Origin of the sequence: Pseudomonas orientalis (genome assembly GCF_022807995.1) — a bacterium.
GTDB classification, from domain to species: Bacteria; Pseudomonadota; Gammaproteobacteria; order Pseudomonadales; family Pseudomonadaceae; genus Aquipseudomonas; species Aquipseudomonas orientalis_B.
The window spans coordinates 3,865,105-3,922,775 of sequence record NZ_CP094351.1 but is presented as its reverse complement, the minus strand read 5'-3'; the positions used below and the strand labels follow the sequence as shown (position 1 = coordinate 3,922,775).

At 60.7% G+C, this 57,671-nt stretch carries 40 protein-coding genes and 1 tRNA gene (1 of these 41 running past the window's edge); 26 read left to right on the top strand and 15 right to left on the bottom strand.

All coding sequences use genetic code 11. The annotated features are described in order from the left end of the window. Nucleotides 1-1,662 carry the 3' portion of an LTA synthase family protein gene (locus MRY17_RS17380; protein ID WP_191952088.1) on the top strand. Its footprint begins 426 nt before the window's first position, so the window shows 1,662 of its 2,088 coding nt (coding positions 427-2,088); the start codon falls outside the window, past its left edge; the stop codon is at nt 1,660-1,662. 64 nt (nt 1,663-1,726) lie between these two features. On the opposite strand, the gene MRY17_RS17375 is transcribed toward MRY17_RS17380, so the two are convergent. Beyond that, nucleotides 1,727-1,879 (bottom strand): DUF3309 family protein, encoded by a 153-nt coding sequence (locus tag MRY17_RS17375; RefSeq protein ID WP_003192767.1) that lies wholly within the window; start codon nt 1,877-1,879, stop codon nt 1,727-1,729. Between the two features lie 329 nt (nt 1,880-2,208). On the opposite strand from MRY17_RS17375, the gene MRY17_RS17370 reads away from it, so the two are divergent. Then, nucleotides 2,209-3,024 (top strand): SDR family oxidoreductase, encoded by an 816-nt coding sequence (locus MRY17_RS17370; protein WP_181285069.1) that lies wholly within the window; start codon nt 2,209-2,211, stop codon nt 3,022-3,024. Between the two features lie 126 nt (nt 3,025-3,150). Next, the gene (csrA, locus tag MRY17_RS17365) at nt 3,151-3,348 is read left to right on the top strand and encodes a carbon storage regulator CsrA (RefSeq protein WP_243352579.1); all 198 of its coding nucleotides are present in this window, start codon (nt 3,151-3,153) and stop codon (nt 3,346-3,348) included. Nucleotides 3,349-3,356: 8 nt separating this feature from the next. Here the strand turns inward: csrA and MRY17_RS17360 are convergent, their stop codons facing one another. The 5 genes from MRY17_RS17360 to mnmC all read right to left on the bottom strand — a co-directional run bounded on the left by MRY17_RS17360 (nt 3,357) and on the right by mnmC (nt 10,688). Next, a complete protein-coding gene (locus MRY17_RS17360; RefSeq protein WP_003192759.1) occupies nt 3,357-3,584 on the bottom strand; it encodes a YheU family protein in 228 nt (75 codons plus the stop codon). 75 nt (nt 3,585-3,659) lie between these two features. Continuing rightward, a complete protein-coding gene (locus tag MRY17_RS17355; RefSeq protein ID WP_243352578.1) occupies nt 3,660-4,859 on the bottom strand; it encodes an osmoprotectant NAGGN system M42 family peptidase in 1,200 nt (399 codons plus the stop codon). Nucleotides 4,860-5,030: 171 nt separating this feature from the next. Beyond that, nucleotides 5,031-6,776 carry an N-acetylglutaminylglutamine synthetase gene (gene ngg, locus MRY17_RS17350; RefSeq protein WP_191955715.1) on the bottom strand — a complete coding sequence of 582 codons (1,746 nt, stop codon included), beginning with the start codon at nt 6,774-6,776 and terminating at the stop codon, nt 5,031-5,033. A gap of 3 nt (nt 6,777-6,779) precedes the next feature. Beyond that, entirely contained in the window at nt 6,780-8,552 is a 1,773-nt protein-coding gene (locus MRY17_RS17345) for an N-acetylglutaminylglutamine amidotransferase (RefSeq protein ID WP_181285071.1), read from the bottom strand. A 135-nt stretch (nt 8,553-8,687) separates the two neighbouring features. Next, the gene (gene mnmC / locus MRY17_RS17340) at nt 8,688-10,688 is read right to left on the bottom strand and encodes a bifunctional tRNA (5-methylaminomethyl-2-thiouridine)(34)-methyltransferase MnmD/FAD-dependent 5-carboxymethylaminomethyl-2-thiouridine(34) oxidoreductase MnmC (RefSeq protein ID WP_243352577.1); all 2,001 of its coding nucleotides are present in this window, start codon (nt 10,686-10,688) and stop codon (nt 8,688-8,690) included. A 156-nt stretch (nt 10,689-10,844) separates the two neighbouring features. On the opposite strand from mnmC, the gene pap reads away from it, so the two are divergent. From pap to MRY17_RS17280, 12 genes are all read left to right on the top strand, one after another. Then, nucleotides 10,845-12,359 (top strand): polyphosphate:AMP phosphotransferase, encoded by a 1,515-nt coding sequence (gene pap / locus MRY17_RS17335; protein ID WP_243352576.1) that lies wholly within the window; start codon nt 10,845-10,847, stop codon nt 12,357-12,359. Nucleotides 12,360-13,171: 812 nt separating this feature from the next. Then, a complete protein-coding gene (locus MRY17_RS17330) occupies nt 13,172-14,356 on the top strand; it encodes a thiolase family protein (protein ID WP_243352575.1) in 1,185 nt (394 codons plus the stop codon). 497 nt (nt 14,357-14,853) lie between these two features. Continuing rightward, on the top strand, nt 14,854-15,363 hold the full coding sequence (locus tag MRY17_RS17325; protein ID WP_425540421.1) for a fimbrial protein: 510 nt from the start codon (nt 14,854-14,856) through the stop codon (nt 15,361-15,363). 50 nt (nt 15,364-15,413) lie between these two features. Continuing rightward, nucleotides 15,414-15,974, top strand: coding sequence for a fimbrial protein (locus tag MRY17_RS17320; RefSeq protein ID WP_243352574.1), 561 nt, complete (start codon nt 15,414-15,416; stop codon nt 15,972-15,974). A 20-nt stretch (nt 15,975-15,994) separates the two neighbouring features. Further along, nucleotides 15,995-18,598, top strand: a complete 2,604-nt coding sequence (locus MRY17_RS17315) for an outer membrane usher protein (RefSeq protein ID WP_181285077.1) — start codon at nt 15,995-15,997, stop codon at nt 18,596-18,598. After that, nucleotides 18,595-19,356, top strand: coding sequence for a fimbria/pilus periplasmic chaperone (locus MRY17_RS17310; protein WP_243352573.1), 762 nt, complete (start codon nt 18,595-18,597; stop codon nt 19,354-19,356). The genes MRY17_RS17315 and MRY17_RS17310 overlap by 4 nt, the downstream gene beginning before the upstream one ends. A gap of 17 nt (nt 19,357-19,373) precedes the next feature. Further along, entirely contained in the window at nt 19,374-19,955 is a 582-nt protein-coding gene (locus MRY17_RS17305; RefSeq protein ID WP_243352572.1) for a fimbrial protein, read from the top strand. A gap of 10 nt (nt 19,956-19,965) precedes the next feature. Then, entirely contained in the window at nt 19,966-20,448 is a 483-nt protein-coding gene (locus MRY17_RS17300; protein ID WP_181285080.1) for a fimbrial protein, read from the top strand. A gap of 28 nt (nt 20,449-20,476) precedes the next feature. Further along, nucleotides 20,477-20,956 (top strand): fimbrial protein, encoded by a 480-nt coding sequence (locus MRY17_RS17295; RefSeq protein WP_181285081.1) that lies wholly within the window; start codon nt 20,477-20,479, stop codon nt 20,954-20,956. Nucleotides 20,957-20,968: 12 nt separating this feature from the next. Next, nucleotides 20,969-21,493: a fimbrial protein gene (locus tag MRY17_RS17290; protein ID WP_243352571.1), complete on the top strand. Its 525-nt coding sequence runs from the start codon at nt 20,969-20,971 to the stop codon at nt 21,491-21,493. A 98-nt stretch (nt 21,494-21,591) separates the two neighbouring features. Then, nucleotides 21,592-22,560, top strand: coding sequence for a fimbrial protein (locus MRY17_RS17285; RefSeq protein WP_181285083.1), 969 nt, complete (start codon nt 21,592-21,594; stop codon nt 22,558-22,560). Between the two features lie 75 nt (nt 22,561-22,635). Then, nucleotides 22,636-23,589 carry a DMT family transporter gene (locus tag MRY17_RS17280; protein ID WP_181285084.1) on the top strand — a complete coding sequence of 318 codons (954 nt, stop codon included), beginning with the start codon at nt 22,636-22,638 and terminating at the stop codon, nt 23,587-23,589. A 536-nt stretch (nt 23,590-24,125) separates the two neighbouring features. On the opposite strand, the gene MRY17_RS17275 is transcribed toward MRY17_RS17280, so the two are convergent. Further along, entirely contained in the window at nt 24,126-25,514 is a 1,389-nt protein-coding gene (locus tag MRY17_RS17275; protein WP_243352570.1) for a class II fumarate hydratase, read from the bottom strand. 181 nt (nt 25,515-25,695) lie between these two features. Here MRY17_RS17275 and MRY17_RS17270 point away from each other — a divergent pair, with 181 nt between their 5' ends. The 3 genes from MRY17_RS17270 to MRY17_RS17260 all read left to right on the top strand — a co-directional run bounded on the left by MRY17_RS17270 (nt 25,696) and on the right by MRY17_RS17260 (nt 29,640). Continuing rightward, a complete protein-coding gene (locus MRY17_RS17270) occupies nt 25,696-26,214 on the top strand; it encodes a DUF2059 domain-containing protein (RefSeq protein ID WP_003175221.1) in 519 nt (172 codons plus the stop codon). A 6-nt stretch (nt 26,215-26,220) separates the two neighbouring features. Further along, the gene (locus MRY17_RS17265; RefSeq protein WP_191952070.1) at nt 26,221-26,514 is read left to right on the top strand and encodes a BolA family protein; all 294 of its coding nucleotides are present in this window, start codon (nt 26,221-26,223) and stop codon (nt 26,512-26,514) included. Between the two features lie 138 nt (nt 26,515-26,652). Continuing rightward, complete coding sequence (locus MRY17_RS17260; RefSeq protein WP_243352569.1) at nt 26,653-29,640, top strand: RHS repeat-associated core domain-containing protein; 2,988 nt, start codon at nt 26,653-26,655, stop codon at nt 29,638-29,640. A gap of 42 nt (nt 29,641-29,682) precedes the next feature. Here MRY17_RS17260 and MRY17_RS17255 read toward each other — a convergent pair whose 3' ends face one another. Genes MRY17_RS17255 through MRY17_RS17245 form a run of 3 tightly spaced genes read right to left on the bottom strand, consistent with a single transcriptional unit; the run spans nt 29,683 to nt 41,902 of the window. After that, nucleotides 29,683-34,254 (bottom strand): SpvB/TcaC N-terminal domain-containing protein, encoded by a 4,572-nt coding sequence (locus MRY17_RS17255; protein ID WP_243352568.1) that lies wholly within the window; start codon nt 34,252-34,254, stop codon nt 29,683-29,685. After that, nucleotides 34,251-39,023, bottom strand: a complete 4,773-nt coding sequence (locus tag MRY17_RS17250; RefSeq protein ID WP_243353952.1) for a neuraminidase-like domain-containing protein — start codon at nt 39,021-39,023, stop codon at nt 34,251-34,253. The genes MRY17_RS17255 and MRY17_RS17250 overlap by 4 nt, the downstream gene beginning before the upstream one ends. Before the next feature lie 50 nt (nt 39,024-39,073). Continuing rightward, complete coding sequence (locus tag MRY17_RS17245) at nt 39,074-41,902, bottom strand: Tc toxin subunit A (protein ID WP_243352567.1); 2,829 nt, start codon at nt 41,900-41,902, stop codon at nt 39,074-39,076. A gap of 178 nt (nt 41,903-42,080) precedes the next feature. Here MRY17_RS17245 and MRY17_RS17240 point away from each other — a divergent pair, with 178 nt between their 5' ends. From MRY17_RS17240 to MRY17_RS17215, 6 genes are all read left to right on the top strand, one after another. Beyond that, nucleotides 42,081-44,987 (top strand): RHS repeat-associated core domain-containing protein, encoded by a 2,907-nt coding sequence (locus MRY17_RS17240; protein WP_243352566.1) that lies wholly within the window; start codon nt 42,081-42,083, stop codon nt 44,985-44,987. 131 nt (nt 44,988-45,118) lie between these two features. Continuing rightward, nucleotides 45,119-46,060, top strand: coding sequence for a rhodanese-related sulfurtransferase (locus MRY17_RS17235; RefSeq protein ID WP_181284543.1), 942 nt, complete (start codon nt 45,119-45,121; stop codon nt 46,058-46,060). A gap of 3 nt (nt 46,061-46,063) precedes the next feature. Next, on the top strand, nt 46,064-46,702 hold the full coding sequence (locus MRY17_RS17230) for a DsbA family protein (protein ID WP_181284542.1): 639 nt from the start codon (nt 46,064-46,066) through the stop codon (nt 46,700-46,702). After that, the gene (locus MRY17_RS17225) at nt 46,692-48,494 is read left to right on the top strand and encodes an ABC transporter ATP-binding protein (protein ID WP_181284541.1); all 1,803 of its coding nucleotides are present in this window, start codon (nt 46,692-46,694) and stop codon (nt 48,492-48,494) included. Before MRY17_RS17230 ends, MRY17_RS17225 begins: the two co-directional genes overlap by 11 nt. A gap of 71 nt (nt 48,495-48,565) precedes the next feature. After that, nucleotides 48,566-51,028, top strand: coding sequence for an EAL domain-containing protein (locus tag MRY17_RS17220; protein WP_181284539.1), 2,463 nt, complete (start codon nt 48,566-48,568; stop codon nt 51,026-51,028). A 75-nt stretch (nt 51,029-51,103) separates the two neighbouring features. After that, nucleotides 51,104-51,877, top strand: a complete 774-nt coding sequence (locus MRY17_RS17215; protein ID WP_431768392.1) for a TenA family transcriptional regulator — start codon at nt 51,104-51,106, stop codon at nt 51,875-51,877. Between the two features lie 20 nt (nt 51,878-51,897). Here MRY17_RS17215 and MRY17_RS17210 read toward each other — a convergent pair whose 3' ends face one another. Next, the gene (locus MRY17_RS17210; protein WP_243352564.1) at nt 51,898-52,824 is read right to left on the bottom strand and encodes a GGDEF domain-containing protein; all 927 of its coding nucleotides are present in this window, start codon (nt 52,822-52,824) and stop codon (nt 51,898-51,900) included. Between the two features lie 304 nt (nt 52,825-53,128). Continuing rightward, a complete protein-coding gene (gene lldD / locus MRY17_RS17205) occupies nt 53,129-54,265 on the bottom strand; it encodes an FMN-dependent L-lactate dehydrogenase LldD (protein WP_243352563.1) in 1,137 nt (378 codons plus the stop codon). Between the two features lie 101 nt (nt 54,266-54,366). On the opposite strand from lldD, the gene MRY17_RS17200 reads away from it, so the two are divergent. Both MRY17_RS17200 and MRY17_RS17195 read left to right on the top strand, forming a co-directional pair. Then, nucleotides 54,367-55,269: a LysR family transcriptional regulator gene (locus MRY17_RS17200; RefSeq protein WP_181284535.1), complete on the top strand. Its 903-nt coding sequence runs from the start codon at nt 54,367-54,369 to the stop codon at nt 55,267-55,269. 54 nt (nt 55,270-55,323) lie between these two features. Beyond that, nucleotides 55,324-55,399: transfer RNA gene (locus tag MRY17_RS17195), tRNA-Asn, on the top strand. Nucleotides 55,400-55,483: 84 nt separating this feature from the next. Here MRY17_RS17195 and MRY17_RS17190 read toward each other — a convergent pair. The 3 genes from MRY17_RS17190 to MRY17_RS17180 all read right to left on the bottom strand — a co-directional run bounded on the left by MRY17_RS17190 (nt 55,484) and on the right by MRY17_RS17180 (nt 57,334). Then, on the bottom strand, nt 55,484-55,852 hold the full coding sequence (locus tag MRY17_RS17190) for a BrnA antitoxin family protein (protein WP_181284534.1): 369 nt from the start codon (nt 55,850-55,852) through the stop codon (nt 55,484-55,486). Nucleotides 55,853-55,855: 3 nt separating this feature from the next. Continuing rightward, nucleotides 55,856-56,137 carry a BrnT family toxin gene (locus MRY17_RS17185; RefSeq protein WP_181284533.1) on the bottom strand — a complete coding sequence of 94 codons (282 nt, stop codon included), beginning with the start codon at nt 56,135-56,137 and terminating at the stop codon, nt 55,856-55,858. Nucleotides 56,138-56,563: 426 nt separating this feature from the next. Then, on the bottom strand, nt 56,564-57,334 hold the full coding sequence (locus tag MRY17_RS17180) for a class I SAM-dependent methyltransferase (protein ID WP_181284532.1): 771 nt from the start codon (nt 57,332-57,334) through the stop codon (nt 56,564-56,566). Between the last annotated feature and the right edge of the window lie 337 nt (nt 57,335-57,671).

Below are 57,671 nucleotides of genomic sequence, written 5' to 3'. Positions count from 1 at the left end.
ACCGTGGTGAGCATGCTCTGGTATGGCTTCCCGGTAGTGCGCTACCTGCTCGCCTGGGCGGTGGGCACGCTGATCCTGAGCATGGCCTTCAAGGGCGCCGACCGCGCAACGCGCCCACGCGGCCCGTTCAGCGGCGGCAGCATCGGCACGCGCCAGGTGGCGCCGTGGTACAGCCGCATTGCGGTGTTTGTGGTGTGCCTGCTGGTTGCCGTGGTCGCCATCCGTGGCACCCTGCGCCAGGGCCCGCCGTTGCGTTGGGGTGATGTGTACACCACCGACTCGAACTTCGCCAACCAGCTGGGCCTGAACGGTACGCTGTCGTTGATCGGCGCGGCCAAGGCGCGTTTCTCCGCGCATCGCGATAACGTCTGGAAAGCGACCCTGGAACAACCGTTGGCCACCCAGACCGTGCGTGACATGCTGCTGCTGCCGAGCGAGAAGCTGGTGGATACCGACACCGCCGCGGTGCGCCGTGATTTCACGCCGCCGGCCGAGAAGACGCTGCCGATCAAGAACGTGGTCGTGATCCTGATGGAAAGCTTCGCCGGTCACTCGGTGGGCGCCCTGGGCCGTCCAGGCAATATCACGCCGTACTTCGACAAACTGTCCAAGGAAGGCCTGTTGTTTGATCGCTTCTTCTCCAACGGCACCCACACCCATCAGGGCATGTTCGCCACCATGGCGTGCTTTCCGAACCTGCCCGGCTTCGAATACCTGATGCAGACCCCCGAAGGCAGCCACAAGCTGTCGGGCCTGCCGCAGTTGCTGAGCGCGCGTGATTTCGACGACGTGTATGTCTACAACGGCGACTTCGCCTGGGACAACCAGTCGGGTTTCTTCAGCAACCAGGGCATGACCAACTTCATCGGCCGCAATGACTTCGTCGATCCGGTGTTTTCCGACCCGACCTGGGGTGTGTCCGACCAGGACATGTTCAACCGTGGCCTGGAAGAACTGAAGGCCCGCGAAGGCGGCAAGCCGTTCTACGCGCTGCTGCAGACCCTGTCCAACCACACACCGTACGCGTTGCCGACGCCATTGCCGGTTGAGAAAGTCACCGACCGTGGCAGCCTCAACGAGCATTTGACGGCCATGCGTTACTCCGACTGGGCGTTGGGCCAGTTCTTCGAGAAGGCCCGCAAGGAGCCGTACTTCAAGGAAACCCTGTTCGTGGTGGTGGGCGACCACGGCTTCGGCAACGAGCAGCAGATCACCGAGATGGACCTGGGCCGTTTCAACGTGCCGATGCTGATGATCGCACCGGGCATGCAGGAAAAGTTCGGCGAGCGTGACCACACCGTGGGCACCCAGATCGATATCGTGCCGACCATCATGGGCCGCCTCGGCGGTGACACCCTGCACCAGTGCTGGGGCCGTGACCTGCTGAACCTGCCGGAAGGCGACAAGGGCTTCGGCGTGATCAAGCCATCAGGCAGCGACCAGACCGTCGCCCTGCTGACGGCGGACCGCGTACTGGTACTGCCCAAGGAAATGCCACCGAAGTTGTGGCAATACGAACTGGGCGCCAACCCGACCGGCAAGGTCATTGCCGAATCGCCGGACGAAGCGGCACTCAAGCAGAAGCTTGAGTCGTTCCTGCAAACCGCTACCAAGAGCCTGTTGGATAACACCGCAGGTGTGGTGGATGGCAAGCCGGACTAACTAACAAAACTGCAATAAAAAAGAGGCCTCATTGAGGCCTCTTTTTTTTACCCATGGAAGGGGCTTATATCTTGCCGAGCAACAACAGCACCAGCAGAACCACCAGCACCACACCCAGGATACCCGACGGGCCATAGCCCCAGTTGCGCGAGTGCGGGAACACTGGCAGGCCACCGACCAACAGGAGAATCAGGATAATGATCAGAATCAGGCTCATGGTTTTATTCCTTATAGGCCTTCTGTAAAGACCGGTTATTCAGCGGGAGTCTCGTCCATCTGATAATGGACGGCTTACCAACTCCGACTCTGCCACTTGATAAAAAATTCCTTAATTTTTTAAAGCATTTCGCTTGCTCGCTTATTTCTTTTAACACCTGCGCAAACGCACAAACTTAGTTGAAAAATATTGAACTTAGGCTATGCGCAAGTATCCGACCGAGCCCGCGGTTTGCCTGGGGCATTCATCACTCTGATGGTGCGTGGGCGCGGCAGGAACCTTCGCTACACTGCCGGCCACTTCTATCGTGAACCACAAGGCTACTACCTATGCAAAACCGCATGATGATCACGGGCGCCGGGTCCGGTCTGGGTCGTGAAATCGCACTGCGCTGGGCCCGTGAGGGGTGGCAGCTGGCCTTGTCGGATGTCAGCGAGCCCGGCTTGCAGGAAACCCTGAGGTTAGTGCGCGACGCCGGTGGCGACGGGTTCACCCAGCGCTGCGATGTGCGTGACTACAGCCAGCTCACCGCGTTGGCGCAGGCGTGCGAAGTAAAGCTTGGCGGCATCGATGTGATCGTCAATAACGCCGGCGTGGCCTCCGGTGGGTTCTTTGCCGAACTGTCGCTCGAGGATTGGGACTGGCAGATCGCAATCAACCTGATGGGCGTGGTCAAGGGCTGCAAGGCGTTTCTGCCGCTGCTGGAAAAGAGCAAGGGTCGCATCATCAACATCGCCTCGATGGCCGCGTTGATGCAGGGTCCGGCCATGAGTAACTACAACGTGGCCAAGGCCGGCGTGGTGGCGCTGTCGGAAAGCCTGCTGGTGGAACTCAAGCAGCAGGAAATCGGCGTGCATGTGGTCTGCCCGTCGTTTTTCCAGACCAATCTGCTTGATTCATTTCGCGGGCCGACCCCGGCGATGAAGGCGCAGGTAGGCAAGTTACTCGAGAGCTCGCCGATCACGGCGACGGATATCGCCGACTACATTTATCAGCGCGTCAGCGAAGGCGAGTTCATGATTCTGCCCCATGAGCAGGGGCGGATGGCGTGGACGCTCAAACAGAAAAACCCGCAGTTGCTGTATGACGAGATGACGCTGATGGCCGACAAGATGCGCGCCAAGGCGCAGGCCATAAAGGGTTAAACCAGGCACGGTCTGTCAGGGAAATTACCAGTCTGCGTAGGTAATGCCTGATTTAGGCGCGAGCCATTGCTGCTGTTCCAGCATTCGCGCATGGTCATGGCTCTGTTACCCAAAAGGACAACCGCCATGCTGGTCTTAAGCCGCCTCGTCGGCCAAACCATGTCGATCGGCGATGGCATCGCCGTGCATATTCTTGAAATCAAGGGTTCTCACGTGAAATTTGGCATTGACGCGCCAGCCGAGGTCAAGGTGCACCGCGCCGAGGTCTACCGGAAAATACAGCAGCGCCAACAGGCACTGGCCCAACCGGAGCCCACGTCTTAATACACGCGTCAATCAAACAGATGCTTGGGCACATCGTGCTTGAGCATCAACTGGCATTGCTCGCTCTCGGGGTCGAACACAATCAGCGCCTGGCCTTTGGTCAGTGCCTGGCGGACGCGCAGTACGCGGGTTTCCAGCGGCGTGTCGTCGCCATTGTCGGTGCCGTCGCGGGTGACGAAATCTTCGATGAGGCGGGTCAGGGTGTCGACTTCAAGCGCGTCGTAGGGAATCAGCATATAAGCCTCAAGGGTCAGGTCCCGGCGATGCTACTGCGCCGGGACCTTTGTTGCCAGTATCGGGTGTTTCCAGGATCAGCTGTTGCCGTCATCGGACTTGTGCCCGACCAGGCTGTCCACCGACGGCACCCGGGTATCGCTCTCCATTTGCGTCTCATGTTCGATCTGATGACTGAAGCGATCCAGGGAGCCCTGTGCCGGTTGCGCGTCGCTGGCAAATACCGGGGGGCTGAGGATATAGGCGCCAAGCAGTCGACTCAACGCCGCGAGGCTGTCGATATGGGTGCGCTCGTAACCGTGGGTGGCATCGCAACCGAACGCCAGCAGGGCGGTGCGAATGTCATGCCCGGCGGTGACCGCCGAATGCGCGTCGCTGAAGTAGTAGCGGAACAGATCGCGGCGCACCGGCAGGTCGTTGTCCGCCGCCAGGCGCAGCAAGTGGCGCGACAGGTGATAGTCATACGGCCCACCGGAATCCTGCATGGCCACGCTCACCGCGTGTTCGCTGGAATGCTGGCCCGGCGCGACCGGGGCGATGTCGATGCCGACGAACTCACTCACGTCCCAGGGCAGGGCGGCGGCGGCACCGCTGCCGGTTTCCTCGGTGATGGTGAACAGCGGGTGGCAGTCGATGAGCAGCGGTTCGCCGCTGTCGATAATGGCCTTGAGCGCAGCGAGCAGGGCGGCGACGCCGGCCTTGTCGTCCAGGTGACGCGCGCTGATGTGGCCGCTTTCGGTGAACTCCGGCAGCGGGTCGAACGCCACGTAGTCACCGACGCTGATCCCCAGCGAATCGCAATCGGCGCGGGTCGCGCAGTAGGCGTCCAGGCGCAGTTCCACATGGTCCCAGCTCACCGGCATTTCATCCACGGCGGTATTGAACGCGTGCCCGGAGGCCATCAACGGCAACACGCTGCCGCGGATCACACCGTTGTCGGTGAACAGACTGACGCGGCTGCCTTCGGCAAAGCGGCTTGACCAGCAGCCGACCGGCGCCAGCGTCAGGCGACCGTTATCCTTGATCGCGCGCACGGCGGCGCCGATGGTGTCCAAATGCGCGGAGACGGCGCGGTCAGGGCTGTTTTTCTGGCCCTTGAGGGTCGCGCGTATCGTGCCGCGCCGGGTCATTTCAAACGGGATGCCGAGCTCTTCCAGGCGTTCGGCGACGTAGCGCACGATGGTGTCGGTAAAGCCGGTAGGGCTGGGAATGGCGAGCATTTCCAGCAGCACTTTTTGCAGGTAGACGAGGTCGGGTTCGGGAATGGTTCGGGTCATGGAAACTCCTGATGAGTTGAGGGCATCGATGGTTTCGATGAGATAAGGGGGAATGTCGTTGCCTTCACCGGCCTCATCGGGGGCAAGCCCCCTCCCACCTTTGATAGGTGAACACCGTCAAATGTGGGAGGGGGCTTGCCCCCGATAGCGGTTTCACATTCAACACATTCCTCAAGCGGCCGGCTGACTGTGCGGAAACAACAAATCCACAAACTTCTCAGCGGTCGGTTGCGGTTCATGATTGGCCAGCCCGGCGCGCTCATTGGCTTCAATGAAGACGTACTCGGGCTGGTCGGCGGCGGGCACCATCAGGTCCAGGCCGACCATGGGAATATCCAGGGCGCGGGCTGCGCGTACGGCGGCATCCACCAGGGTCGGATGCAAAATAGCGGTGACATCTTCCAGGCACCCGCCGGTGTGCAGGTTGGCGGTGCGGCGCACGGCCAGTTGCACGCCACGGGGCAGCACGCTGTCGTAGCTATAGCCGGCGGCCTTGAGGGTGCGCTCGGTTTCCGCGTCCAGGGGGATCTTGCTTTCGCCATCGGTGGCGGCCTGACGCCGCCGGCTTTGCGCTTCGATCAATGCACGAATCGAATGCTGACCGTCACCGATCACTTCGGCCGGGCGGCGAATCGCAGCGGCGACTACCTCGAAGCCAATCACCAGAATGCGCAGGTCAAGGCCCTCGTGGAAGCTTTCGAGCAGTACCCGGCTGTCGAACTGGCGCGCCGCTTCGATGGCTTGCTGCATCTCCTCGAACGTTTGCAGATCCACCGCCACCCCCTGGCCTTGCTCGCCATCCAGCGGCTTGACCACGATGCGTTGGTGCTCGTCGAGAAACTCCAGGTTCTCATCGGCACTGCCCGCCAGCTGTTGCGCAGGCAGCTTCAATCCGGCGGCCTTGAGTACCTTGTGGGTCAGGCTCTTGTCCTGGCACAGGGTCATGCTGATGGCGCTGGTCAGGTCGCTCAACGACTCGCGGCAGCGCACGCGGCGCCCGCCGTGGCTGAGGGTGAACAGGCCGGCATCGGCATCGTCTACCTGCACGTCGATACCACGTCGATGGGCTTCTTCGACAATGATCCGCGCATAGGGATTGAACCCCGCCTGCGGGCCCGGGCCGAGAAACAGCGGCTGGTTGATGCCGTTCTTGTGCTTGATGGCGAACGTGGTCAATGCACGAAAGCCCAGCTTGGCGTACAGGCTCTTGGCCTGGCGGTTATCGTGCAACACCGACAGGTCCAGGTAGCTCAAGCCACGGCTCATGAAGTGCTCCACCAGGTGGCGCACCAGTACTTCGCCCACGCCGGGCCGGGTGCATTGCGGGTCCACCGCCAGGCACCACAGGCTGCAACCGTTTTCCGGGTCACGGAACGCTTTCTGATGGTTCAGGCCCATGACGCTGCCGATCACCGCGCCGCTGTCTTCATCTTCCGCCAGCCAGTACGCCGGGCCGCCTTGATGGCGCGGCGTCAGGCGTTCGGCGTCGACGGGCAGCATGCCACGGCCCTGATATAACAGGTTCACCGCGTGCCAGTCGGCTTCGCTCTGCACGCGACGGATACGAAAGCCGCGGAACACACGGGTAGCGGGGCGATAGTCGCTGAACCACAGGCGCAGGGTGTCGGAAGGGTCGAGGAACAATTGCTGCGGGTCGATGCCGAGAATCTGCTGGGGCGCGGCCACATACAGCGCGATATCGCGCTCACCGGGTTGTTCGTTGAGCAGTTCCTGGGCAAGGCTGGCCGGGTCCGGGAAGGTGTGCCCGATCAACAGACGCCCCCAACCGCAATGCACGGCAATCGGTTCGGGGCCTTGCGCGCTGCCGTCTTCGGCAAGCCGGGCCTGCAGGCGCTCGTAGGTCGGCGCCTGGCCCTTGAGTAAGCGTTGGCTGTACGCCGCGGCGTTAGGTTTCATGGATCAGATTCCTTGTTCGCTGAGCCACAGGTTCAGCGCCGCCAGTTGCCACAGCTTGGAGCCGCGCAACGGGGTCAGTTGGCCTTGTGGGTCCGTCAGCAGGCGGTCGAGCATGGCAGGGTTGAACAGGCCACGGTCCTGGCTCGGGTCGAGCAGCAACTCGCGCACCCAGTTCAGGGTATCGCCTTGCAAATGCTTGAGGCCCGGCACCGGGAAGTAGCCTTTCTTGCGGTCGATGACTTCGCTGGGGATCACCCGGCGCGCGGCCTCCTTGAGCACTTGCTTGCCGCCGTCGGGCAACTTGAACTTGCCCGGCACACGGGCCGACAGTTCCACCAGGCGATAATCGAGGAACGGCGTGCGCGCTTCCAGGCCCCAGGCCATGGTCATGTTGTCGACGCGTTTGACCGGGTCGTCTACCAGCATCACCGTGCTGTCCAGGCGCAGGGCCTTGTCCACCGCAGCGTCCGCGCCCGGCATGGCGAAATGTTCGCGCACGAAGTCGCCGGCGGCGTCGTTGGCGGTCAGCCATTTTGGTGCGACGGTGGCGGCGTAGTCCTCGTAGCTGCGGTCGAAAAAGGCGTCGCGATACGCTGCGTACGGATCACTGGCGCCGTCCACCTGCGGGTACCAGTGGTAACCGGCGAACAGCTCGTCGGCGCCCTGGCCGCTCTGCACCACTTTGCAATGCTTGGCCACTTCCCGCGAGAGCAGGTAGAAGGCGATGCAGTCATGACTGACCATCGGCTCGCTCATGGCGCGAAATGCTGCCGGCAGTTGCTCGATGATCTCGCTTTCGGCGATGCGCAACTGGTGGTGACGGGTGCCGTAATGCTTGGCGATCAGGTCCGAATACTGGAACTCGTCGCCGCGCTCGCCACCGGCGTCTTCAAAGCCGATGGAGAAGGTCGACAGATCCTCTACGCCCACTTCGCGCAGCAGGCCGACGAGCATGCTCGAGTCGACACCGCCGGAAAGCAGCACGCCGACATCCACGGCCGCACGCTGGCGGATCGCCACGGCTTCGCGGGTGCTGTCGAGTACGCGGTCGGTCCAGTCTTCCAGGGTCAGGTGTTTTTCGTCCTCATGGGGGCCGTAGGGCAGGGTCCACCAGGTTTTCTGTTCGGCCTTGCCGCTGGCGTCGATGCGCATCCAGCTGGCCGGCGGCAGTTTTTCAATGCCTGCCAGCAGCGTGCGCGGTGCAGGCACCACGGCATGGAAGTTCAGGTAGTGATTGAGGGCCACCGGATCGAGGATCGGGTTGATATCGCCGCCCTTGAGCAGGGCCGGCAAGGCCGAGGCAAAGCGCAGGCGCTGGCCGGTGCGCGACAGGTACAAAGGCTTCACGCCCAGACGGTCGCGGGCGATGAACAGACGCTGGGCATCGCGCTCCCAGATGGCGAACGCGAACATGCCGTTGAGCTTTGGCAAGAGCGCTTCGCCCCAGGCGTGATAGCCCTTGAGCAACACTTCGGTGTCACCGCCGGAATAGAAGGCGTAGCCCAGGGCTTCCAGTTCTTGTCGCAGTTCCGGGAAATTGTAGATTGCGCCATTGAAGGCCAGGGACAGACCCAGTTGGGCGTCGACCATCGGTTGGGCGGAGCCGTCCGACAGGTCCATGATTTTCAGGCGACGATGGCCCAGGGCAATCGGCCCCTGGGCATGGAAGCCCCAGGCGTCGGGGCCACGGGGGGCGAGGTGATGCGTGATGCGTTCCACGGCTGCCAGGTCGGCAGGTTGATGATCAAAGCGTAACTCGCCAGCTAGTCCACACATAAATTCCTTACCGGTTTTTCCGTTGGGGAGGGGTCAATACTCAATACGCCGAAAAGGCGCGTACCCAGAAACTGACCCAGCGCTATGCGTGGAGTTTTAGATCAATAAGTTATAAAGCAAACTGCCATAAGGTCATCAATCTTGCACTTTTGGGGCTTGCGACTTGCCGCGAACCAGGGCACGCAGGGCAAATCGATTGGGATGACAGGCTTGGGCCACAGCACTTGGCAAGGGCAGCGGTTCGTCACAGAGCCAGGCTGCCAGCAGCTCGCCGCACAGGGGCGCGGTGACCAGGCCGCGTGAGCCGTGCCCGCTGTTGATATACAGGCCCGGCAGCCACGGGCAGGGTATGTGCGGCACTTGTCGGGCATCTTTGCCCAGTGCGGCATACACCTGTTGGAAGGCTTCAAGATCAGCCAGCGGGCCGACGATGGGCAGGTAGTCGGGGCTGGTGCAACGAAAGGCCGCACGGCCTTGCAAGTGGTCCGGTGCCATCGCGTCAGCGTCCAGGCGTTGCAGCAGATCCTCGGAGATTTCGCGCAGCATTTCCAGGTTGCCGGCATGTTCGGCGCTGGTGGGGGTGAGGTCCTGGTTATTAAAGTCAAAACTGGCGCCCAGGGTATGCTCGCCCAGGCGGGCCGGTGCGACATAACCTTCAGCGCAGACCACGGTGGCCAGCGCCTGGCTGGCCTGCGTCTGCGCCAGGCGGGTGATTTGTCCCCGTATGCGCTTGAGCGGCAAGTCGGCGCTGGGGGCAAACCGCTTGATCTCAGCGGCGCCGGCGAGCACGACCACGCTGGCGCTGGCCAGTACCTGATCACCGTCGCGCGCGCACCACTGATCATCCACTCGGTCGAGTTCAAGGACCTCGCGATGGGTGAGCACGTCAATCAAGGGGTGCGTTGCCTGCCACTGGCACAGCGACGGTGGGTGCACCCAGCCGCCCTCCGGGAAAAACAGACCGCCCTGGGCCACGTCGATCCCGGCGCGTTGTCGGGCCTGATCGCGATCAACCAACTGCAGCAGTTCCGAAGGAAAGGCCGCGGCCAGTTGAGCCTGGCGTTCGCCCTCCCTGGCATCGAACGCCAGTTGCAACACGCCGCAATCGTCCCAGTCGACGCCACGGTGCAGCTGTTCGAGCAGGCGCCGGGTATGCCCGAAGCCGCTGAGGATCAGTTGGGACAGTGCCGTTCCGTGCGCTGACAGTTTCAGGTACAGCACGCCCTGGGGATTGCCCGAAGCTTCCTGGGCCAGGCCGGCATGGCGTTCCAGCAAGCTGACCCGCCAACCACGCGCCGCCAGGCTGGCGGCCGTGGCACAACCGGCCAGGCCACCGCCGATGACCATGGCGTGGCGGTCGCCCGTGACGGGCGCCGGTCTTGCGAACCAGGGCTTGGCTTGGGCGGGCGCCGGACGGTCCTCGGGCCAACCCAGAAACTCCCCGCGCAGGATCTCCCACTTATGCCCGATGCCGGGCGTGCGTTTCATCTTGAACCCGGCGGCATTGATCAGCCGGCGTACCCAGCCGGTACTGGTGAAGGTGCTGATGGTCGAGCCCGGAGCCGCCAGGCGTGCCAGTTCGGCGAACAGCTCGGCGGTCCACATGTCGGGATTTTTCGCCGGGGCGAAGCCGTCGAGAAACCACGCATCGACCTGGGCGTCCAGTTGCGGCAACTGTTCCAGCGCGTCGCCGATCAACAGGGTCAGGGTCACGCGGCCGTGGTCCAGCACCAGGCGCTGGAAGCCTTGATGGATGGCGATGTACTGGGCCAGCAACGGTTCGGCGTAGGGTTGCAGTTCGGGCCAGAGGGCGAGGGCGCGTTGCAGGTCGGCATGGCTGAGCGGGTATTTCTCCACGCTGACGAAATGCAGGCGGGCACCGGCCACCGCCTGTTGGTCGAATAACTGCCAGGCGCACAGGAAATTCAAGCCCGTACCGAATCCGGTTTCGCCGATCACCAGGCGCCCGCCTGCCGGCAGGGCCGCAAAACGCGCCTGCAAGCGGTTCTGCTCAAGGAACACATAACGGGTTTCTTCCAGGCCCGATTTATCGGAGAAGTACACGTCATCGAAGGTCCGTGAGTGCGGGCGGCCTTGGTCGTCCCAGTCGAGCTGGGCGTGGGTGATCGGGGTCATGGGTGGCTCATATGAATAACGGCAGGTACAGACAAGGCGGCCATTCTAGCCGATCAACCGGTGTTGAATTGATCCACGGCAATGGGCGGTTGAATTTCCTCCCGCGTGTCGTTGCCCAATCCGCTAGTCTTGAGCCATCTTGAAACGGAGCTGCCCATGTTCGAATCCGCCGAAATCGGTCACGCCATCGACAAAGACACCTATGAAGCCGAAGTGCCGGCCCTGCGCGAAGCCTTGCTGGAAGCGCAGTACGAGCTGCAGCAGCAGAAGCGCTTCCCGGTGATCATCCTGATCAACGGCATTGAGGGGGCCGGCAAGGGCGAAACCGTCAAGCTGCTCAACGAGTGGATGGACCCGCGCCTGATCGAAGTGCGCACCTTCGACCAGCAGACCGACGAAGAACTGGCGCGCCCGCCGGCCTGGCGCTACTGGCGGCAATTGCCCGCCAAAGGCCGCATGGGCATTTTCTTCGGCAACTGGTACAGCCAGATGCTGCAAGGCCGGGTGCATGGGCAGATCAAGGACGCACGTCTGGATCAGGCCATCGCCGGTGCCGAGCGCCTGGAAAAGATGCTCTGTGACGAAGGCGCGCTGATCTTCAAGTTCTGGTTCCACCTGTCCAAGAAGCAGATGAAGGCGCGGCTCAAGGCCCTGGCCGATGACCCGCTGCACAGCTGGCGCATCAGCCCGCTGGACTGGCAGCAGTCCAAAACCTACGACAAGTTCGTGCATTTCGGTGAGCGCGTGCTGCGCCGCACCAGTCGCGACTACGCGCCGTGGCATGTGATCGAGGGGGTCGACCCGCATTACCGTGGGCTGACCGTGGGCAGGATCCTGCTCGAGGGTCTGCAGAGCGCGTTGCAACAGGCCAAGGTCAAGGCCAGTGGCATGAACCCGGCGCCGCTGCCGTCGTCGGTGGACCAGATGAGCCTGCTCAACAGCCTCGACATGAGCCTGCGCCTGGACAAGGACGATTACGAAGAACAGCTGATTACCGAGCAGGCGCGCTTTTCCGGCCTGATGCGCGACAAACGCATGCGCAGGCACGCGCTGGTCACCGTCTTTGAAGGCAACGACGCGGCCGGCAAGGGTGGAGCGATCCGTCGTGTGGCGGCCGCGCTGGACCCGCGCCAGTACCACATCGTGCCGATTGCCGCACCCAGCGAAGACGAGCGCGCCCAGCCGTACCTGTGGCGGTTCTGGCAGAAGATCCCGGCACGAGGCATGTTCACCGTATTCGATCGCTCCTGGTATGGCCGCGTGCTGGTGGAGCGCATCGAAGGTTTCTGCACCCCGGCGGACTGGATGCGCGCCTATGGCGAGATCAATGATTTCGAAGAGCAGTTGCGCGATGCCGGTGTGATCGTGGTCAAGTTCTGGCTGGCCATCGACAAGGACACTCAACTGGAACGCTTCAAGGCCCGCGAGGAGATCCCGTTCAAGCGCTTCAAGATCACCGAGGATGACTGGCGCAACCGCGACAAGTGGGACGACTACCGTGCGGCGGTGGGTGACATGGTTGATCGCACCAGCACCGAGGTAGCGCCCTGGACATTGGTGGAAGCCAACGACAAGCGCTGGGCGCGGGTCAAGGTGTTGCGCACGATCAATCGGGCGTTGGAAGATGCATTCGAGAAGTCCGACAAGCACGACAAAAAGAAAAAGAAATAGCCTGAACCTCGCTCGGTCCAACTGTGGGAGGGGGCTTGCCCCCGATAGCGGTGTGTCAGTAAATAGATTTTTGACTGACCCACCGCCATCGGGGGCAAGCCCCCTCCCACAGTTGGTCTGCGTACAACAGATAGACTGCCTATGCGCCCATGCTTTCGCCAAAACCGGCAAGTACGACAAGAAGAAATAGCCTGAACCTCACTCGGTCCAACTGTGGGAGGGGGCTTGCCCCCGATAGCGGTGTGTCAGTAGATAGATTTTTGACTGACCCATCGCCATCGGGGGCAAGCCCCCTCCCACAGTTGGTCTGCGTACAACAGATAGACTGCCTATGCGCCCATGCTTTCGCCAAAACCGGCAAGTACGACAAGAAGAAATAGCCTGAACCTCGCTCGGTCCAACTGTGGGAGGGGGCTTGCCCCCGATAGCGGTGTGTCAGTAGATAGATTTTTAACTGACCCATCGCCATCGGGGGCAAGCCCCCTGCCACAGTTGGTCTGCGTACAACAGATAGACTGCCTATGCGCCCATGCTTTCGCCAAAACCGGCAAGTACGACAAGAAGAAATAGCCTGAACCTCGCTCGGTCCAACTGTGGGAGGGGGCTTGCCCCCGATAGCGGTGTGTCAGTAGATAGATTTTTGACTGACCCACCGCCATCGGGGGCAACCCCCTCCCACAGTTGATCTCCACAGATCATAGAGACCGGTCTGTCCGGCCTCCATGCTTTCGCATCCATGCAGTGAATGATCATCGCGGTCAGCCAGGCCCGCCTCTATTCTCGATCCACAACCACAAGATCGAGGTAGCCCCATGCGTGAAGTAGTGATCGTCGACAGCGTGCGAACCGGCCTGGCCAAGTCTTTTCGCGGCAAGTTCAACCAGACTCGCCCTGATGATATGGCGGCCCATTGCGTCAATGCGCTGCTGGCCCGCAATGGCATCGACCCGGCCACGGTCGAAGATTGCATTGTCGGCGCCGGCTCCAACGAAGGTGCCCAGGGCTACAACATCGGGCGCAATGTGGCGGTGCTGTCGCAACTGGGCACGGGTACCGCAGGCATGACCCTCAACCGTTTCTGTTCGTCGGGCCTGCAGGCGATTGCCATCGCGGCCAACCAGATTGCCTCCGGTTGCAGCGACATCATTGTCGCCGGCGGTGTGGAATCCATCAGCCTGACCACGAAGAGTGTCAACACCGATCATTTGATCAACCCGTTGCTCAAGGAACAGGTGCCGGGCCTCTACTTTCCCATGGGCCAGACCGCCGAAGTCGTCGCGCGTCGCTACAACGTCAGCCGCGAAGACCAGGACCTGTATGCGTTGCAAAGCCAGCAGCGCACGGCCCAGGCCCAGGCCGATGGCCTGTTTGACGATGAAATCGTACCAATGGCGGTCAAGTACACCGTCGAAGACAAGAACACCGGTCAAACACAGGTGCTTGATGGCGTTGTAGACCGCGACGACTGCAATCGCCCCGATACCACCCTGGCCAGCCTCAGTGGCTTGAAACCGGTGTTTGCCGAAGACGGTTCGGTGACGGCGGGTAATTCGTCGCAGTTGTCCGACGGTGCGTCGATGACCCTGGTGATGAGCCTGGAAAAAGCCCTGGCGTTGGGGCTCAAGCCCAAGGCGTTCTTTCGCGGCTTTACCGTGGCGGGTTGCGAGCCGGACGAAATGGGCATCGGCCCGGTGTTCTCGGTGCCCAAACTGCTCAAGGCTAAAGGCTTGCAGGTGGCGGATATCGACCTGTGGGAACTCAACGAAGCGTTTGCCTCGCAGTGCCTGTATGCGCGCAACCGCCTGCACATCGACAATGCCAAGTACAACGTCAACGGTGGCTCGATCTCCATCGGCCACCCGTTCGGCATGACTGGGTCGCGACAGGTAGGTCACTTGGTGCGGGAACTGCAACGGCGGGAATTACGCTACGGCATCGTCACCATGTGTGTGGGGGGCGGGATGGGCGCCACCGGGTTATTCGAGGCCGTGCGCTAGGGGTGGATTGACGGTTGCGGCGCATTGTTGCGGGGGAGCGTTGCTCCCCCTTTTTTATACCCCTCATTCGTACGGTAACTTGCGCTGCGGCTAATAGCGAGTTGCAAAACAGCCTTAGGCTTTATTGTTTTGAAGTGCATGTAGCCTTATTCTTACGGATATCTCCGGCGCTAATTAATTCGCCTATTCGCGCCATGTAGTCCTATTCCTTCAGGTGTTTTAAAAGTTTTGGCAAAATGCCATAAATTTCCTGCAAGCCTTGATATACAAAGGCTACGTCATTAAGGGAAACGGCTGGCTTACTTGTTCGAGCATGTAAGTGGACACTAGTCCGGCGTTGAGCGTGCTTCTGAAATGCAATACAAGAAGTTGGAAAAGTGCCTCGGAAGCCCCCTCGATGCATGGGTCGTACCGCTCGTTTAATCAGCCCTGCGCCTCTCGGTAGCAGGGCTCCTTAATGACACTCGTTAAGTGGGAATTTGTAGATGAAAACCAAAATGAAAACTGTGCTGTTGTCTGTCGGTCTGCTGGCGGGTTCGATGTCGATGGCGCACGCCGCGGATGGAACGGTGACGTTTATCGGGTCGGTCCACTCAGGGGCCTGCTCTATCAAGCCTGACTCCGTCGACCAGACCGTTCACCTGGGCTCTATTGCAAAACATCAGCTGCAAGCGGGCGGCAAATCGGAAGCCCGACGCGTGCTGATCGAACTGGAAGGTTGCGACCTGGCCGGGCTCACTGACAATACCGTCACCACTACCTTCACCGGCGCGCCGTCCACGGTGGTGCCCGGTGCCATCGGTACGGTCGGCGGTGCGGGCAACATGGGCATCATGATGACCCATGGCGGTGACCTGGTTAAGTTGGGGGTCCCTACCGCCCCGCAAATCATCAGCACGGGTGATAACACGCTGGAATTTGGCGCCTACGTACAAGGCGCCGCCACTGGGGACATCGTTCCCGGCGACTTCAGCGCGGTCACCAATTTCACCTTGGCTTATCAGTAAGTGTTGCCCCCGCCACTCGGCGTGGCGGGGGACGCTGACGGGAGATCCAGGTGAAAACATTCCTACGTCTGGCTATTGCCTCCTCATTGGCGACGTTCATCAGCCCTTGCGTGATCGCCCAGGCGTCTGCCCAAGGCGAGGGCGTCGTGTTGCTGGGAGGCAGAGTGGTCGATTCCGCCTGCGGGCTGGAACTGGCCAGTATCGACCAAACCATCGAGATGCCACCCGAACCGGTGGGACGGCTGCTGCGCAACACGCGGGGTGAAGATCATCCCTTTCAGTTGCGTCTGGTCAATTGCTCATTGACCCGCCCGGACCCGTCGCGCCCAGGTGTGAACCTGCCGGATTGGGAACACATGCGTGTGACGTTCGAGGGCCCCACCGACAGGGCAGGGCTCTCCTTCGCTGTGTCTGGCGACTCACAGGGGGTGGCCCTGCACATCGTCGACGCCGCCGGCCAGGAAAGTCTGCCGGGGCAACGCATGGCACCGGTCCCGCTGGCCGAAGGCGACATGACACTCAACTACCGGTTTTTCCTGGTCGGCAACGGTTTGCCCTTGGTGGTCGGGGCTCACAGTGCCGCGGTGCGGTTCAAGTTGGAATACTTTTGAACAGTGATGGACAGGCTTGCATGTTGAATACGTCGAAGATCAAAAATACGCTCCGCCCCGGGCTGTTCGGCGGGTTGATGTCACTGGCAGGCACTGCATTGGGCGCCGGGGATATCGAGTTCAATACCGACGTTCTGGACCTGAGCGATCGCGCCAATATTGACTTGTCTCAATTTGCGCGCAGCGGATTCATTCTGCCAGGCACTTACTCGATGGCGGTGCACCTCAATGCCCAGCCTGTTGCTGAACAATCGGTGGCGTTCTATCCGCCCGATAACGACCCCAGGGGCAGCCAGGCCTGTTTGTCGCGCAGTCTGGTTGAGCAGTTGGGCCTGAAAGTGTCCGAAGCCGGCAGACTGACGTGGTGGAGGGATGGCGAGTGCCTGGATATCACAAGCTTGCCCGGCCTGGAGGTCAGTGGTGATTTGGCCACCTCCACCTTGAGCATCAACGTGCCCCAGGCGTACCTTGAATACAACGCCCTCAATTGGGATCCGCCTTCCCGATGGGATGAGGGGGTGCCGGGGTTACTGGTGGACTACAGCCTGACGGCGCAGTCCAATTACCAGCGCAACGAAGGCCAGCGCAAAAACCTCAGTGGTAACGGCACCGTGGGGGCCAATGCCGGCGCGTGGCGTCTGAGGGCGGACTGGCAGGGGCGCGTGGAGAGCGGTCGGCAGGAGGCGGCCGGCCCGCAAAAGCTGGAGTGGAGCCGCTACTACGCGTATCGCGCCATTCCGGCGTTGAAGGCGCGCCTGGTGGTGGGTGAGAACTACCTGTATTCTGACCTGTTCGACAGCTTCCGCTTTACCGGCGCCGCGCTCAACTCGGATCAGAGCCAGCTGCCGCCCAACTTGCGCGGTTACGCCCCGGAAGTGGTCGGTGTGGCCAAGACCAACGCCAAGGTCATCATCAGCCAGCAGGGCCGTGTGCTCTACGAAACCCTGGTTGCGGCGGGCCCCTTTCGCATTCAGGACCTCAATGATGCGGTGACCGGCAAGCTCGATGTGCGGGTAGAAGAGCAGGACGGTTCGGTGCACACCTTCCAGCTCGATACGGCCGGTGTGCCTTACCTGACGCGCCCTGGCCAGGTGCGTTACAAGCTGGCGAGCGGGCGCCCGTCGAATCTTCAGAATGGCTCCGATGGTGCGTTCTTCAGTACCGGGGAGTTTTCCTGGGGCGTCAGCAATGGCTGGTCGTTGTTTGGCGGCGGTATCGCCGATAACAACTATCGGGCGTTATCGGTGGGCGCCGGGCGGGACTTGCTGGCATTCGGCGCCGTCTCGCTGGATGTCACGCAGTCGCGCGCCACCGTGTGGAACGAGACGCTCTCGGGGAAATCCTACCGTCTGCAATACTCCAAGAACTTCGAAGAGTACGACAGCCAGGTGACCTTCGCCGGTTACCGCTTTTCCGAGAAGAACTTCCTCAGCATGAGCGAATACCTGGATGCCCGGCACTACGGGTTGAACGGCGAGCTCGGCGGCCGGGGGGGATACCGCGACCCCAGCGAAGGTTGGAAGCCCATCGGCGGCAGCAAGGCGCTGTACACGGTGACGGTCAACAAGCAGTTTCGTGACCTGGGCGCCACCGTCTACGCCAGTTACAACAAGCAAACCTACTGGGACCGGCCCGACACCCATCGCTGGAACCTGTCGCTGTCGCGCTACTTCAATGTGGGCTCGGTCAAGAACATGAGCCTGTCGCTGAACGTGCACCGCACCCAGGACTACAACTATAAGGACAACGGCCTGGCGCTGACGGTCAGCCTGCCGTTGGGGCGTACCGGCACACTGTCGCTGGATGCCAATCGGGCCGGCGGCAAAAACAGCTTTGCATCGCGCTACAGCGATCGTCTGGATGAGCGTAACAGCTACCAGCTCAGTGCGAGCGACACATCCGCCAGCGGCTACCTCAGCCATATGGGCGACAACGTCGACATCGACGTGAGCGCCAGCCGGCAAGAGGGCGGGTCGGGCAGCCTGGGTGTTTCCGCACGCGGCGGTGCCACGCTCACGGCCTACGGCGCGGCACTCCATCGCACCACCAGCACCGGCGGCACGCGCCTGATGGTCGATACCGCCGGTGTGCCCGATGTGCCGGTACGCAGCTATGGCGCGCCGACCCGCAGCAATGCCTTCGGCAAGGCCGTGATCTCGGATATCAGCAGCTATCAGCGTACCGCTGCCAGCGTTGATCTGGAGCGTTTGCCGAGCAATGTCGAAGCCACTCAATCAGTCACGCAATTGACGCTCACCGAAGGCGCGATCGGTTATCGCTCGCTGGATGTGATCGCCGGTGAAAAGGCCATGGCGGTACTGCGCCTGGCAGATGGCAGTTCGCCGCCTTTCGGCGCGACGGTGCAGAACCTCAAGCAACAAGACACTGGCATTGTCAATGATGGCGGCGAGGTCTACCTCAGCGGCATCCAGGCCGGCGAGCAAATGACCGTCAGTTGGGGCGGTGACGCACGCTGCCTGCTCACGCTGCCTGCCACCTTGCCTGCCGATGGTTTGACCGACGCCCTGCAATTGCGCTGCCTGGCGCTGGCCGCCGACCCATCCTCGCCCGAGCCCGCCGGGCTGTCCGGCACGCCTACCGATACGGAGAACACAGCCTCATGATGCCAAACACACGACTCACCCTGCCGACCTTCGCGCTGTTGGCCCTGGCCCTGGGCCCGAGCGCCAACGCTGCGGTGGGCCTGGACCGTACCCGCGTGATTTTCGACGGTGGCAAAGAGGCCACCAGCGTGAACATCACCAACAACAATACCCAGTTGCCTTATCTGGCCCAGGGCTGGATCGAGGATGAAACCGGTAAAAAAATCACCTCGCCATTGATCGTGCTCCCACCGGTCCAGCGCCTGGAACCGGGTAAGCAAAGCCAGGTGAAGGTCCAGGCGTTGCCGGCGGCCAAGTCGCTGCCGCAGGATCGGGAGACCGTGTACTACTTCAACCTGAGGGAGATTCCGCCGCGCAGCGATAAGTCCAACACCCTGCAGATCGCGCTGCAAACCCGCATCAAGTTGTTCTACCGACCGCGAGCCATTGAGCCGAGCCAGCAGGACTTGGCCAACCCCTGGCAGGAAAAACTGACTCTGACCCGTGAAGGTGACCAATACCGGGTGAATAACCCTACGCCGTACTACGTGACGCTGGTGGATGCGCGCAGCAGCAAGGACGGCAAAACCGTGCAGGGCTTTGTGCCACTGATGGTGCCGCCCAAGAGCGCCTTGCCCCTGGGGCCCATGGTCAAGGCACTCGGTACAAGCCCTTATCTTGCCTATGTGAACGACTACGGTGGCCGCCCGCTCCTGGCCTTCACCTGCACAGGCGACACGTGCAGCGTGAACCCGCAGTCCGCGCCGGCGAATGAGTAAGGGGGCTGGAGAACGTCATGACGTCGCAAAAAATGAAGGTGCTGGGCGGCCTGTTATGGGCCTTGGCGGCAGGCGCGCAAGCCGCAGATGAGGACGACATTGAAGGCATGAGCGGCATGCTCAATGTGCTCGGCTCCATGCATGAGTCGCCTTGCAGCCTGGAAATGACGTCCCTGCACCAGACTGTCGATCTGGACGCCGTGTCGACCAGCCAGTTGCAACGGCCCGGTGACCAGGCCACCCCCAAGGCGTTTCAACTGCGGTTCACCGATTGCCTGCGCACGGCCGGCCGTATCCGCAATGAGCGCACCGGCAACCTGACCTGGAGCGCTTACCAACCGGTGCTGTCGGTCACGTTCCAGGCGCCGGCCGACGCCGATGATCCACGGCTGGTCAAAGTGCAGGGCATCACCGGCATGGGCCTGCAGTTGACCGATGCCCTGGGCCGGGATGTGCAGTTGGGCGCCAGGGGCCAGCCGCTGTTTTTGCCCGTGGGCCGCAATACCCAGACCTGGAATGTACGGCCCACGCGCACCGCCGCGCCGCTGACCAGCGGGGCATTCAGGGCTGTGGTGGATTTCAGGCTCACTTATGAATAAGGGTGCAGCGATGGCTAAATCAATCGGCTTGATCGCCGCCGGCGTGTTGCTGGCGATCAGCCAGGACGTACAGGCCGAGACCCGTCTGAGCATTCGCGCGGTGATCATTGCGCCCCCGCCCTGCGTCATCAACGCCGGCAGCACGCTTGATGTGCCGTTCGGCAATGACCTGCTGACGTCACGGATCGATGGGGTCAATTACCGCCGCGGGGTGCCGTATACCGTCTCCTGTAATTCCCCGTTCAGCAACGCGTTGACCCTGGAACTCAAGGGGACGGCGGCGTCGTTTGACGGCCGCGCGCTCGCCACCCGCAAAGCGGACCTGGGCGTGCGGCTGTTTGTGAATGGTGCGGACTGGCCGTTGAACACGGCGGTGAATTTTACCTATCCCAATTTGCCCGTGGTGCAGGCTGTGCCGGTCAAGCGTGCGGGCAGCACGCTGACCGGCGGGGTCTTCGACGCGACCGCGACCCTGGTGGTCGATTACCAATGATGGTTACCGATAAAGAGAGGAACGACCCATGACAGCTTGGCAGCCGCGAGCCTTGCTCGCTCTGTGCGTCATCGGCCTGTGCGGCGCAGCGTCGGCCAATTTGACGTTCAGCGGGACACTGAACGAGCCGCCTCCCTGCACGATCGATGCGGGCAACACCATTGAGGTGGATTTTGGCGATGTCGGGGTCAAGCGCGTCGATGGCGTGAGGTACCGCAGAGGCGTCGGCTACGCCATCCAATGCGGCACCGACACGCTGCCGTGGCAATTGAAATTGAGCGTCAACGGCACAGCCACCACGTTTGAAGGTTCAGCGGTGCAAACCAGCGTGCCTGCGCTGGGTATTCGGATTTTTCAGAATAACCAGCCGTTTCCACTCAATACGCCCTTGAACATCAGCCTGTCGTCACCGCCGGTACTGGAAGTGGTCCCGGTCAAACAGCCAGGTGCTGTCCTGGCACCCGCCAGGTTTACGGCGGTGGCCACGTTGTTGGCCGAATACCAGTAGGAGGTCGAATCAATGGGACACACACACTATGTTGCGCTGGCATTGGCCCTCGGCCTGATCGGCGCGGCACAAGCAGCGGACAATCTGAGGTTCAAGGGCAACCTGGTCCAGGAGGCCTGCACCCTGCGTCCTGGTGACGAAGCCGTCACCCTGGAACTCTGGGACGTGACCACCAAGCACCTCTATATCAACACCCGCTCACGGGGCAAAGGTTTCAGCCTGCACCTGGAGAGTTGCGACACCACGATTGGCTCCACGGTCGCCATTACCTTTGGCGGCAGGGAAAACACCGCGTTGCCCGGCCTGCTCGCGCTGGATGGCGGCAGCGGCGCTTCAGGAATCGGGGTTGGCCTGGAAACGCCAAGCGACAAGCCGCTGCCGTTGAATACCGTCAGTGATGCGCAAGTGCTCAGCGATGGCAGCAATGTTATCGCGCTCAAAGCCTATGTGCAGGGCGAGCCGCAGGCCATCAGCGACCAGACCATCGGGCAAGGTGCGTACCGGGTGACCTCCACTTTTACGCTGGACTATCCATAAACAGCCTTGGGCAAACCTTAAATGTCTTCCGAACGGCTTCAGCACAGGGGTGCCTGCCTGCAAGCGAGGCTCGGACAGCGGAGCAATGAGAGATCACGATGAAACGACTTTATGGCGCTATGGTGCTTCTTGCCTTGCTGAGTGCGACCACGACCGTGCGAGCGGCTGATTGCCGCGTTAATGGCGGTGCGTGGCAATACGTTGGCGACGGTGGGATTTTGAATCTGCGGGTGCCTGTCACGGTCAGCGTAGGCTCGGACAGTACCCGCATCATCCTTGAAGGTGCCTGGTTGGAGTGCCGATTCACGCCTTCGCCTGCCCACCCGACGCGCATCGACTTTTGGGGTACCTCCGCGCAAGCCGGCTCCCCTTGGGTGCCCGGACCGAAATTTTCCCGGCAAGGTACCGGCTTACGCATAAACGGCGCGTTTCATAACACCCCTGTGCCGTTTAACATCCGGATCGCGACCATGCCAAACAACGGTTGGTCGTACCCCATCAACATAGCCCCCTACATCTTGCTGCGTAACGACCCGAGCAACCCTATCGAGGTGCGGATAGGGGATACCCTGGGCGCATTGAACCTTCACCAGACCAATAATTACAGTCCGGGAAGCACGCGACTCGTGTTGACGTACACTGCCGCGAATAACTTCGGCATCTCTCCGTCCACCTGCACGATCAACAATAACAACCCCATCGAAATCAACTTCGGCAACGTGCACCAGCGCGCCATCGGCAGCGACCCACTGACATCGTCCATCATCAGCAACCGCAGGCTCACCTACTCATGCCCGGACGGCGGAATCAACACGCCCATCACCATCACCTACAAAGGCACCCGTTCCGCGTTCGATTCACGCCTGTTGATGATGACCAACGCCGATGTGGGCACGGCCCTTGTGCGTGCCGGATCTGCCGTACCGGTCAACGGTTCGTTCCTGACCCGCATCACCAATAGCACGGGCGCGGACGACGTGACGTTTTCCCTGGTACGTCGAGCGGGCTCGTTGCCTGCCGCCGGCCCCATCAGCGGCAGCGGGGTACTGGTGATGGGCGTGCCATGAGCACGGCGTGATACCCAAAGCGCACCGCGTGCCCCTAGAATGCCGGTTCCACTTCCTCTGGCATCTGGGGCACTCATGCACATCTCTTCGGGCCGCTGGGTCTACGGTTTTCTCCTGACCCTGTTGACCGCGCTGCTCTGGGGCATTCTGCCGATCAAGCTCAAACAGGTTTTACAGGTAATGGACCCGATCACGGTGACCTGGTTTCGCCTGATCGTCGCGGGCAGTTGCCTGTTTGTTTACCTGGCGCTCACCCGGCGCTTGCCCAGTCGCAAGGTGCTTGGCCCCAAGGGCGGCTGGCTGGTGGCGATGGCGGTGTGCGGACTGGTGGGCAATTACGTGTTGTACCTGGTGGGCCTGAAAATGCTCAGCCCCGGTACCGCGCAACTGGTGGTGCAGATGGGCCCGATCTTTCTGATGGTCGCCAGCGTGTTTGTGTTCAAGGAGCGATTCAGCCTGGGGCAGGGCGTGGGGCTGCTGGTGCTGATCATTGGCTTCGGCTTGTTCTTCAACCAGCGCCTGACTGAGTTGTTGACCTCGATGGGCACCTACACTGCCGGCGTGCTGACGGTGTTGCTGGCGACCAGCATCTGGGTGTTCTACGCCCTGGGCCAGAAGCAGTTGCTGACGGTGTGGAATTCGTTGCAGGTGATGATGGTGATCTACTTGTCGTGTGCGGTATTGCTCACGCCGTGGGCGCATCCGCTGCAAGCGCTGCAACTGAGCCCGCTGCAAGGCTGGCTGCTGCTGGCGTGTTGCATGAATACGCTGGTGGCCTACGGTGCATTTGCCGAGGCGCTGGCGCATTGGGAAGCCTCGCGGGTCAGCGCGACCCTGGCCCTGACGCCGTTGGTGACCTTTTTGGCAGTGGCCCTGGCGGCGTGGCTGTGGCCGGATTTCGTGCAGGCCGAAGCGATCAACCCCTTGGGCTATTTTGGCGCGTTGGTGGTGGTGCTGGGCTCGGCGATGGTGGCGCTGGCGCCTTCGCTGGTGGCGGGGCTCAGGGCTCGGCGTGCGCGGTGGGTCTAGGTGCATGACGATTCAAATGTGGGAGGGGGCTTGCCCCCGATGGCGGCCTCTGGGCCGACCAGGATGTTGGATCGGACCGCATACATATCCGTTTCTGCGGTAACGGCCACTTAGGGTTCCGCTTTTACAGCGGCTCACTTTTGAAAAGCCGGAATGCCGGCCCAGTCAAAAGTAAGCAAAACGCTCTTGCCCCACCACTCGGCACCTCGCCCAGGCTCGGTGTACCCGAACACAGGCTTGAATCCGTGGGCCGCCGCAATGGGCCATCCATGGCCCAGTGCGGCTAACCCGGCGTCCTGCCGGGTTACCCACGGATTCAAGCCTGCGTTCGGCCAGCGTGGTTTAACGGGGCGCCTAAGATCAAAAGCAAAAGCGCGGCGGCCTTAGAGCCGACCGATATTTTATGTCAATCCCGGTGCAAATGTGGGAGGGGGCTTGCCCCCGATAGCGGTGGATCAACCAACATCATTGTTTGCTGACAAACCGCCATCGGGGGCAAGCCCCCTCCCACATTTGATTACCGACAACCTTTGGTCTCAGTGCCCGGCTTCCAGCATGTTTTCCGGGCGTACCCACTGATCGAACTCTGCGTCGGTGAGGTAGCCCAGTTCCAGCGCCGCCTCCCTTAGCGTCAGGCCTTCGGCATAGGCCTTCTTGGCGATCTGCGCGGATTTGTCGTAGCCGATATGCGGGTTGAGGGCGGTCACCAGCATCAGCCCGCGCTCCAGGTGCTCGGCCATTTGTTCGGCGTCAGGCTCCAGGCCGGCGATGCAGTGTTCCTGGAAGTTGTTGCAGCCATCGGCCAGCAGGCGGATCGATTCCAGCAGGTTGTGGATGATCACCGGCTTGTACACGTTCAATTGCAGGTGCCCCTGGCTGGCGGCGATGCCGATGGTGACGTCATTGCCGAGCACCTGGCAGGCCAGCATCGACAGGGCTTCGCACTGGGTCGGGTTGACCTTGCCGGGCATGATCGAACTGCCGGGTTCGTTGGCCGGCAATTTCACCTCGGCCAGCCCGGCGCGAGGGCCGGAGCCGAGCAGGCGCAGGTCGTTGGCAAGCTTCATCAGGGCCACGGCCAGTGTTTTCAGCGCACCGTGCAAGGTCACCATCGGCTCATGGCCGGAGAGGGCGGCGAATTTGTTTGGCGCGGTGACGAACGGCAGGCCCGACAACGCCGCCAGCTCGGCGGCGATCGCCTCGCCAAAGCCATGGGGCGAATTGAGCCCGGTGCCCACGGCGGTACCGCCCTGGGCCAGCTCGCACACGGCGGGCAGGGCGCTGCGGATGGCGCGTTCGGCGTAGTCGAGTTGGGCGATAAACGCCGAGAGTTCCTGGCCGAACGTGATGGGCGTGGCGTCCATCATGTGGGTGCGGCCGGTCTTGACCAGCTTCATGTGCCGCGCCGCCAGTTCCGCCAGGCCGCCGGACAGCACCGTGATGGCCGGCAACAACTGCTCGTGCACGGCCTTGACGGTGGCAATGCTCATGGCCGTGGGGAAGCAGTCGTTGGAGCTCTGGGAGCGGTTGACGTGATCGTTGGGGTGCACCGGACTCTTGCCGCCGCGGTTGCCGCCGGCCAGTTCATTGGCGCGGCCGGCGATCACTTCGTTGGCGTTCATGTTGCTCTGGGTGCCGCTGCCGGTCTGCCACACCACCAGGGGGAACTGGTCGTCATGCTGGCCATCGAGAATTTCATCGGCGGCCTGTTCGATCAGGCGGGCGATATCGGCCGGCAGGTCGCCGTTGCGGTCGTTGACCCGCGCGGCAGCCTTCTTGATCAGGGCCAGGGCATGCAGCACCGCCAGCGGCATACGCTGCTCGCCGATGGCAAAATTCACCAGCGAACGTTGGGTCTGGGCGCCCCAGTAAGCGTCATCCGGGACGTGGACTTCTCCCAGGCTGTCGGTTTCGATACGGCTCATCGGGCACACTCCTTCAGGTTCGTTTGCGCAGTTTAGGCTGTGATTGACCAAGGGGGTTCCATAAAAGACGTTTCATCGATCAAACCACACCTGACACGGCCCGGGGTTGAGCCGCGAGGTTTTTTAGGCGCAGAATGGTCGCCCTTGGGGTCTTACCTCGCCTGCTAGAAAAGGAAACTCGATGACTCGTCTTCGTGCCATCTGTACCGCGGTTGCTCTGGTTTGCGCCAGCGGCCAGGTTTTTGCCGATACCGCCAGCCACAACGCCAGTGCCGAAGCCTTCCTTACCCTGGCCCACGCTGACAAGCTGGGTACCCCGGTGTACATGCAAGTGCAACAAATGTTCGCCCAGCGTTTCGAGCAGACCAAGGCGCCTGCCGCCAAACAGTCCGTACTCGACAGTTACCAGGCCAAGGCCAACGCCGCGTTGGACCAGGCCATCGGCTGGCCGAAGCTGAAACCGGACATGGTCAAGCTCTACACCACCAACTTCAGCGAATCCGAGCTCAAGGACCTGGTTGCCTTCTATCAGTCGCCACTGGGCAAGAAAGTCCTGGAGAAAATGCCCCAGCTGACCCAGCAATCGGCCCAGATGACCCAGGCCAAGCTGGAAAGCGCGGTACCTGTGGTGAACAAGCTGTTGGAAGACATGACCAACGAGCTGGCGCCCAAAGCCGCTGCTCCGGCCAAGAAGAAGTAAGCTGCAATGACCATGCAACAGCGTATCGAAACGGCGCTTGGCGCCCTGGCCCCGGATCACTTGAGTGTGCTGGACGAGAGCCACATGCACAGCCGTGGGTTGCAGACCCACTTCAAGGCCGTGCTGGTCAGCCCGCAGTTCGAGGGGCTTAATCGCGTCAAGCGCCATCAGAAGGTCTACGCCACCCTGGGTGACCTGATGAGCGAGTTTCATGCGCTGGCGCTGCATACCTACACGCCCGAGGAATGGGCGAAGGTCGACGCAGCACCGGCCTCGCCGACCTGCGCCGGCGGGCACTGAGCGCAGCCTCGACCCGCGCGAGCGGGTCGGGGCGATGCCAGTACCCGGACACACAAAACATCCTCCAGCACCACCTTTCTCCAACGCCCCATCCCTAGGCTTTCAAGACTACTTATTCCGCAATAAGGTCTTGAGGTCATGTCTTATTCCATCCATCGACACACGCCGTCCCTGGCCGTGATCGACCCGCGTGGGTTGATTGTTCGTCATATCGATTACCACCGTTCAAGCGCGCAGGTTCAAGCACAGGTGCGCATTCATCGCCAGGTATTTGGCAGTACGGGCTTGATGATTGAACAATGGGACCCGCGTTTGTTGCAGCTGTCACGTTCACAACCCGGCACTGCGCCCAATCAACGCACGGTTTATAGCCTGGGCGGGCACGCGTTGCGCACCGACAGTGTGGATGCCGGCTGGCGGCTGACGCTGATGGGGCAAGCCGGGCAGTTACTGGAAGAATGGGATGGGCGGGGTGCTCACCAGGCTCATCACTACGATCAATATCTGCGCCCGGTTGCCGTCTTCGAGCAGGTGAGCAGCGGCGAGCAGGCGCTGTGCGTCGAGCGTCTTGCCTATGCTTCATCTTCCAATGCAGAGGCTGCACGCAACCGCTGTGGCCGGGTGGTCCGCCACGATGACGGCGGCGGCACGTTGCTCCACGAGGTCTATGGGCTGCACGGGGAGGTTACGCAGCAGGCCCGACGTTTTCGACAGGCGGCTGCCGCGCCGGACTGGCCGCAGCCCGATGCACAACGCGAGGCGCGCCTGGAGCCCGACAGGTTCCAGACAATCATTGGGTTCAACGCGCTGGGGGAGCGCCTGCATCACACGGACGCCAAGGGCAATCGCTTCGACTACACCTACGGCATTGACGGCCAACCGGCGAGTATCTTCGTAACGCCCAGGGCCGGCGTGCGTACGCAGGTGCTGGGCCGGCGCCGCTACAACGCGGCTGGCCAAGTGCTCAGCGAGCGCGCCGGCAACGGTGTGGTGCGCGCCATGCGCTACCGTGAGGGCGATGGTCGCTTGCTGCAAATGACGGCCCATCTGCCCGCACAACCTGACGCAGCGCTGCAAGACCTGCGCTACGACTATGACGGCGTGGGCAACATCATGCGGATCGAAGACCTTGCCCAGCCGACGCAATGGTCCAGCAACACCCGGATCAGTTCGGCCAGCCGCTATGAGTACGACACCTTATCGCAACTGACCAAGGCCACCGGCCGCGAGACCACGGGCAACACTGGAGGTCCGGCGCTACCGGCATGGGTGGCGTTTGGCTCGACCGACGACAGCGTATGGCGTCGCTACACCCAGCGGTTCAGCTATGACGCCGCCGGCAATGTGCTTGAGTTGCAGCACGTGCCCAGCAGCGGCACAGGTTTTACGCGGCGGATGAGCGTGGCGGCGGGCAGTAATCATTGTTTGCCGCAGGCCGGGGGCAAGACCGCGCCGGGGCTGGGCCAGGGCTTTGATCGCAACGGCAATCTGCAAGCGTTGGCGGGCGAGCAGGGCATGGGGTGGGACGTGCGCAATCAACTGGTGCGTCTCACGCAGGTGCGGCGCGAGGGCGGCAATGACGATGAAGAGCGCTACGCCTACGATGGCGCAGGCCAGCGCATTCTCAAACGCCGGGTGTCCCAGGCCCGTAGCGTGATGCATACCGCCGAGGTGCGCTACTTGCCGGGGCTGGAAATTCGCCATGACAGCGCGACGGGTGAGCAACTGAACGTACTCAATCTGGATGCCGGTGCGACCACCGTCCGCGTCCTGCTGTGGGATCGCCATCCTTCGGGAGTGACTCAGGACACGCAGATCCGTTACGGCTTGTCAGACCACCTGGGCAGCAGTTGCCTGGAGCTGGGCGAGCAGGCGCAACTGCTCAGCCAGGAAAGTTATTACCCCTACGGCGGGACCGCGTGGCGGGCGGCGAAGAATGCCAGCGAGGCGAGTTACAGGTTCATCCGTTATTCGGGTAAGGAACGCGATGCCAGCGGGCTGTGTTACTACGGCTTCAGGTATTACGCGCCGTGGTTATGCCGCTGGATCAGCCCGGACCCGGTCGGCGATGCCGATGGCTTGAATCTGTACGCCATGGTCGGCGGTAACCCGGTCACCCGGGGCGACGCACAAGGGCTGGTTGGCGCACCGGCGCTGGAGGCGCCCCAGGATAAACAGATACGCAGGCTTTCCATCAGCCGCAGGCTCGCGACCATGGGGCGGATTATGCGTCCGAGGATACAGGCAGCATCGTCGGCCGCGATTCGCGATGGTTTATCCACTTATATCGCCAATGCCATCGCGACGGGCGTTGATCTGGCGGTATTCGGCAACCTCCAGGCCACGCCGGAGCGCAATCAGGTCTTGCGCTATACCGTTGCGTCGCTGGACGCCCTGGCGACGATGCATATGAGCACGGGTATCGCGGGTAACTGGACACGTTTTGCACCACAGATCGGTGTTGTTTCGGCAGCGATGGCGAGTCTTGGTTATGCCTATCACACTGGCACGCCGAGTGTTCAAGCCGGGGAACGCTGGGACCCCGTGGCGGTGCTGCGGTTGAGCGGGCATATACGCTCGCTCTCCAGGGAACTGGTGCAGCAGATCATGCGGGGGCACGGCACCGGCGCATCCTGGGGCAGCACGCCTCTGCGGGCCAGGGTCGGCCGTACCGCCGGCGCCACGGCGGCATACGCGGTTGCAACCGTCACCAGCGCGGTCTACGGCGGGGAAGTGCCTGCGCTGATGCAACCCAATGTGTCACCCGCGATTGAAGCCTACGATGGAGCAATGGGAACGCTTATGCGCAGCGGTCATCCCACGGCGGTCCACGACCACCATGGGCAGACCGTGCAGACACCTGAGCCTGTTGCGTTGATGCACGGTGGGCTGAGCAGAATGTTCAATCAGGTGTGGACGTACTGGGCCGCCACGGGGGTCGAGGCGTTGGCCGTTGCGCTGACTGGGCTGCCCCCGGCCGCGCAGAGCCGTACCACTCGAACGATTGTCATGGCGGCCCGCGGCGTGATTGCATCATTGACCGAATGGCGCGGCTTTGTCGTCGCGTTTGCCAGGCGCGGGTACACAAACCTGGCGTCGAGCTGGCGCGCCGCGCCGCGATCCTGATGAGAACTTGAATGCGATCGTTCCTACGCTCCGTGGGAACGATCAGTCAGTCGCTTGGCGGGCGTTCAGCTCTTCATAGGTGTCGTTTTCGTCCTCATTGACGGTGTACCAGGCCCAATAGGTGGTACGCCGCATCAATCCCCCTGCGGTGAGTGTCTGCGTCGGGCGTCCGAGCGGGTCATAAAATTGCCGGTCGCTGAGGCCCAGCTCGCGCATGGAGTGATCCTTGACGTAGACGTGGCTGTTGGCGAAGTAGGGTCGATAGATACGTATGACCAAGCCTTTGTTGTTGTATTCGACACGCTCGCTGACGCGCCAGCGGGGATCGGCGTCCACTTGGCGCAGCTGTTTCTTCGAGGTGCCGGATGCATCCGGCACCTCATCGACCAGCAGGTTGCCCTTGTCGTCCACCGCATGGGCCGTGCCGGGTTCGGTCTTTTGCTTGGTCTGTAACGAGCGGCCGAAGCCGTCCCAGCAGGTCAGGGTCATGCGAATCTGTTGTTCGGTATCGCCGGGGTAGCGGTCGGCTTGCAACATGAGCCCGTGTACCGGCGTGCGGCTGGCCTTATTGATCAACGCCTTGAGTTGTTTTTCGCTGCCGCTTAGAGATTGGCGACTGCTGTACAGGTGCGCTCGCGCGCTCATACGAATATGCCCGCCGGGGAGCAGATAGGCGTTGGTAATCCATTCGGGCTTGATCTGAGCCAAGTCGATGCTGCCCATCCAACTGAACGGGGCGTAGCAATGTGCGTTGGCCATGTCTTGCAGCACGCTTTGCGCCTGTTCGATGGCTGATCCGGGCGTTACATTTTTGAGCGGGCGGTAGCTTTCCAGGGTGGCGAAACCTACTCTGAGGCTGTGTTCGCGGCCATAAAACGTGCTGGCGAGCAACTGCCCAAAACCGTCATAAAGCGCTTCTTGAACAGTGCCATTGGGGTCGACAATCCTTGTCGGCAGCAGCGATCGATAGTCGTATTCAGCCTTGGTCACACAGCCGTCCGGTGTTTTTACCCGCACGGTTTGCAACGTGTAGGGGTCATAGGCGAGCGTTGTTTCGCCATGGGCCTCGGTGGCCCGCAGCGCTCTTATCCGATAAAACTGGGTGGCCTTGCCGTAGCGGGGAAAGTGCCGACGAATCGACCACAGGCGGTTTTCCTTGGGCGGCACCTCGCCGTCAAACAGAAAAAACAGCTGCATGGTGTGATAGCCGCTGTCGGTGAGCTTTTGCACCAGGTCCACCGTGGGTTGGTTGGGCATGGCGGGAATGTCGTTGTAAACATTCAGGGCCTGGTCATCCAGCTCGGCGGTTTCCAGGTAATCGGCCAAAGCCTGGGCGGTGGCGACGCCGGGTTCCAGGCTTTTGCCGAGGCTACCGGCCTGCCGGTAGTGCTGCACCGACAAGCCGCTCAGTGTGCGCCTGGCCCCAGCGGCCAGCGGCCCGTCGCGGGTGTCGATGAACAACTCATAGGCGATACGCGCAGGGTCCAGCCCGCCAGACACCGGCGCCTTGTCGAGCACCAGGGCGTTGTGTCGTTGGCGGTAGGGCAAGGCCAGGCGCCACTGCTGTGCATCGTCCAGGTGAATCGGCTGCGTCAGCGTCTCGCTCAGGTAATAGAGCTGCTGGGCGTCGTCATGGGTATCGCGCCACCAGCGCTGCTGGTGCTCATCCACCAGCACGACGGGCGGGGGGCTGTCGGCGGTGGTACGGCGGGCATAATGCACGGTTACGCCATGCACCAGGCAGCCATAGGCATCCCAGCGCAGATTGATCTGGTGCTGGCAGACGGGATCGTCTTTCACGCCTTCATATTGATAGCTGATCGACTCCAGGGCTAATGGCAGCAACCGGGCGTAGGGCGTATGGGCACTGGCCGGCGCCAGTTCGCGGACCAGATACCGTTGGTGTCTGACTGAGTAGGGTACGACGCCTTGCGCCGGGTCCGCCGCCATCACTTCGACCCGCAGCACCCTGCCACTGAGTGCACGGGCTACCTCACGTGCCAATGTCGGCGCAGGGGCGCTGATCAGGTCGTCATGATGATCCAGCGGTGCCTGAGCCGTCGCCCTGTAGCGGCTCACCAGCGTGCGGCCGAGAGCTTTGGCGTGCGGGTCGTGAGTGCTCTGGCCGAGGCTGGGCATGTCAAGGGATCGCCCGGTGTGAAACCAGGTTTTGCTGAGCAAGGGGACGCTGGAACCTGGCGTGAGGGGCGCGCCCTTACGGCTGTCGGTGTCGGTTTGCAGCAATAGCCCAAAGCCACGAAACTCACGGTCCATGCGGTCGTAATAAGCCTGGCGATAGCTCACGCGCTGGGTCAGCTGGTTGCCGGTAATCTCGTCCCGTTGGGCTTGTTGGCTGACCAGCAGCAGCGCAAAGGGTAACTGGCTGATCGCAGGCTGGCCCTTGGCATGCAACTCGCGTTTTTCGTCCAGCCACTCCTGGGCACTGCTGCGATATTTGATCGAAGCCTGAGCGCCCATGTTGTTGTCGGTGCTCATGAGCAGCCAGGGCTTTTGGCTGTAAAAGTCGTAGCGCCAATGGATGGGGGTCTGGTGGGCGGCGGTCAGGATCAGGCTCGGGCAGCCCAGGCCAAGCACATCGATAACGCTGACCTGACAGTAGTCGTCGTACTGCACGCCCTCTGGCCACGGCAGGTTGATCGCCTTGGTTTCGAAGCCGTCGCCGCCTTTGTTGAGGAAAATACTCAGATGAGTGGTGCTCAAATACAGCAAGTCTGCCGCGCCGCCGCCATTGAGGTCGACGAGCAATACACGTGCCGCATTGAACGTTTCATAGCGTAACGGCAATGTGGCCAATACAAACCCTTGGGCAAAACGGCCGCGACCCAGGTTCGGCCAACATTTCACTTCGTTATGCCGTATACGCACCAGATGCTGTTGGCCCGTGGCGAGTACATCGCTGAACGCCACCAGTTCGTTGGGCGAGGCGGAAATGATCGGCAAGCCATCGTCGGGCGTGTGCGGCACCTCGGTGGCGGGCGCGAAGCCGGATGCTCGGCGATTTTCATACAGGCGCACGCTACGCGGGCCGATCAACGCAAAGTCATGACGGCCTGCCCCCATCAAGTCAGCGAGCATGCCCTGGGGGTGGAAGAACTCCGAGGGGAATGCATCGAACGGTGTATAGGCTGACCAGTTGCGCTGTTCGTCCAGGCTGAAAAAGCCGTTCATCCCGGGCCCTGCCACCAGCCAGTCCAAGCGCCCGTCGCCATTCACATCGGCCAGTGCCTGGTGGAGGGGCCGGGTGTTGTCGGCAACCGGCACCTGCTTCAATTCCACGGCCGCACCGTAGCTCACCTCGTCACTGGTTTGCGGCTGTTGCGGCCGCTGCGGTTCGCGGTAATACCAACTTTTGTCTGCGCGATACAACACACCAGGCAGGCCATCGCCATACAGATCGACCAGTTGATAGCGATCGCGGTCATGCAGCCCGGGCAGTGAACCGAATGGCTTATAGCCGCTCTTGTCCACCTTGAGCTGGGCCGATTGGTAAAAACACTCCAGTGGCGGGCGGCTCACGCTATCGCCCGAGCTGTCGAAGGCCTGCTCATGAACTCCAATCAACAGGCTGACATGGCTGGGAGCGTGGTATTCCAGCAGCAGACGTTTGACCAGCACCGGGTCTGCGCCCATTTGTGCTTCCTTGGGGAAGTGGTGAAACATCAGAATCTGGTTGCAACAGCGCAGGGTGCGTAGCTCGAAGCCGAACGAAAAGTCCGAGCGGGGATCGGGTCGTGTCTTCCACTCCCTGATTTTCTGATATGTCGGCCGTTTATCCAGCTCAAGGTCACGTTCGCCATAGTCAAAGAGCAACTGAAAGTGCCAGCCCATGCCCGGCTCATGGTCGGTCTTCCAGAGGTAGAGTTGTTCCTGCTCTTTGGCGGTGAAGTTGCCGTAGCAGACGCGCTCCAGGTAATGCTGGGCTCGACAGTCCCTTGGGTAGCGTGAGGGATCAGTTTCTGTTTTGTAGTGATAATAAATGTGTTCGCCGTGGGTATTCAGGCTTTCCTGCAATAACCATTGCGCCACATGGTGCGGGTGGTCCGGATCGGCAATTCGGGCCAATGGGGTCTTCCCGTAAAAGTGCTGACTGCCATCGGCACTTTGTATCAACCAGAAGCCTGCCGTATCGGTTGCCGAGTGCCAGTGCTCGATACGGTCGAAGTGGCTCTCGATCCTGGGAAAATACCGCGTGGCCGTGTAGGCAATGGTCAGTGGCAAACCATTGAATGCGGTCGTGGAACGGCTGACAATCGCTCCTTCGGCGTCGCGTTCGGGCAGCCATATTTGCGCGTCCGGGCCCACCAGTACGTCGTGCTCCGTATAGGCCGGCACGCCATGGGAGGTACGCCGGCTGACGGCCGGCAAGGGGACTTCCCAACCCAATCCGAAGGGGCTGTTACCGGCGCTGCTTTGGTAGGTCAGCGACATGGCTGGCGCGTAGCCGCGCGCGGGAGAGATCGGCAGGGGTATTTCAAAACTTGCCGTACCGCTGGATCCGATATCGCCCCAGCCCTTTGCGGTGCCTTGAATGGCACCGCCGCCTTTGGGCAGGGCCGGGGTATTGACCTGGAGGTTGAGCGTATCGTCGTTCATGCCTTGACCTCGCTGACAGCTGGCACCCTGGCGGTGTAGCGCAGGTGAATGACAATATCGTTTATGGATTCCAGAACGGCTTTTTGCCGTTCCGGGTTGGGAAACTCCAGGGTCCAGTCGGAAATAGCGCCGGTGTATTCGAACGGCAAGTAACGCTCGTGGCTGTCGAACGTGAGGGTGAACAGGCCGTTGTCATCCAGCCCGGTGGAAAGGGCTATTTGCTGATGGGCACGCATGTCGGTGCGCAGTTCGCCGGTGGGCAGTTCGACGTCGTTGCGGGTCTGGGTCAGTATCGCCTTGATGTCTTCATAAGGGCCCAGCGTCGCGGGCAACGATACGCTGATGCCTTTGATCCGGCGCAGGATGTGCCCGGGGTAGTCTTCTTCAAACAGGGCTGCGGGCAATTTGAAGCACAGGCTGCCTTTATTGATCAGTTGGCGCTTCAGCGCCGTCCACTGGTCTTCAGTAGCCGAAGGCGGCGTCTGGGGCGTTCCGGTCGGGGGGGAGGCGACCTCGCACGCGTTCAGGCGGTGACGCAGGGAGATGGTCTTGACGATCTCCAGATCCCGCACGTTATGGTTCAAATAGGCCGTATTCATGGTCAACAGCGACAGCTTCAGGGCTTCACCCGCCAGATAGCCCCGGTAGTTGTTGTTCCAGGCGCCAGGCTGGATAAAGGTGCGCTCATAGTCCGCTACCTCGTACTGCCAGCACGCCTGGGCGGTGCGGCACAGGGAAAGGCCAAGGTCATAGACCTGATAGTAGAACTTGCTCAACTGAGCATTGAGCCAGTCATACAGCTGTGCCTTGGAAAAGCGCTTGGCCAGCAATTGATAGGTCGACCAGGCCTGTGCCAGGGAAGTCTCGGCCAGGCGCAATTGCAGGCGCGTAGCTTTTTCCTGCTCGGCATAGGCTTGTAATTGGGCATCGACCTGGGCCAGTTCGAGTCGGGCCTGATCCTGAGCCTGGGCCCACTCTTGCGCCCGGCGGTTGAATTGCTCGGAGCGGTCCAGGTCTGCGGCGTCGCCACGCAGCGCCGTGGCAACGCCTTGGGCCAAGGCTTGGGCGGCATAGAAAGGCCCTTCCCAGCGCGAGCCGCCGACACTGGTGCCGAAAATATTCGGCGCCACCATCGCAATGCCGGCCCCGACGGCGGCGGCGGAAGCGGCGGTGTCGAACCCGGTGCTGAGCAGGTAGAGCCAGCCGGCGTGGGATTCGCCGGGGCTGATGCCTTCGCTGAGCAGATGTGCGTAGTAGCGCATGCGCGACTCGATCATGCGTCGACTTGCGCCGAGTGCCTGGCGGTTCTTTTCGTCGATCTTCAATGCCTGGGTTTGCTGGGTCACGACGATATTGGCCAGGTCCCACGCTTGTTGTTGCTGTAACTCCAGATATTCGGCCTGTTCCTTGCGTTCGATCAGGGTCAGCAGCGTATTGCCGAATTGAATCACCGCTTCGGTGGCCGTGAGCGCGTGGCCGAACATGATCTGGAAGCGATAATGGCCGACCCGGGCGTCGAGAAATGGCGTTGCAGCGCTTTCGCCGAAAGCCCCTTTGCCTTGGCTGGCCAATAACTTGAGAGGCGACAACGGGGCCGCGTAGAGGGGCAGGCGCAAGGGTTTACCGGTGATATCGAGATTGTGCCGCAGGTTATGCAGACGGCTTTCGAGCCTGTCCCAGCGCGCCACCAGCTCGGCATTGAATGGCAGGCGCAGATTGTCGGTGTCCGTGAGCCAAGCCAGTGCATCGCCTTCGCGCCACAGGTTGACGTCGATTGTCGATTGGGTGTGTTCAAGTTTTTTCAGGGCTTGAGAGCGCTCCGTTGCCAACGTGGAAAGGGTCATTTGCGCCCACGGTTCAGGGGTGGTGATGCTGGGGCGGTGGCCAAGGAAATGGTGGGCTCGGGTGTACCAGAGTTTGGCTTGGGTCAGGCTGTCCGGGGTGAGCTGACGATAGTCGGCATCGCCGCGATTGAGCAGGATGTCCAGATAAAACAGGTAGATCGCCTTGCGAAAATGCACGGGTGCGCGTGTCGCCAGTTCGTGGGGATCGTGGCTGGTGTAGCCGGGCAGCCGTTCTTCACGGGCGAGTTCGCGCAACCCCCAGAAGGCGGGCCGGTTACTGGCGGCATCGGCTGCTCGCCCCGGGTCGAACAGATAGCTGATCCATGTCTGAGCTTCGACATACTGCTGCTCCTGATTCAGACGATGGGCTATCAACCAGGGCACGTACAGGAACAGCTCCCAGAAGTACTTGCCGTAGGCACCCCTGAAGTCAATGCCTTCTGCTGTACCGTCGGGTGTGAGCGCAGGCTCTTGCCAGGTTTGCGGCGTTAACGAGAATAAATGTTCAAGGCTGATATTGGCCGCCTGGACCAGCTTGGCGGCAAAGCAGGTATTCATGCGCAGGGTGGCGGGTATGCCGGCAGGCAGGCTTGGCGAGCTATTGGAGAAGTCGATGAATTCTGCGGTGCCGGTTCTGTCTGATTCAAGCCTCCTGATCGCCGGCGCCAGTTGCTGGTTCAGCATGGGGCCGGTAACAGGTGTCGCCAGTTTCAGGGCTGCCGTATTCAACGCATAGCCAAGGATGTTCGTGCCGTTTGTCTCAGGCTCAAGGGTGACCACTCCATGGATAAGGGTGATGCCGGATGTCATCTGCTCCTGTGTCACTGGAATGCGCGTCGTGACCCGATGCCCGGCCGGTAATTCGGCACTTGATCCGGTGAGGCTTTCGTGAGCCGTGTCCTGAAAGTTGATGATGCGATGAGAGTTGGCGTTGATGGTCTCGGTAAAGGGATAGTCTTTGAAGTTCGCACTCATGATGACGTGTTTAAAGGCGCGCAAGTGCGGCGTGGTCACTGTTGCCTTTTTGATCAGCAAAACATTCTGTGAGTGCAGCTTGTTGTGTTTATCTTCGTGTGTGGAAAAAGTGCCGTAACGGTTAAGGGTGATATGGAAATGTTTGTGTGTGTATAAGTTTACGAAGGCATCTTTTTCGATGAAAGTGCCCTCCAGCAAGAGGCTGTCGGGATTTGCCGGAGCTGTTACATGGGTAAAGAGTGCCCCGTCAGCAGTATGCACGGCGTTGGGGAATTCCTCCTGCGTGGTTGAATTTCTAAAATAAAGTGCATAAAAATCGGTTTTCAACCCGGTCGAGACGCCGCTAATGGTAGAGCCCTTGCTCAGTTTAAGCTGAGTCGTTGTCGGGTCATCCAGCGCATCATGGGTAATCAGCGTGATGATCGCACCCTGCGGTTTTTTTAACGTAACGGTGTACGGCTGCTGGAAGCCGCCACTGAGGCTGGAGGAGAAGACAAGTTCATGGGTATTTGAATCAAAAAACACTTGAGTGCTGTCGGTGTCTTTTATGCGTGCTTGATTCTTTTCAAAGTTCCAATGGTGCTCTTCTTCGAAAATCTTCTGCGACGTTATGGAAATCGTATATTCCACCGTGGGCGCTATTTTGAATTGCAAGTTACCCTGATTCTTGTGAGCAAAGAGCGCGAGAAATTGCCGGGCGCTGTCAGGCAGCAATTCGCTGTAATAGCCGTTGGTACTGTGCGCCTCGCCCTTGAGTATGGTCTGTACTTTGGTCTTCTGGGAGGGATCGAAGGGTTCCAGCAGCCGGTTTATTTCTTCAGCCACGTCTGAGTCGGGCAGCACGCTATAGCGCTCGGGGCTACCGCCATCGGCGACGGTGGTGATAGTGAAAGACTGATCGATATGGACAGCCTGGAAAAATTTGCCGATGAAATTATCCTGCTGTTTGGGATCTTTGCGGCTGGTGGCGAGCACACTTAAAAAAAGCGCAGGCGTGTGGGTGTCATCGACGATTGCCACCGTTTGAGTAATGCTTTTCAGAAGCTCGGAGGTCGATGCGTTGACGTCTTCGGTCGCGCAGTATTTCTCGATGCACGCCTGGGGCGCGCTCCAGCTGCCATCATGGTTTTTATACGAGAAATTGAGCCGGAATTTGACGTAGTGGGTATTGATCCAATCGGCCAGATGTTCCTTTTCCTCCAAATCCCATCGCGCCGGTTTGAACGAACTGCTCGGGGTGGGTTTGATGCACTCGGCCCAGATGAAAAACAGCCTGCTGTTGAAATACACCGGTCGGATGCTTTGCTCGGCGGTGGCGTCGGAGACCGACAGGTTGATTTTTTTCCAGTCTGACCAGGCCTCCTGCAAAAGCACCGTGCCGGAGCGTTTGGACAGGTCCAGGGAGCGCCAGTAGTAGGTGTTCCCGGAGCTCGATTTACCGACGAAGTAGCAGGTGCCGCTGTGCAGGTTGCTCAAGTCAGCGTCGATATAGCCGTTGATCGTGCGTATGTTGGCGGTTTCCTCAAACCTGGCCAGGTAACTCTGAACCGCCGTGACGACGGTATCCGCTTGAATTCGGTATTGGCTGAGGTCGTTTTCCAGTTGTTGAAAACTGTCAGTCTTGTCACGCCGTAACGTCGGGTCCAGATAGTTGGCCGGGTGGTAGCGCAATTGCTGGCTGGCATTCCAGAGCGGGTAGCTGTGCAAATGTTCGCGCCAGAACTTGCCCTGTTGCGCGGTCATGCCCTGCTGTTCGTAGCCCGGCTCAAGGCCCAGTTGAATTCGTGTGATGTATTGCTGCAGGCTGGAAATGGCACAGGCTACCGGGCTGGTTGGCACGGCTTGGCTGACCTGCACATCGAGTAACCAATGCGCGTAAAGGTCATCTGCCGTGCTGATGGTTGCCTTCAGAGCACCAGGCACTTTATGGGTGAGGTAGTACGCGAGCATGGCGTCGCGCAGGCTTTCATTAAGGTGTTGGTCAAGCGAGTCAGACATGATCAGTCCTTGAACAGGTCGGCAGGGGAAGGCGGGTTGACGGGGGATGCATGGGCGCTCGTGAGCGCCTCGCCGACGGCCTTCCATTGAGCGAACGTCGCGTCGGTTTTAAGTTGGCTGGCGGCAATCAGCAGGGTGGCCGGGAGGCCGGTTGCGGTACTGGCCTGGCGGCAGCGCAGCAGCCAGTCCAGGCGATCCATGGAGGTAATGCGTGGCGGTTTCAGCTGGCTGCTGAAAACGCCTATTTCGCTGGCACTCCAGCCACAGAGTCGGGCCAGGCGCTCGTTGGTTTCGTCACTGGTATTTTGTGCCGCGCTACCGGGCGGTGTGTTGGCTTGTCTGAAGTAATCGAGGATTTGTCCTTCCGTCAGGCCAAAGCGGTCGATGCAATGGTTGAACTGCTGCATCAGGTAGAGGGTGTGCGGAGTCAGTTCCAGTAACGAGGAGGCCTGATAGTCACTGTCCAGCCAGTGCGGGTTTATCAGAAATTGATCAAGCGCCTGGCGGCTGAGCGGCCATTGCAGAACATCGACGGCGTGAGGGAGCAGCAATATCAGATAGCCGAGGGTTTGCAGCGGTGGGGCAGCAGGCGCGTACAAGCGCAGGAAATGACCGTAATGGTCATATTTTTGATGCCCGTTGGCATTGCCTGGCAGATGAGGTACGGATTGGATGATTTTCTTGAGCCGCAGATACAACGCCCAGAGCTCATCCCGTACCGTGCTCACCAGTGTCAGCAGCTTCTGTTTCGTCTGTTCGATGATAAAGGTGGTGCGTGTGGGGTCCGTGCTGATTGCAACGGAAGACAGTTGTGCATCGAGCGCCACCTCAACGCTGGTGCTTGAGCGCGCCCGTTGCAGCACTTGAGAGGCCAGGGCGTTCCAGTCAACGGCGGGCAAGCGGCTATCTTCATCACTCGGTTGTTGAGGCAGTTCAAGCAGGTTCAACTTTGTGGAAAGAGAAGCCTGATCATAGGCTGCGAACTCTTTCAACAGCAGGTTGATGGCTGGGTCCCGGACCTGCTTATCAAGCAATAGCTGATGCCTGAACAATGGCAGGCTGTTACCGTTTTCCTTGAGCCAGCGGCTGGCCCATTCCAGGTGCATGAGCACATCGAGAAAGTCAGTTGCGCCTTTGGGTTTGCGCCGCAGCGTTGGCGTGCGCAGTTGCGTGAGAACGTTTGCTTTGCCAAGCAACTGCGCCAGTTGCCGACATTCCATGACCGACAAGCCGAACAGGCGGGCGATTCGCGCTTGTCGATAAAGTGCGCTGACGGTCTCGATCGTACGGGTTGCAGGCCTGTCGGCGATCAGCAGTTGCAGCGAATCCTGGGTGTCTTGCAGGCCCAGCCCGGCGCAGAGTTGTTGCGCAGTGGTGGCGTCGAACGCCTTGCCGTCCAGATACAGGGGCGGCAAGGCGGAACCTGCGCGGTTGAACACCTGATCGAACAATGACACACGCTTTCCCGAGGCGTGGACGGGCATCTGATGGAGCCAGGCGGCAAACTCTTCGGCTTGCAAGGTGTAGCGCCTGTTCAGATAGCAAAAGACCCCCAGCGCCCGAAGGGTGTTATGGGTGATCAGCAGCGCACGGTTGCTGGCGCCCTCGCAGCGCATGGCGCTGACCAGCAACGTGTCCAATTGTGCGAAAGGCAGGCCGAGCCAGCGCTGCAGTCGAATCATCCGTTGCAGCCTGTCGAAGCGTTCCAGGCTCACGTTGATCAGCGTGGCGGGGGCGTCGTTGCCCAGGCTGATCGCGGGTGTGGAGGCCATCGCGCCGTTGATGTAACAGGCACCGTAAGTGAGCCCGGTATCCTGCTTGCAGTACGGCGATTTGCGTGGTGCTTGTGTCTGTTGTGCCAGCAGCGCTTGAAGTTGTTCGGCGTCCAGTTGGGTATGGTGCAGAAAGTCAGTGACGTTTTCCGGGCCCTGCGCAGCCGTCCAATTGAAGCAGGTTAGATAGAACCTTTGCGCATCCTGCGCCGCTGGCCAGTCCTTTTTCAGCATTGCCTGTTGTTCAGGGCTCAACCCTGATAACAGACATTGAACCTCGTTATTGTGGGTAACGACTTGTCCATAAGTGTTGGCTTCCGCCGCCAGGGGCAACTGGCGACTGATGCGATAGTTCAACTCACCCAACATTGGCTTGTCGCCCGACAAGCCCAGCCGGCATTGCTGGTGGTGCAAATGATAGGGCAGCGAAAACGGGAACCAGGTCTTGCTCAGCAGTACGTAGGCGTTGTCGGCGTCGGCGCCCGCGATATTCCTGAGCAAGGTGCGATTGATGATCGACAACATGGGCACCTGGCCCGCAACGCTGTGTGGGTCGATCAAAAGCTCCTTCAGGTCCGCACGCCGGTCCGACAGCTTGACCGCGTTCGCCCCCTTGGCATTGTGTTCCAGTTGCAGGGCGAACAGATAAAGCGCGCGCAGGTAGGCCACCGGCGAGTCGACTGCTGCAATGGATGAACTGGCGCAGAACTGCTCCCGGTTTTCCTTGAACAAGGCCTGGTAGGTGGCGCCGGTATCGGCGGCGACATCGCGCTTATCGCGCCGGGAAGGGCGGTCCGACGAGACTTGCTGTTCGCGAAACAGTCTTTCCAGTTGCGCGGCAGCGCTTTGGGCCCGGAGGTACACCGTGTGGGCATCGTCGTCGTTGCAGGTAGCCAATTGCTCTGCGAATGCCTTTTCGCCGAGTCGCACGATGTCGAATACCGAGTGAATATCGAGGCGCTGCAGCGCGGTTTTGAAATCGTCCCGACCGGTGGCGGGAGGGCGTGAGTGATCAATCAGTTGAGCGAGCAGGGAGCTGCTGTCGACTTGCATATTCATACGTTCCTTCACGCCCGCCGATGGGTCCGGCGGGCAATGAAAAACGCTATCACGCGGGTTGACGGGGCCAGGCATAGGTATGTACCGGCATCGCCGACGCCCATACGCCGATACCACCTTTATCCAGCACATCAAGCCCAGGCTTGGCTGACCTTTGTGCAATTGAGGTCATGTGATCATGTCTGCTTCATTTCATCGAAATACGCCTTCGCTTGCGGCATTCGACCCCCGTGGGTTGACCGTGCGCAGCGTCGCCTACCTGCGCGCTGCCCCCGAGGCTGCGCCAACGGCCCGCGTCAGGCGCCAGGTCTACGGGGCCAGCGGCCTGCTGCTGCAGCAGTGGGATTCGCGCCTGCATGCCCTTTACTTGAGCGAACCCTCCACCGAGGCCAACCATGTGTCGGTGTACAGCCTGTCCGGTACGCTGATCCGCCGCAACGATGTGGACGCCGGCATGCGGCTGATGCTGGTTGCGCCATCCGGGCAACTGTTGCATGCCTGGGATGGGCGGGGTGCCTACCAGCGCCACGACTACGACGCGTTGCGCCGTCCGGTGGCGGTGTTCGAACAAGCGGCCAACGAAGCGCGGTGCCGGTGTGTCGAACGCCTGGTCTATGCTCCGCCAACCCCCGAGCACCGCGCGCTCAACCGCAGCGGCCATCTGGTATGCCATGCCGACCCGGCGGGCACGCAGGTGTTTGACGAGTACGGCGTTACCGGGCAAGTGCTGCGGCAAACCCGGCGATTTCGCGAGGCATCCGGCGAAGTGGACTGGCCGCCTGCCCAGGCCGATCAGAACCAGCAGTTGGAAAGCGCGCGTCACACCACACGCTGGACGTTCGACGCCCTTGGCGGCACCTTGAAACAGGTCGACGCCAAGGGTAATGGCCGCCACTTTGCCTATGGGTTCGACGGACAGGCCAAACATATTCACCTCACCTTGAAAAGTGGCGTGCGCAAAACCGTCATAGAGCGCTACGACTACAATGCCGCCGGTCAGGTGGAGACGGCTCTGTTGGGCAATGGCGTGAAGAGCATGTCCACCTATCGGGCCGAGGATGGCCGTATGCGCCGGCTGATGGCGTACCGCAAAAATGAGCGGGCGGCGCCATTGCAGGATTTGAATTACGAATATGACCCGGTGGGAAATGTTTCAGCCCTGCGGGATCAGTCGCAACCGACGCAATGGAGCCACAACACGCAAGTGCAGGCTGCGTACCGCTATGACTACGACTCGCTGTACCAGCTGACCCAGGCAACGGGCCGGGAAAGTGCGGCAGCCGCCATCGGCCCGGCGCTGCCTGCGCGTATTTCGTTCGGTTCTCCCGACACCGGTGTGTGGCGCAACTACACCCGGCACTATGCCTATGACGAGGGCGGCAACCTGACCCGGCTGCGCCATGTGCCGTCCAGTGGCGTCGGCTACACCCGCGCCATGCAGGTGGCGGCAGGCAGTAACCGTGCGTTGTCGAGCGAGCTTGCGGCAACCGAGTGGGCGCCGGGCTTTGACGCCAATGGCAATCAGCAACAGCTGGGGCGCGGCCAACCAATGGTGTGGAACGTGCGCAATCAGTTGACCAGGGTCACCTCCATTCGGCGTGAGGGAGAAGCTGGCGATGAAGAAGCCTATGTGTATGCAGGCGACGGCCAGCGCGCGCTCAAACTCACTCATCAGCAGGTCGCCGGTAGCCGGCAAACGGCGCATGTGTATTATCTGCCAGGCCTGGAACTGCGCCATCGGCCGTTGCGTCGGTTGAATGTGGTGCGCCTTGAGGTGGCGTGTTGCACGGTTGAGGTCTGGCAATGGGAGCTGGGACTCGATGACGGGGCTGCCGATGAGACCCTGCGTTATTGCCTGAAGGATCAGCAATCGAGTCATGGGCTGGAGCTGGGCGAGCAGGCCGAGTTGTTGAGCCAGGAGAGCTATTTTCCGTACGGTGGAACAGCCTGGTGGGCCTCGCGCAACGCCGTGCAGGGTAGCTACAAAACCCGCCGATATTCGGGCAAGGAGCGTGACGCCAGCGGTTTGTATTACTACGGCTTTCGCTATTACGCGCCATGGTTGCAGCGCTGGATAAATCCAGACCCCGCAGGAGGCGGGACGCTGTTGAATCCTTATCTCATGGCGTCCAACAACCCGATCACGTTTATTGATTCAATGGGGTTGCAGCCAGCCGCCGTGGAAAATACTCAGATACAGGGCGGTGTCATCATCCTCCTGCTTCTGGTCTTGCTGGGCCTGGGAGCGGGGGCGCTGCTGGGCAATGCGCCGTTGGGCGCTTCCGTGGGCGCTCTGGTGGGCGGCGTACTGTTTGGTGCCAGCCGCCTCAGTGCCTATCAGGCCATGCAACCCCAGGCGGTGGCCAGGGCGGCGGAAGAAATCGAAGAACAGTTCGCCAGGAATATCTCGGAACTGGCGATCAATTTGGCGCAGCAGGCGCAATTGAGTCACGAAGAAACAGAGCGGCTGGTGAATTTCGCCTATGGTCGCCGTCCTGCTGAAGGCGGCATGTCCCTCTATGTTTATTCACGTCAGGGGTCCATCTATGGCTATGCGGGGCCGGTGGACCAGCCGGGAGAAGTTCAAAGAGTACTCGCTGGGCATCGTAACCCGATGCCCGAGCTCAAACGCATGGGCTATGGCGCGATCGTGCTGCGAAGCCCAGGGCGTGACCCGGCTGCCGCGAGCGGTCAACAGCCAGGGGCGAGCGAGTTCGAGGTAGGGGAGACGACACAGGTTATCGGCACCGGTCGCGCACGCGGTGGTCGGCAAGCACCGGCGCAGGTGCCGATGGCGCCGCCGGCGGCAGCGAGAGCCGCTTCCCCGCAGATGGACTTCGATACCGCGAGGCTTGTAGATACTCAACTGTCGGGCCGTGAGCGCCGCAGTATTGCCCTTACCCTCAGCCACCTGCGCGAAGGGCGTTTCGGCGCGGTTCATTGGCACGCTCACAGAGACCAACTGTGGTCCGCTGATTTGCACGGCTACGCCGCTGCGCGTGGACGCGGCGCCTATCGTTTGATGTTCAGCCATCTCGGCGGCCAGCGGTACCGAGTGGAGGGCGTACGCAACCCACACCGCTGAGGGCATATCAGCGGCTGCGTGTCGATGCGGTGGCGGCGTGGTTTTGCTAGAATGCGCGCCGCGTCGCCTGGTCGGCGTCATTTTGCATCCGGTTCACCCCTTACGAGGGTAGCCACCTGGAGAGATTACCCATGACTCAACCTATCGTCGTGGCGGCACTGTATAAGTTCGTCACCCTTGAAGACTACGTCGCCCTGCGCGAGCCATTGCTGCAGGCGATGGTCGACAACGGCATCAAAGGCACCCTGCTGATCGCCGAAGAAGGTATCAACGGCACCGTGTCCGGCAGCCGCGAAGGCATCGATGGCCTGATGGCGTGGCTCAAGAAAGACCCACGCATGGTCGACATCGATCACAAGGAGTCCTACTGCGACGACCAGCCGTTCTACCGTACCAAGGTCAAACTCAAGAAAGAGATCGTGACCCTGGGTGTGGAAGGCGTCGACCCGAACAAGAAGGTCGGCACCTACGTCGACCCCAAGGACTGGAACGCGCTGATCAGCGATCCCGAAGTGCTGCTGATCGACACCCGCAACGACTACGAAGTGTCGATCGGTACCTTTGAAGGCGCGATCGACCCGAAGACCACCAGTTTTCGCGAATTCCCCGACTACATCAAAGCCAACTTCGACCCGGCCAGGCACAAGAAAGTCGCCATGTTCTGCACCGGCGGCATTCGTTGCGAGAAAGCGTCGAGCTATATGCTCAGCGAAGGCTTCGACGAGGTCTATCATCTCAAGGGCGGTATTCTCAAATACCTTGAAGAGGTGCCGCAGGAAGAGACCAAGTGGCAGGGCGACTGCTTCGTGTTCGACAATCGCGTCACCGTGCGCCACGACTTGAGCGAAGGCGACTACGATCAATGCCATGCCTGCCGCACACCGGTCAGCGTAGAAGACCGCGCGTCCGAGCACTACGTGGCCGGCATCAGTTGTCCGCATTGCTGGGATAAGCTGCCGGAGAAAACCCGTCGCAGCGCCATCGACCGGCAAAAGCAGATCGAACTGGCCAAGGCCCGCAATATGCCGCATCCAATTGGTTTCAATTACAAGCAAACCCCTTCCGAGGCTTGAACCATGTCCGCGCGCCTGCTCTATGTAATGGACCCGATGTGTTCCTGGTGCTGGGGCTTTGCCCCGGTGGCGCAGGCGCTGGTTGAGCAGGCCCGAGCGGCCGGCGTGGAGTTGCATCTGGTGATGGGCGGCTTGCGCACCGGCAGCGGCGCTGCGCTGGAACCGACTACCCGGCGCTATATTCTCGAGCACTGGCAAGCGGTGACTGACGCTACCGGCCAGCCGTTCAAGCGCGAGGGCGCATTGCCCGATGGGTTTGTCTATGACACCGAGCCTGCGTGCCGTGCCGTCGTCACTGCGCGCAGCCTGGCGCCCGATTGCGCCTGGAAGCTGCTGGGGCTGATCCAGCAGGCGTTCTATGTAGAGGGACGCGACGTCACCAATGCCCACGTGCTGGTGGAACTGGCCGAACAGGCCGGTATTCCGCGTATCGAGTTTGCCGGCGAGTTCGACCGCGCCGAGCAGCACGCGGCCACGGCCGCGGATTTCACCTGGGTGCAGGATTTGGGCATCGCCGGTTTCCCGACCTTGCTTGCCGAGCGCAATGGCCAATTGGCGCTGCTCACCAATGGCTACCAGCCGCTGGACGAGTTGTCACCGTTGCTTGCCCGATGGCTGGAGCGAGCCACCTGTGCAGGATGAGACAAAAACCAGCGACCGCCTGACCTGGGCGGAAATTCGCCGTCTGGCCCTGCGTCACAGGAAATCCCTGTGGATCGCCAACAGCGTCGCCGTGCTGGCGACCTTGTGCAGCGTACCCATCCCGTTGCTGTTACCGCTGCTGGTTGACGAAGTGCTGCTGGGCCATGGCGATGCCGCGCTCAAGGTGATGAACCACGCATTGCCGCTGGGCTGGCAGAAAGCCGCCGGCTATATCGGCCTGATGCTGTTGGTGACCCTGGCCCTGCGCTGCGGCGCACTGGTGTTCAACGTGGTGCAGGCGCGCCTGTTTGCGCGGTTGGCCAAGGACATTGTCTACCGCATCCGTGTGCGCCTGATCGAGCGGCTCAAGCGGATCTCCCTTGGCGAATATGAAAGCCTGGGCAGCGGAACGGTGACAACCCATCTGGTCACCGATCTGGATACCCTGGACAAATTCGTCGGCGAAACCCTCAGCCGCTTTCTGGTGGCGATGCTGACCCTGGTCGGCACCTCGGCGATCCTGGTATGGATGCACTGGCAACTGGCGCTGCTGATCCTGCTGTTCAACCCCTTGGTGATCTACGCCACGGTGCAGTTGGGCAAGCGCGTCAAGCACCTGAAGAAACTGGAAAACGACAGCACTTCGCGGTTCACCCAGGCGCTGACCGAAACCCTGGATGCCATCCAGGAAGTGCGCGCCGGCAACCGTCAGGGCTTTTTCCTCGGGCGTCTGGGCCAGCGTGCCCGGGAAGTGCGCGACTACGCCATTCACTCGCAGTGGAAAACCGACGCGTCCAGCCGTGCCAGTGGCTTGCTGTTCCAGTTCGGTATCGACATTTTCCGCGCGGCGGCCATGTTGACCGTGCTGTTTTCCGACCTGTCCATCGGGCAGATGCTCGCGGTGTTCAGTTACCTGTGGTTCATGATCGGCCCGGTGGAGCAGCTGCTGAACCTGCAATACGCCTATTACGCGGCAGGCGGCGCGCTGACGCGCATCAACGAACTGCTGGCCCGCGCCGACGAGCCGCAATACGCGGGTGGCGCCGACCCGTTCAGCGGGCGTGCGACTGTCGGCATTGAAGTGCGAGGGCTGGATTTCGGTTACGGCGATGACCTGGTGCTCGACCAATTGAACCTGGCCATCGCGCCGGGGGAGAAGGTCGCGATTGTCGGCGCCAGCGGCGGCGGCAAAAGTACCCTGGTGCAACTGTTGCTGGGTCTCTACACAGCGCAGGCCGGCAGCATTCGTTTTGGCAGCGCGACCCAGCAGGAGATCGGCCTGGCGACCATTCGCGAAAACGTCGCGGTGGTGCTGCAGCACCCGGCGCTGTTCAACGATACCGTGCGCGCCAACCTGACGATGGGCCGCGAGCGTACCGACCAGGCGTGCTGGCAGGCGCTGGAAATCGCCCAGTTGGATGCTACCGTCAAAGCATTGCCGTTGGGCCTGGACAGCGTGGTGGGACGTTCCGGCGTGCGCTTTTCCGGTGGACAACGCCAGCGTCTGGCCATCGCCCGCATGGTGCTGGCCGAGCCCAAGGTGGTAATTCTGGATGAAGCCACCTCGGCACTGGATGCGGCCACCGAATACAACCTGCACCAGGCGCTGGCGCGGTTTCTCAGTGGGCGTACTACACTGATCATCGCCCACCGGCTCTCGGCAGTGAAACAGGCCGACCGTGTATTGGTGTTCGATGGCGGGCGTATCGCCGAGGATGGCGACCATCAGCAATTGATCGCCGATGGCGGGCTGTACGCAAAACTGTATGGACACTTGCAACAAGTGCGGTGATTTAGCTTAGGCTGTGCGATCAGGAGCGGATTTTCGCGTGCGTATTGAGCTGTGCATGTGCAAGGGACTTCATGAAGCAAAAGCGGACTCTCGGAACGCCACGGCTGCTGGGCATCGTCTGGCCCTTTATCGCTGTTGTGCTGTTCCAGGCATTGTTAGGCTGCGTCAGTCTCTACGTGCTCTCGGCGGTGCGTGGCTATGTGGCCGGCGAAAGCCTGTGGTCCAAGGGCCAGAAGGATGCCATTTACTACCTGACCCTCTACGCCGATGACCGCGACGCGGCGACCTACCTCAAATATCAGCAGGCCATTGCGGTGCCTCAGGGCGGGCATGAGTTGCGCATCGCCCTGGACAGCCCCGCTCCTGATATTCCGGCGGCGCGCCTGGGTATCATCAAGGGTGGCAACCACCCGGACGACGTCTCCAGCCTGATCTGGCTGTACCTCAACTTTCGTCATTTCAGCTACCTGGAAAAAGCCATCGAGCTCTGGACGGTGGGCGATGGTTATCTGTTGCAGCTGGACGACCTTGCCCGCCAAATGCATGACGCCATTGCCGCCAATCGGGTCGATGCCAATGAGGTGCGGCTGTGGAAGGCGCGTATCACCGCCATCAACGAAGGGGTGACACCGGCGGCCAAGGCGTTCAGCGATGCGTTGGGCGAAGGTTCGCGGATGATCCTGCGCCTGCTGTTGATCACCAACCTGGCCACGGCCCTGGGCCTGATCGTCCTGGCGCTGCTGCGCACGCACAAGTTGCTGGCCCAGCGCCATGCGTTTGCCGATGCCTTGCAAGCCGAGAAGGAGCGGGCGCAAATCACCCTGGAGTCGATTGGCGACGGTGTCATCACCACCGACGTAGACGGTGCGATTGCCTACATGAACCCCGCCGCCGAAGCGCTGACCCACTGGAAGTCGGCCCAGGCCCAGGGCCTGCCGCTGGCGGCGCTGTTCAAGTTGCTGGATGAAAACGCCGAGCCGGACGGCTTCACCCTGATCGACCACATCATCAAGGGCGAGCTCAGTGGCGGCAGTGACCATTCCAAGTTGATCCAGCGCCTGGACGGCAGCACCGTCTCCGTCACCCTGGTGGGGGCGCCGATTCGCAGCGCCGGCAGGGTCAGTGGTGCGGTGCTGGTGCTGCATGACATGACCCGGGAACGTCAGTACATCGCCAATCTTTCGTGGCAGGCGACCCACGACGCCCTGACCGGCCTGGCCAACCGCCGTGAATTCGAATGCCGCCTGGAGCATGTGCTGCAGCAGGTGGCGCGCCAGCAGAACGGCCGGCATGCCTTGATGTTTCTCGACCTGGACCAGTTCAAGCTGGTCAATGACACCTGCGGCCATGCCGCAGGCGACGAGTTGCTGCGACATATTTGCGCGCTGCTGCAATCGGACTTGCGCGAAGGCGATACCCTGGCGCGGCTGGGCGGCGATGAATTTGGCATCCTGCTGGAGAACTGCCCGGCGCCCGTGGCCGAGAAGATCGCCGAGTGCCTGCGCCACACCGTGCAGAGCCTGCACTTTGTGTGGAAAGGCCGGCCTTTCATGACCACCGTCAGCATCGGCCTGGTGCATATCTCGCAAGCGCCCACCACCCTGGAGACGTCGCTGCGCGCCGCCGATATGGCGTGCTACATGGCCAAGGAGAAGGGGCGCAACCGGGTGCAGGTGTATCACGCCGATGACTCGGAACTGTCCATGCGCTTCGGCGAAATGGCATGGGTGCAACGCCTGCACATGGCGCTTGAGGAAGACCGCTTTTGCCTTTACTCCCAGGAAATTTCGCCGCTGGGCCTTACCGAAGCGGGCACTGGGCATATTGAAATTCTCTTGCGCCTGCACGACGAAGCAGGACGAATCATCCTGCCCGACAGTTTCATTCCGGCGGCCGAGCGTTACGGCTTGATGACGTCCCTGGATCGCTGGGTGGTGGAGAACGTGTTCAAGATCATTGCCCGTTGCATGCATGAGCGTGCGGGCCGACCCATGGCCCTGTGTGCGATTAATCTGTCAGGCATAACAATTGGCGACGATGATTTTCTCGGGTTTTTGCGTGAAAAATTCGACACTTACAGCATTCCCCCGGAAATGATTTGTTTTGAAATAACTGAGACCAGCGCTATCGCCAATTTAGGCAGTGCGATTCGTTTTATTAATGAACTCAAAGCGTTAGGTTGCCACTTTTCCCTTGATGATTTTTGCGCCGGAATGTCCTCATTCGCCTATCTCAAACATTTACCTGTAGACTTCCTGAAGATCGATGGAAGTTTCGTAAAGGATATGCTGGACGACCCGATTAACCGCGCCATGGTCGAAGTGATCAATCACATCGGCCATGTCATGGGTAAACGCACAATTGCCGAATTTGTTGAAACGTCGCAAATCGAACAGGCGTTACTTGAGATAGGTGTGGACTACGCTCAAGGCTATCTGATCGAACGTCCGCAATTGTTTACCCCCGAGCGCCTGCAATGCCGACCCGTGCGGCCGCAGCCCCTGTTACTCAAGGCGCCCGGCACATTCCGCTGAAACTTGCTGGTCTGTACATCACACTTAAAAAGGAGCCCCACAGTGATCGACACATTCAACAGAACCGGCCCGCTTATGGAAGCCTCGAGTTACCCCGCCTGGGCCCAGCAATTGATCCAGGACTGTAGCGAGAGCAAGCGTCGGGTTGTCGAACACGAACTGTACCAACGCATGCGCGATAACACGCTCAGCGCCAGGACCATGCGCCACTACCTGATCGGCGGCTGGCCTGTGGTGGAGCAGTTTGCCTTGTACATGGCACAGAACCTCACCAAGACCAAGTTTGCCCGCCATCCCGGGGAGGACATGGCGCGACGCTGGCTGATGCGCAACATTCGTGTGGAACTGAACCACGCCGATTACTGGGTGAATTGGGCGCGTGCCCATGGCGTCAGTCTCGAAGAGCTGCAGGCACAGGACGTACCGCCGGAGTTGCACGCACTGAGTCACTGGTGCTGGCACACCAGTTCGGCTGACTCATTGATCGTTGCGATTGCCGCCACCAACTACGCCATCGAAGGCGCTACGGGGGAGTGGTCCGCCGTGGTCTGTTCCACCGGCGTATATGCCGCCGCCTTCCCCGAGGAAGAACGCAAGCGCGCGATGAAGTGGCTGAAGATGCACGCCCAGTATGACGACGCGCACCCTTGGGAAGCCCTGGAAATCATCTGCACCCTCGCCGGCACAAACCCGAGCAGGCGTCTGCAGGTGGAGTTGCGCCAGGCCGTGTGCAAGAGCTACGACTACATGTATCTGTTCCTGGAAAGCTGCATGCGCCTGGAACAAGAAAAAGAAAAGGCACCCGCGCTTGTGCGTGAGCGCCAGGCCCGCGTCGCCAGCGAGGCGTGATGCACAGGTGATGGCGGGGTTTACCCCGCCATTGCCAGGCGATTGCGGCCCTCGCGCTTGGCCACGTACAGGGCATTGTCGGCCCGTCGCAGCAGGCTTTCAGCCGATTCGGCCGCCAGCAGCGTCGAGCAGCCCAGGCTCACCGTCAATTCGATTCGCGTCCCTTCTACCCAGTAGTCCTGGGCTTGCGTCGCCTGGCGCAGGCGCTCGCCGACCATCTGCGCCGCATCGCGGCTGGTGTTGGAAAGCAGGATCAGAAACTCTTCCCCACCAAACCGAAACACCATGTCCACGTTGCGCAACTGGCCTTTGATCGCCGCAGCCACGGCACGCAATACGCTGTCGCCGGCGGCATGGCCATGGGTGTCATTGATGCGCTTGAAGTGGTCGATGTCCAACATCAAAAGCGATAATGGATGCATGTGCCGGCGCGCTATGTCGATTTCCCGTTGCAGCGTCTGGTCCATGGCGATGCGGTTGCCGGTTTCGGTCAACGGGTCGCGCAGGGCGCTGCGGGTGGCGGCGCGGTAGAGCAGGGCATTGCGCATCGGGTAGAGCAGGGCGGCCAGCAGGGATTCGAGTTGGCCCAGTTCCTCTTCCATAAAGCGCTGGTTGCGGCGAAACACCAACTCGCCGAGGTGCTCGCCGTCATGGCTCAAGGTATAGCTCACCGAATGATGGCCGCGGTGGCCGAACTCCAGGCGCAAGTCGCTGATCGCGTGGCTGTATTGCAAGGCGTCCAGCGGCACCAGGCGCTGGATTTCGCGAAAGAACAGACCAAGGATGCGTTCCGGCTCAAGGCTGGTTTGCAATTGCTGGTTCAGTTGTTGGCGAAGCTGGCCGAGGGTGGCGGGGCGAGGTGAGCGGATGGACGGCTGACCAAATCCCAGTCGTTGCAATTTGGCACTGTCAAAGTCAATTGCGTTGGTCTGGGTAGGTGTTTTCATCGGTGGCGGCCTCTAAGCACATGACTGTCTTACAGGCGGATGAGAGTGGCAAGTGCCAGGCGTCTTACTGTTCCTTCAGTTCCGTAAAACATTGGAAACAGTTTAAACCGCTTTATGCCGAGTTATAAGCTCGGGGCGCTGCCACACGTCTTGTCATCGCGTGACCTGCTTGAAGAGGGTTAGAGCGAGATTCGTGCCAAATCGTTTTATTTAATAAATAGCTATATGAATCAAACGACTGCCTTGGCGCTAAAAACAGTCGACCGCGTGTGGCGTCATTTATCTGGCTGAGTCCGATGAAGAATTACGGGGTTACCAGCGTAGAGCCGTCGATTTGTTCGATCGACGTGACGCCGGTCAGCGTCATCGCCACGCGCATTTCCCTGGCGAAGATATCCAGCAGGTTTTCCACCCCGTTCTGCCCGTCGGCGGCCAAGGCGTACACGCTGGCGCGCCCGAGCAGGCAGGCCTTGGCACCCAGGGCGAGCATGCGTACCACGTCGAGCCCGGAACGAATGCCGGAATCCACCAGCACGGTGAGGTCATCGCCCACAGCCTCGGCAATCGGCGGCAATGCCTTGACGGTGGACAGCACGCCATCCAACTGGCGACCGCCATGATTGGAGACCACGATACCGTCGGCACCGAAGCTCACGGCATCCTTGGCATCCTGTGGGTCAAGGATGCCCTTGATGATCATCGGGCCCTTCCAGAAGTCGCGAATCCACTCCAGGTCTTTCCAACTGATCGAGGGATCGAAGTTATTGGCCAGCCAGCCGATGTAGTCCTCCAGATGCGTGGGTTTGCCCAGGTACGTGGAAATATTGCCCAGATCATGGGGACGGCCCATCAACCCCACATCGAACGCCCATTGCGGCTTGGTCACCGCTTGCAGCATCCGCCGTTGCGCCGCATAGGGGCCGGACATGCCGGAGTGGGCATCACGATAACGGGCGCCCGGGGTCGGCATATCGACGGTAAACACCAGTGTCGTCACACCCGCCGCCTGCGCCCGCTCCAGGGCGTTGCGCATGAAGCCGCGGTCCTTGAGCACATACAGCTGGAACCAGATCGACTGCGGGCTTTGCGATGCGACTTCTTCAATCGAACACACCGACACCGTCGACAGGCAAAAGGGCACGTCTTTGTTCGCCGCCGCCTTGGCCGCTTGCACTTCACCGCGCCGTGCATACATGCCGGTGAGGCCGACCGGGCTGAGGATGACCGGCATGGCCTGCTCCTGGCCGAACAACGAGGTTTTCAGACTCAGGTTATCGACATTGCGCAAAATACGCTGGCGCAGGCTGATCTCGGCCAGATCCGAGCTGTTGGCCCGCAGCGTGTGCTCGGCGTAGGCGCCGCCGTCGATGTAATCGAAGAGAAAGCGCGGCAACTTGCGCTTGGCGGCAGCACGGTAATCGGATGCGGACGAAATAATCATGTGCACGGGGCTCCATTCGGCGAAGCGCTCCACGATAAGCAAAATTCTGGCATGATAAAAACAACTTTTATCGCTGTAATCCAGTCGAAAAGGGAATACTGATGAATCTGCGAACACTGCACGCGTTTGTCGAAGTGGTGCGCCAGGGCAGTTTTTCCCAGGCGGCTGAAGTCGTGTCCCTGACCCAGTCCACGGTCAGCAAGGCGGTCAAGACGCTGGAGGAGGAGCTGGGCACTCCATTGCTTAATCGTCTCGGCCACAGGAACGAACTTACTGCCGCTGGCGAAGTTGCCTACCGCCGCGCCCTGGTGCTGCTTGCCGAACACCGTGACCTGGTGGGCGAGATAAACGACCTGCGCGGCCTCAAGCGCGGCGTGCTGCGCATCGGCCTGCCGCCGGTGGGTTGCGGCCTGCTGTTTGCGGCCATGTTCGCCACCTACCGCACGCGTTACCCCGACATCGACATCGAACTCACCGAGTACGGCAGCAAAAAGCTGCGCGAATGCCTCGAAGCAGGGGAGGTCGACCTCGCGGCACTCCTGCTACCGGTGGACGAGGGCTTCGACTACCAGCCGGTGCGCAACGAACCGCTGATCGCCGTGCTGCCCGTCAACCACCCGCTGGCGCGCCGCGAACACATCGACTTCACTGACCTCGCGGACTCACCGTTCATCCTGTTCGAAGCCGGTTTCGCCCTCAACGCGAAAATTCTCGCCGCCTGCGAACGCAAGGGCGTTGTGCCAAAAGTGACGGCACGCAGCGGGCAAATCGACTTCATCGTCGACCTGGTCGCTGCCGGCCTGGGCGTGGCCTTCCTGCCCCGGATGCTGGCGCACAAACACCAGCACGCCGGCATCGCCTTGATCCTGCTGGACGAACCCCACACCGATTGGCACATCGCCCTGGCCTGGCGCGCCAGCGCCCACTTGCCACCGGCAGCCCGGGCATGGCTGGAACTGGCCAGGGAGCAGGCGGTTTCGGCCGGTCAGCCTGTCCAGTCGTGACAACTGTCAGAGGAGGCTTGACTTCTTCTTTTTAATCAGTAACATACGGCGCATTCCGCGATAGCTCAGTTGGTAGAGCAAATGACTGTTAATCATTGGGTCCCTGGTTCGAGTCCAGGTCGTGGAGCCAGATAGAGAAAAGCCTGCAGCGATGCGGGCTTTTTTTTGCGTGGGATTTGACGAGTCAACCCGCCTTAAAGCAGGGCGACGTTGGCTATGGGACAGATTTGCCTTTTGACTTGGTTGGTTTTGGGCTAGCAAGCATTCGATTTAATTCACCCGCAAGCGCTATAAGCTGTTGCTCCAGTGCTTCGACCTCTGAGACGCTGATGCCATTGCTGATGACTTGCAGGGTTTTGGCTTGTTTGTTCGAAACAGGCGCGAGGTCATGTGCGTCCGGGGAAACCAATGCCTGTCGCAGCAAGTTGTTGATGACAGTCTGATAGCCGGTGCCGGCATTTTCCGCACGCGCACGCGCGGCTTCGATCACCGCATCGTCCAGCATAATCGTGATGCGGGTCTTTCCTCTATTGCTGGCGATGGCGCCGCGCTTGGCGCTGCTGAAGTTGTATTCGTCTTTCATGGTTCAAACCTCCAGGTACTGGCGCCTTTCATTTTTGGATGCAAGCCGTGCACTGATAATGCGTACGAAATTGGGGGCGCGATAGGTGTAGGCCACCACCAATACGCGCCCCTTTGCATCTGTGCCCATAATCACCCAGCGTTCTTCTGCATGATCGCGGTCTTGCATGGTTAGGGCTGCCTCGTCATAAAACACCGGCTCTGCATCAGCAAGGCTTATGCCTCTATGCTTGCGCTGATTGGAGAGGCTTTTTGCATTGTCGAATTGAACCATGAATGTTTTCATTATGCATATTTTATATGTATAAAAAGCTGGATCGGTCGTCAAGGAAGGGCGCAGCCCGGACGGGCCCTGTTTGGAGACGCTATTTCCCACTCGATCAGTTGAAGTTCGATCTTGCAGAAATTGTCCAGATATTTCCGTGCGCCGCAGACGAGCCTTACGTAGCCAAATTCAGTTCTGATTGTCGGAAGGCACGAATAGATTCACCCGCAGGCTCAGGCAGAAAATTTGTGAGGGCGGTTGGGAAGAGGAGGGTGACGTTCTGCCTTGGGGGCGTTGGCAAATGATTGTTAATCATTGGGTCCCTGATTCGAGTCCAGGCCGTGAGCCAGATAGAGAAAAGCCTGCAGCGATGCAGGCTTTTTTTTGCGTGGGATTTGACTCGCTGTTATAGCTATACCGGCGCGCAGCTCTGCTGCACCAGCACAATCAATCCAAACAGCGGCATAAATAGGCTTGGGTTTGATAGGGAAACTCAATAGTTTCACGCCCGCGCAGGAGTGGGTGAGTTTCGATCAGGTTCTGCAACTGCTCGGTCACTTTCGCCTTTTCGTCAGGAGGTAGAGCAGCGATGAAGCTCACCGACAGGATCCGGTCAATGATCACTTCCTTGGCACTACCTGAATGCGTGTATCGAAAACAGGTCAGTTCGGGGGTGGAAAATTGGTGCCCCGTGAATGCTAACCGCCACAACCCGGTATGAAAGCGTGGGGTATCCCCTTCGTAAGGAGTAATGATGTCGGTGATGGCAGCCACCCAGTCCACCGACTCATCGCGTACGTTCCATATCAGTCCCAGTCGACCGTCCGGTTCGAGCACTCGATGAATCTCGGCAAGAGCCTTTTCGTTTGCAAACCAATGGAAGGCTTGGGCGCACACCAATGCTTGCGCTGTTTCAGATTCCAGCGGGATACATTCGGCGGTCCCGTCTAGAATCCTGATGTCTGGTAGGCTCTTGGCAAACTCGGCTCGCATAGCCTCAACAGGTTCGACTGCAACAACATCGATCTGCATGGATTTCAACAATCGAGTGAATTTTCCAGTGCCAGCCCCTAAATCGATAACCGTCGACCCGGGAAGGATGCCGAGTACTTCTCTAAGCCATGTATGTAGTTCGATTGGGTAGCCCGGGCGGCCCTTGGCGTAGGTACCGGCTTGCGATGAGAAGCCAATCTGAGCAATCTTTTGAATACCTGCCATGAGTAGCGAACCTCAGTGTGAATGTTGTCGAGTTTATAGCGGTTTGTGCGTAGCCAAGACTTCATGCATCGCTTGGAGCCGCCTGCTGTAACCGTTTTGAGGATCGACCATCAGCCGGCCCCAGCGTTACGTTCTCGCCCTCGCTTACCCCTGCCATCAGTCTCGACGATTGCCTCTTCGAGCGCTCCCAATCGCCATGAACACACAGCCTGGTATCCAGAAGCCAGGATTGCCGGTGCCCAAGCCTACTGCGACTAGCGCCACGCCTACTGCGAACATGATGCGTTCTCCCTAACCGAAATATCCACTGACGACTGAGCTGAATCAGCATAGCCCT

Excerpts from the sequence above, each read along its gene's own strand:
- MRY17_RS17185 (WP_181284533.1), bottom strand. The coding sequence starts at position 56,137 with ATGAAAACATTCATGGTTCAATTCGACAATGCAAAAAGCCTCTCCAAT.
- MRY17_RS17280 (WP_181285084.1), top strand. The coding sequence starts at position 22,636 with ATGCACATCTCTTCGGGCCGCTGGGTCTACGGTTTTCTCCTGACCCTG.
- MRY17_RS17275 (WP_243352570.1), bottom strand. The coding sequence starts at position 25,514 with ATGAGCCGTATCGAAACCGACAGCCTGGGAGAAGTCCACGTCCCGGAT.
- MRY17_RS17255 (WP_243352568.1), bottom strand. The coding sequence starts at position 34,254 with ATGAACGACGATACGCTCAACCTCCAGGTCAATACCCCGGCCCTGCCC.
- MRY17_RS17285 (WP_181285083.1), top strand. The coding sequence starts at position 21,592 with ATGAAACGACTTTATGGCGCTATGGTGCTTCTTGCCTTGCTGAGTGCG.
- MRY17_RS17190 (WP_181284534.1), bottom strand. The coding sequence starts at position 55,852 with ATGAAAGACGAATACAACTTCAGCAGCGCCAAGCGCGGCGCCATCGCC.
- MRY17_RS17345 (WP_181285071.1), bottom strand. The coding sequence starts at position 8,552 with ATGTGTGGACTAGCTGGCGAGTTACGCTTTGATCATCAACCTGCCGAC.
- MRY17_RS17360 (WP_003192759.1), bottom strand. The coding sequence starts at position 3,584 with ATGCTGATTCCCTACGACGCGCTTGAAGTCGACACCCTGACCCGCCTC.
- MRY17_RS17375 (WP_003192767.1), bottom strand. The coding sequence starts at position 1,879 with ATGAGCCTGATTCTGATCATTATCCTGATTCTCCTGTTGGTCGGTGGC.
- MRY17_RS17200 (WP_181284535.1), top strand. The coding sequence starts at position 54,367 with ATGAATCTGCGAACACTGCACGCGTTTGTCGAAGTGGTGCGCCAGGGC.
- MRY17_RS17325 (WP_425540421.1), top strand. The coding sequence starts at position 14,854 with ATGAAAACTGTGCTGTTGTCTGTCGGTCTGCTGGCGGGTTCGATGTCG.
- MRY17_RS17370 (WP_181285069.1), top strand. The coding sequence starts at position 2,209 with ATGCAAAACCGCATGATGATCACGGGCGCCGGGTCCGGTCTGGGTCGT.
- MRY17_RS17330 (WP_243352575.1), top strand. The coding sequence starts at position 13,172 with ATGCGTGAAGTAGTGATCGTCGACAGCGTGCGAACCGGCCTGGCCAAG.
- lldD (WP_243352563.1), bottom strand. The coding sequence starts at position 54,265 with ATGATTATTTCGTCCGCATCCGATTACCGTGCTGCCGCCAAGCGCAAG.
- MRY17_RS17310 (WP_243352573.1), top strand. The coding sequence starts at position 18,595 with ATGATGCCAAACACACGACTCACCCTGCCGACCTTCGCGCTGTTGGCC.
- MRY17_RS17230 (WP_181284542.1), top strand. The coding sequence starts at position 46,064 with ATGTCCGCGCGCCTGCTCTATGTAATGGACCCGATGTGTTCCTGGTGC.
- MRY17_RS17295 (WP_181285081.1), top strand. The coding sequence starts at position 20,477 with ATGACAGCTTGGCAGCCGCGAGCCTTGCTCGCTCTGTGCGTCATCGGC.
- MRY17_RS17260 (WP_243352569.1), top strand. The coding sequence starts at position 26,653 with ATGTCTTATTCCATCCATCGACACACGCCGTCCCTGGCCGTGATCGAC.
- MRY17_RS17220 (WP_181284539.1), top strand. The coding sequence starts at position 48,566 with ATGAAGCAAAAGCGGACTCTCGGAACGCCACGGCTGCTGGGCATCGTC.
- MRY17_RS17305 (WP_243352572.1), top strand. The coding sequence starts at position 19,374 with ATGACGTCGCAAAAAATGAAGGTGCTGGGCGGCCTGTTATGGGCCTTG.
- pap (WP_243352576.1), top strand. The coding sequence starts at position 10,845 with ATGTTCGAATCCGCCGAAATCGGTCACGCCATCGACAAAGACACCTAT.
- csrA (WP_243352579.1), top strand. The coding sequence starts at position 3,151 with ATGCTGGTCTTAAGCCGCCTCGTCGGCCAAACCATGTCGATCGGCGAT.
- MRY17_RS17270 (WP_003175221.1), top strand. The coding sequence starts at position 25,696 with ATGACTCGTCTTCGTGCCATCTGTACCGCGGTTGCTCTGGTTTGCGCC.
- MRY17_RS17250 (WP_243353952.1), bottom strand. The coding sequence starts at position 39,023 with ATGCTCGCGTACTACCTCACCCATAAAGTGCCTGGTGCTCTGAAGGCA.
- MRY17_RS17240 (WP_243352566.1), top strand. The coding sequence starts at position 42,081 with ATGTCTGCTTCATTTCATCGAAATACGCCTTCGCTTGCGGCATTCGAC.
- ngg (WP_191955715.1), bottom strand. The coding sequence starts at position 6,776 with ATGAAACCTAACGCCGCGGCGTACAGCCAACGCTTACTCAAGGGCCAG.
- MRY17_RS17265 (WP_191952070.1), top strand. The coding sequence starts at position 26,221 with ATGACCATGCAACAGCGTATCGAAACGGCGCTTGGCGCCCTGGCCCCG.
- MRY17_RS17180 (WP_181284532.1), bottom strand. The coding sequence starts at position 57,334 with ATGGCAGGTATTCAAAAGATTGCTCAGATTGGCTTCTCATCGCAAGCC.
- MRY17_RS17290 (WP_243352571.1), top strand. The coding sequence starts at position 20,969 with ATGGGACACACACACTATGTTGCGCTGGCATTGGCCCTCGGCCTGATC.
- MRY17_RS17315 (WP_181285077.1), top strand. The coding sequence starts at position 15,995 with ATGTTGAATACGTCGAAGATCAAAAATACGCTCCGCCCCGGGCTGTTC.
- MRY17_RS17215 (WP_431768392.1), top strand. The coding sequence starts at position 51,104 with ATGGAAGCCTCGAGTTACCCCGCCTGGGCCCAGCAATTGATCCAGGAC.
- MRY17_RS17245 (WP_243352567.1), bottom strand. The coding sequence starts at position 41,902 with ATGAATATGCAAGTCGACAGCAGCTCCCTGCTCGCTCAACTGATTGAT.
- mnmC (WP_243352577.1), bottom strand. The coding sequence starts at position 10,688 with ATGACCCCGATCACCCACGCCCAGCTCGACTGGGACGACCAAGGCCGC.
- MRY17_RS17300 (WP_181285080.1), top strand. The coding sequence starts at position 19,966 with ATGGCTAAATCAATCGGCTTGATCGCCGCCGGCGTGTTGCTGGCGATC.
- MRY17_RS17235 (WP_181284543.1), top strand. The coding sequence starts at position 45,119 with ATGACTCAACCTATCGTCGTGGCGGCACTGTATAAGTTCGTCACCCTT.
- MRY17_RS17355 (WP_243352578.1), bottom strand. The coding sequence starts at position 4,859 with ATGACCCGAACCATTCCCGAACCCGACCTCGTCTACCTGCAAAAAGTG.
- MRY17_RS17210 (WP_243352564.1), bottom strand. The coding sequence starts at position 52,824 with ATGAAAACACCTACCCAGACCAACGCAATTGACTTTGACAGTGCCAAA.